The 57,158-nt window shown below is 55.7% G+C and carries 53 protein-coding genes, 2 tRNA genes and 1 pseudogene (2 of these 56 cut by a window edge); 32 read left to right on the forward strand and 24 right to left on the reverse strand.

Annotation, left to right across the window (positions count from 1 at the left end; translation table 11 throughout):
- Positions 1-252, reverse strand: partial view of an SsrA-binding protein SmpB gene (gene smpB, locus ACWI0H_RS01665; protein WP_008958772.1) — the 5' portion only. The gene continues 240 nt to the left of window position 1, outside the view; the window shows 252 of its 492 coding nt (coding positions 1-252); the start codon lies at positions 250-252; its stop codon lies beyond the left edge, outside the window.
- A 126-nt stretch (positions 253-378) separates the two neighbouring features.
- Between smpB and ACWI0H_RS01670 the strand changes: the two genes are divergently transcribed.
- Entirely contained in the window at positions 379-813 is a 435-nt protein-coding gene (locus ACWI0H_RS01670) for a type II toxin-antitoxin system RatA family toxin (RefSeq protein ID WP_336274713.1), read from the forward strand.
- Positions 803-1,120 (forward strand): RnfH family protein, encoded by a 318-nt coding sequence (locus tag ACWI0H_RS01675; protein ID WP_485874632.1) that lies wholly within the window; start codon positions 803-805, stop codon positions 1,118-1,120. The genes ACWI0H_RS01670 and ACWI0H_RS01675 overlap by 11 nt, the downstream gene beginning before the upstream one ends.
- Positions 1,121-1,131: 11 nt before the next feature.
- On the opposite strand, the gene ACWI0H_RS01680 is transcribed toward ACWI0H_RS01675, so the two are convergent.
- A complete protein-coding gene (locus ACWI0H_RS01680) occupies positions 1,132-1,590 on the reverse strand; it encodes an outer membrane protein assembly factor BamE (RefSeq protein ID WP_485874633.1) in 459 nt (152 codons plus the stop codon).
- A 72-nt stretch (positions 1,591-1,662) separates the two neighbouring features.
- Here ACWI0H_RS01680 and fur point away from each other — a divergent pair, with 72 nt between their 5' ends.
- Entirely contained in the window at positions 1,663-2,115 is a 453-nt protein-coding gene (fur, locus tag ACWI0H_RS01685; RefSeq protein ID WP_007111850.1) for a ferric iron uptake transcriptional regulator, read from the forward strand.
- Between the two features lie 143 nt (positions 2,116-2,258).
- Here the strand turns inward: fur and recN are convergent, their stop codons facing one another.
- Positions 2,259-3,932: a DNA repair protein RecN gene (gene recN / locus ACWI0H_RS01690; protein WP_336274716.1), complete on the reverse strand. Its 1,674-nt coding sequence runs from the start codon at positions 3,930-3,932 to the stop codon at positions 2,259-2,261.
- A 210-nt stretch (positions 3,933-4,142) separates the two neighbouring features.
- On the opposite strand from recN, the gene grpE reads away from it, so the two are divergent.
- From grpE to ACWI0H_RS01710, 4 genes are all read left to right on the forward strand, one after another.
- Positions 4,143-4,784: a nucleotide exchange factor GrpE gene (gene grpE / locus ACWI0H_RS01695; protein ID WP_336274717.1), complete on the forward strand. Its 642-nt coding sequence runs from the start codon at positions 4,143-4,145 to the stop codon at positions 4,782-4,784.
- Positions 4,785-4,942: 158 nt separating this feature from the next.
- Positions 4,943-6,877: a molecular chaperone DnaK gene (dnaK, locus tag ACWI0H_RS01700; protein WP_336274718.1), complete on the forward strand. Its 1,935-nt coding sequence runs from the start codon at positions 4,943-4,945 to the stop codon at positions 6,875-6,877.
- 124 nt (positions 6,878-7,001) lie between these two features.
- A complete protein-coding gene (gene dnaJ, locus ACWI0H_RS01705; protein WP_298965657.1) occupies positions 7,002-8,147 on the forward strand; it encodes a molecular chaperone DnaJ in 1,146 nt (381 codons plus the stop codon).
- Positions 8,148-8,236: 89 nt separating this feature from the next.
- Positions 8,237-9,136 (forward strand): DMT family transporter, encoded by a 900-nt coding sequence (locus tag ACWI0H_RS01710; protein WP_485874634.1) that lies wholly within the window; start codon positions 8,237-8,239, stop codon positions 9,134-9,136.
- On the opposite strand, the gene ACWI0H_RS01715 is transcribed toward ACWI0H_RS01710, so the two are convergent.
- From ACWI0H_RS01715 to ACWI0H_RS01725, 3 genes and pseudogenes are all read right to left on the reverse strand, one after another.
- Positions 9,114-9,863: an ABC transporter ATP-binding protein gene (locus tag ACWI0H_RS01715; RefSeq protein ID WP_485874635.1), complete on the reverse strand. Its 750-nt coding sequence runs from the start codon at positions 9,861-9,863 to the stop codon at positions 9,114-9,116. The genes ACWI0H_RS01710 and ACWI0H_RS01715 overlap by 23 nt on opposite strands.
- Positions 9,857-10,968 (reverse strand): annotated as a pseudogene (locus ACWI0H_RS01720) (FecCD family ABC transporter permease). The gene ACWI0H_RS01715 and the pseudogene ACWI0H_RS01720 overlap by 7 nt, the downstream one beginning before the upstream one ends.
- Entirely contained in the window at positions 10,931-12,064 is a 1,134-nt protein-coding gene (locus tag ACWI0H_RS01725; RefSeq protein ID WP_485874636.1) for an ABC transporter substrate-binding protein, read from the reverse strand. Before ACWI0H_RS01725 ends, ACWI0H_RS01720 begins: the two are co-directional and overlap by 38 nt.
- Positions 12,065-12,327: 263 nt before the next feature.
- Between ACWI0H_RS01725 and ACWI0H_RS01730 the strand changes: the two genes are divergently transcribed.
- From ACWI0H_RS01730 to greA, 5 genes are all read left to right on the forward strand, one after another.
- The gene (locus tag ACWI0H_RS01730) at positions 12,328-12,609 is read left to right on the forward strand and encodes a DUF2218 domain-containing protein (RefSeq protein WP_176304311.1); all 282 of its coding nucleotides are present in this window, start codon (positions 12,328-12,330) and stop codon (positions 12,607-12,609) included.
- Between the two features lie 117 nt (positions 12,610-12,726).
- Positions 12,727-13,533 (forward strand): 4-hydroxy-tetrahydrodipicolinate reductase, encoded by an 807-nt coding sequence (gene dapB / locus ACWI0H_RS01735; RefSeq protein ID WP_485874637.1) that lies wholly within the window; start codon positions 12,727-12,729, stop codon positions 13,531-13,533.
- 366 nt (positions 13,534-13,899) lie between these two features.
- On the forward strand, positions 13,900-15,045 hold the full coding sequence (carA, locus tag ACWI0H_RS01740) for a glutamine-hydrolyzing carbamoyl-phosphate synthase small subunit (protein WP_485876143.1): 1,146 nt from the start codon (positions 13,900-13,902) through the stop codon (positions 15,043-15,045).
- A 69-nt stretch (positions 15,046-15,114) separates the two neighbouring features.
- Positions 15,115-18,345, forward strand: a complete 3,231-nt coding sequence (gene carB, locus ACWI0H_RS01745; RefSeq protein ID WP_485874638.1) for a carbamoyl-phosphate synthase large subunit — start codon at positions 15,115-15,117, stop codon at positions 18,343-18,345.
- Complete coding sequence (greA, locus tag ACWI0H_RS01750) at positions 18,342-18,818, forward strand: transcription elongation factor GreA (protein ID WP_485874639.1); 477 nt, start codon at positions 18,342-18,344, stop codon at positions 18,816-18,818. The genes carB and greA overlap by 4 nt, the downstream gene beginning before the upstream one ends.
- Before the next feature lie 94 nt (positions 18,819-18,912).
- Here greA and yhbY read toward each other — a convergent pair whose 3' ends face one another.
- Positions 18,913-19,239 (reverse strand): ribosome assembly RNA-binding protein YhbY, encoded by a 327-nt coding sequence (gene yhbY, locus ACWI0H_RS01755; protein WP_008958789.1) that lies wholly within the window; start codon positions 19,237-19,239, stop codon positions 18,913-18,915.
- A 114-nt stretch (positions 19,240-19,353) separates the two neighbouring features.
- Here yhbY and rlmE point away from each other — a divergent pair, with 114 nt between their 5' ends.
- The 16 genes from rlmE (at position 19,354) to ACWI0H_RS01835 (ending at position 36,668) form a co-directional block, all read left to right on the forward strand.
- Positions 19,354-20,001 (forward strand): 23S rRNA (uridine(2552)-2'-O)-methyltransferase RlmE, encoded by a 648-nt coding sequence (gene rlmE / locus ACWI0H_RS01760; RefSeq protein WP_101145700.1) that lies wholly within the window; start codon positions 19,354-19,356, stop codon positions 19,999-20,001.
- A 274-nt stretch (positions 20,002-20,275) separates the two neighbouring features.
- Positions 20,276-22,279 (forward strand): ATP-dependent zinc metalloprotease FtsH, encoded by a 2,004-nt coding sequence (ftsH, locus tag ACWI0H_RS01765; protein WP_176304308.1) that lies wholly within the window; start codon positions 20,276-20,278, stop codon positions 22,277-22,279.
- 114 nt (positions 22,280-22,393) lie between these two features.
- Positions 22,394-23,308, forward strand: coding sequence for a dihydropteroate synthase (folP, locus tag ACWI0H_RS01770; RefSeq protein ID WP_485874640.1), 915 nt, complete (start codon positions 22,394-22,396; stop codon positions 23,306-23,308).
- On the forward strand, positions 23,305-24,654 hold the full coding sequence (gene glmM, locus ACWI0H_RS01775) for a phosphoglucosamine mutase (RefSeq protein WP_101145697.1): 1,350 nt from the start codon (positions 23,305-23,307) through the stop codon (positions 24,652-24,654). The genes folP and glmM overlap by 4 nt, the downstream gene beginning before the upstream one ends.
- Positions 24,655-24,775: 121 nt before the next feature.
- Positions 24,776-25,525: a triose-phosphate isomerase gene (gene tpiA, locus ACWI0H_RS01780; RefSeq protein WP_101145696.1), complete on the forward strand. Its 750-nt coding sequence runs from the start codon at positions 24,776-24,778 to the stop codon at positions 25,523-25,525.
- Positions 25,526-25,529: 4 nt separating this feature from the next.
- Positions 25,530-25,889: a preprotein translocase subunit SecG gene (gene secG / locus ACWI0H_RS01785; RefSeq protein WP_022520708.1), complete on the forward strand. Its 360-nt coding sequence runs from the start codon at positions 25,530-25,532 to the stop codon at positions 25,887-25,889.
- A gap of 48 nt (positions 25,890-25,937) precedes the next feature.
- Positions 25,938-26,024 (forward strand) — tRNA-Leu (locus ACWI0H_RS01790).
- A 166-nt stretch (positions 26,025-26,190) separates the two neighbouring features.
- Positions 26,191-26,267 (forward strand) — tRNA-Met (locus tag ACWI0H_RS01795).
- Between the two features lie 308 nt (positions 26,268-26,575).
- Positions 26,576-27,037: a ribosome maturation factor RimP gene (rimP, locus tag ACWI0H_RS01800; RefSeq protein WP_008958796.1), complete on the forward strand. Its 462-nt coding sequence runs from the start codon at positions 26,576-26,578 to the stop codon at positions 27,035-27,037.
- 72 nt (positions 27,038-27,109) lie between these two features.
- Positions 27,110-28,624 (forward strand): transcription termination factor NusA, encoded by a 1,515-nt coding sequence (nusA, locus tag ACWI0H_RS01805; RefSeq protein WP_008958797.1) that lies wholly within the window; start codon positions 27,110-27,112, stop codon positions 28,622-28,624.
- Positions 28,625-28,651: 27 nt separating this feature from the next.
- The gene (infB, locus tag ACWI0H_RS01810) at positions 28,652-31,231 is read left to right on the forward strand and encodes a translation initiation factor IF-2 (RefSeq protein WP_101145695.1); all 2,580 of its coding nucleotides are present in this window, start codon (positions 28,652-28,654) and stop codon (positions 31,229-31,231) included.
- Positions 31,232-31,249: 18 nt separating this feature from the next.
- Entirely contained in the window at positions 31,250-31,660 is a 411-nt protein-coding gene (gene rbfA, locus ACWI0H_RS01815; RefSeq protein ID WP_176304302.1) for a 30S ribosome-binding factor RbfA, read from the forward strand.
- Positions 31,660-32,580 (forward strand): tRNA pseudouridine(55) synthase TruB, encoded by a 921-nt coding sequence (gene truB, locus ACWI0H_RS01820; protein ID WP_485874641.1) that lies wholly within the window; start codon positions 31,660-31,662, stop codon positions 32,578-32,580. The genes rbfA and truB overlap by 1 nt, the downstream gene beginning before the upstream one ends.
- Positions 32,581-32,709: 129 nt before the next feature.
- Complete coding sequence (gene rpsO, locus ACWI0H_RS01825; protein ID WP_007111823.1) at positions 32,710-32,979, forward strand: 30S ribosomal protein S15; 270 nt, start codon at positions 32,710-32,712, stop codon at positions 32,977-32,979.
- A 163-nt stretch (positions 32,980-33,142) separates the two neighbouring features.
- Complete coding sequence (gene pnp / locus ACWI0H_RS01830) at positions 33,143-35,311, forward strand: polyribonucleotide nucleotidyltransferase (RefSeq protein WP_336269108.1); 2,169 nt, start codon at positions 33,143-33,145, stop codon at positions 35,309-35,311.
- Positions 35,312-35,498: 187 nt separating this feature from the next.
- The gene (locus ACWI0H_RS01835; RefSeq protein ID WP_485874642.1) at positions 35,499-36,668 is read left to right on the forward strand and encodes an MFS transporter; all 1,170 of its coding nucleotides are present in this window, start codon (positions 35,499-35,501) and stop codon (positions 36,666-36,668) included.
- A gap of 70 nt (positions 36,669-36,738) precedes the next feature.
- Here ACWI0H_RS01835 and ACWI0H_RS01840 read toward each other — a convergent pair whose 3' ends face one another.
- The 11 genes from ACWI0H_RS01840 to dksA all read right to left on the reverse strand — a co-directional run bounded on the left by ACWI0H_RS01840 (position 36,739) and on the right by dksA (position 49,098).
- Positions 36,739-37,917 (reverse strand): acetyl-CoA C-acetyltransferase, encoded by a 1,179-nt coding sequence (locus ACWI0H_RS01840; protein ID WP_485874643.1) that lies wholly within the window; start codon positions 37,915-37,917, stop codon positions 36,739-36,741.
- A 205-nt stretch (positions 37,918-38,122) separates the two neighbouring features.
- Positions 38,123-38,503, reverse strand: a complete 381-nt coding sequence (panD, locus tag ACWI0H_RS01845) for an aspartate 1-decarboxylase (protein ID WP_485874644.1) — start codon at positions 38,501-38,503, stop codon at positions 38,123-38,125.
- A gap of 28 nt (positions 38,504-38,531) precedes the next feature.
- Positions 38,532-39,404, reverse strand: a complete 873-nt coding sequence (gene panC, locus ACWI0H_RS01850; RefSeq protein ID WP_485874645.1) for a pantoate--beta-alanine ligase — start codon at positions 39,402-39,404, stop codon at positions 38,532-38,534.
- 43 nt (positions 39,405-39,447) lie between these two features.
- Positions 39,448-40,239 carry a 3-methyl-2-oxobutanoate hydroxymethyltransferase gene (gene panB, locus ACWI0H_RS01855; RefSeq protein ID WP_336269104.1) on the reverse strand — a complete coding sequence of 264 codons (792 nt, stop codon included), beginning with the start codon at positions 40,237-40,239 and terminating at the stop codon, positions 39,448-39,450.
- A gap of 153 nt (positions 40,240-40,392) precedes the next feature.
- On the reverse strand, positions 40,393-40,887 hold the full coding sequence (gene folK / locus ACWI0H_RS01860; RefSeq protein ID WP_485874646.1) for a 2-amino-4-hydroxy-6-hydroxymethyldihydropteridine diphosphokinase: 495 nt from the start codon (positions 40,885-40,887) through the stop codon (positions 40,393-40,395).
- A gap of 11 nt (positions 40,888-40,898) precedes the next feature.
- The gene (gene pcnB, locus ACWI0H_RS01865; protein WP_176304293.1) at positions 40,899-42,281 is read right to left on the reverse strand and encodes a polynucleotide adenylyltransferase PcnB; all 1,383 of its coding nucleotides are present in this window, start codon (positions 42,279-42,281) and stop codon (positions 40,899-40,901) included.
- A gap of 874 nt (positions 42,282-43,155) precedes the next feature.
- On the reverse strand, positions 43,156-44,544 hold the full coding sequence (locus ACWI0H_RS01870) for a sigma-54-dependent transcriptional regulator (protein ID WP_485874647.1): 1,389 nt from the start codon (positions 44,542-44,544) through the stop codon (positions 43,156-43,158).
- A complete protein-coding gene (locus tag ACWI0H_RS01875) occupies positions 44,522-47,470 on the reverse strand; it encodes an ATP-binding protein (RefSeq protein WP_485876144.1) in 2,949 nt (982 codons plus the stop codon). The genes ACWI0H_RS01870 and ACWI0H_RS01875 overlap by 23 nt, the downstream gene beginning before the upstream one ends.
- A 1-nt stretch (position 47,471) precedes the next feature.
- A complete protein-coding gene (locus ACWI0H_RS01880; protein WP_175540387.1) occupies positions 47,472-47,648 on the reverse strand; it encodes a hypothetical protein in 177 nt (58 codons plus the stop codon).
- Between the two features lies 1 nt (position 47,649).
- The gene (gluQRS, locus tag ACWI0H_RS01885) at positions 47,650-48,561 is read right to left on the reverse strand and encodes a tRNA glutamyl-Q(34) synthetase GluQRS (RefSeq protein ID WP_485874648.1); all 912 of its coding nucleotides are present in this window, start codon (positions 48,559-48,561) and stop codon (positions 47,650-47,652) included.
- A 99-nt stretch (positions 48,562-48,660) separates the two neighbouring features.
- Positions 48,661-49,098, reverse strand: coding sequence for an RNA polymerase-binding protein DksA (gene dksA / locus ACWI0H_RS01890; RefSeq protein ID WP_008958813.1), 438 nt, complete (start codon positions 49,096-49,098; stop codon positions 48,661-48,663).
- A gap of 215 nt (positions 49,099-49,313) precedes the next feature.
- Between dksA and ACWI0H_RS01895 the strand changes: the two genes are divergently transcribed.
- Together ACWI0H_RS01895 and sfsA are read left to right on the forward strand one after the other, a co-directional pair.
- Positions 49,314-50,474: an aminotransferase class I/II-fold pyridoxal phosphate-dependent enzyme gene (locus ACWI0H_RS01895; protein ID WP_485874649.1), complete on the forward strand. Its 1,161-nt coding sequence runs from the start codon at positions 49,314-49,316 to the stop codon at positions 50,472-50,474.
- A complete protein-coding gene (gene sfsA / locus ACWI0H_RS01900) occupies positions 50,474-51,202 on the forward strand; it encodes a DNA/RNA nuclease SfsA (protein WP_485874650.1) in 729 nt (242 codons plus the stop codon). Before ACWI0H_RS01895 ends, sfsA begins: the two co-directional genes overlap by 1 nt.
- Before the next feature lie 25 nt (positions 51,203-51,227).
- Here the strand turns inward: sfsA and ACWI0H_RS01905 are convergent, their stop codons facing one another.
- The 6 genes from ACWI0H_RS01905 to ACWI0H_RS01930 all read right to left on the reverse strand — a co-directional run bounded on the left by ACWI0H_RS01905 (position 51,228) and on the right by ACWI0H_RS01930 (position 55,866).
- A complete protein-coding gene (locus ACWI0H_RS01905; protein ID WP_485874651.1) occupies positions 51,228-51,689 on the reverse strand; it encodes a DUF4426 domain-containing protein in 462 nt (153 codons plus the stop codon).
- Between the two features lie 39 nt (positions 51,690-51,728).
- On the reverse strand, positions 51,729-52,322 hold the full coding sequence (metW, locus tag ACWI0H_RS01910) for a methionine biosynthesis protein MetW (RefSeq protein ID WP_101145727.1): 594 nt from the start codon (positions 52,320-52,322) through the stop codon (positions 51,729-51,731).
- The gene (gene metX, locus ACWI0H_RS01915; RefSeq protein ID WP_339882708.1) at positions 52,322-53,518 is read right to left on the reverse strand and encodes a homoserine O-succinyltransferase MetX; all 1,197 of its coding nucleotides are present in this window, start codon (positions 53,516-53,518) and stop codon (positions 52,322-52,324) included. Before metX ends, metW begins: the two co-directional genes overlap by 1 nt.
- A 66-nt stretch (positions 53,519-53,584) precedes the next feature.
- Positions 53,585-54,178 carry a YggT family protein gene (locus ACWI0H_RS01920; RefSeq protein ID WP_176304286.1) on the reverse strand — a complete coding sequence of 198 codons (594 nt, stop codon included), beginning with the start codon at positions 54,176-54,178 and terminating at the stop codon, positions 53,585-53,587.
- Between the two features lie 69 nt (positions 54,179-54,247).
- Positions 54,248-55,072: a pyrroline-5-carboxylate reductase gene (proC, locus tag ACWI0H_RS01925; RefSeq protein ID WP_485874652.1), complete on the reverse strand. Its 825-nt coding sequence runs from the start codon at positions 55,070-55,072 to the stop codon at positions 54,248-54,250.
- Positions 55,073-55,149: 77 nt separating this feature from the next.
- Positions 55,150-55,866 (reverse strand): YggS family pyridoxal phosphate-dependent enzyme, encoded by a 717-nt coding sequence (locus ACWI0H_RS01930; protein WP_485874653.1) that lies wholly within the window; start codon positions 55,864-55,866, stop codon positions 55,150-55,152.
- A gap of 32 nt (positions 55,867-55,898) precedes the next feature.
- On the opposite strand from ACWI0H_RS01930, the gene ACWI0H_RS01935 reads away from it, so the two are divergent.
- Together ACWI0H_RS01935 and ACWI0H_RS01940 are read left to right on the forward strand one after the other, a co-directional pair.
- Entirely contained in the window at positions 55,899-56,942 is a 1,044-nt protein-coding gene (locus ACWI0H_RS01935) for a type IV pilus twitching motility protein PilT (protein ID WP_485874654.1), read from the forward strand.
- Positions 56,935-57,158: the 5' portion of a PilT/PilU family type 4a pilus ATPase gene (locus ACWI0H_RS01940; RefSeq protein ID WP_485874655.1), read on the forward strand. 952 nt of this gene lie beyond the right edge of the window; the window shows 224 of its 1,176 coding nt (coding positions 1-224); it begins with the start codon at positions 56,935-56,937; the stop codon falls past the right edge of the window. The genes ACWI0H_RS01935 and ACWI0H_RS01940 overlap by 8 nt, the downstream gene beginning before the upstream one ends.

Consider the following 57,158-nt stretch of genomic DNA (forward strand, 5'->3'; position numbering starts at 1 on the left):
GGCAATTTCATGGGTGCTAGCCGTATTTAACGGCATGATGTGGCTGCCCAGCAGAAATGCTTCACCATTACGAACTAATATATAGGTGTCAGTGAGCTGGGCTTTGCCAGCACGCAGGCTTTTAACTTCCCAGCCAGCGAGTGATAGCCCAGCTTCGAAGGTTTCATCGATATGATACTCAAACCGTGCCTTCTTATTTTGGGCGATAACGCTGCTACCGGGACCCTTACTGTTACCTTTCTTAGTGGCCATGGAACCTCATAATTAATCTGTCAGTGGCATCCCCTTCGTTATTTGGGGAGGCGTGATACCATTTAAGGTCTGAAATAATGTTTCCCATGATACGCTTTGGGCACTGTGAAGTCAGCGGAGAGGTCAATGCCAACCGTCAATCGTTCCGCCTTGGTGCGGCACACCCCCCAGAAAATGTTCGATCTGGTTAACGACTTCGAACGCTACCCGGAATTTTTGCCCGGTTGTCGTCATGCGCGTTTGGTCGAGCATGATGATGAGCATCTAATCGGCGAAATGACTCTTGGGCGCGCCGGCGTCGAGCAAACCATCACCACACGTAACGACTTATTTGCACCTGAGCGTATTGAGCTGTCGCTGGTAAAAGGGCCCTTCAAACGTCTAAAAGGTCGCTGGCTGTTTATCCCTATGGGGGAGGGCGCCTGCAAGGTCAGTTTAGAAATGGAGTTTGAATTCGCCAATCGGCTGCTCGGTATGGCCTTCGGCAAGCTTTTTCAGCAAATAGCGGGGCAGTTGGTCGATGCCTTCACCAAGCGCGCAAACGAGCTGTATGGCCGGTGAGATGCTCGCAATTGAGGTAGCCTTCGCGCTGCCGTCTAAGCAGCGCATCGTGGCGCTACGGGTGCCTGAGGGCACCACCGTACGTCAGGCCGTTGCCTTGGCTGATTTACCGACGCTATTCCCTGACATGCCTGATGGCACATTTTCTCAGGCACCGCTAGGGATCTTCGGCAAAGCACTACGCGACCCCGACACCCAGTTGTTGCGTGAAGGAGATCGAGTAGAAGTTTACCGGCCACTGGCTATCGATCCAAAAGTCGCTCGCTTGGAGCGTGCAAAGCGCCAAGCGAGCGACTCTGGGCGATAGATAAGCTTGCTTTAAGGCTGTGAAACAGGCTGCGCACTCGGCGGTATTGGCGCCCGCGTGCTCTCTGTGGGTAGCGCATCCATTGGGTCAACACCTTCCGTTGCTGGCCCCATGCTGCTCTCACCGTCGAGCGGCAGCGCTTCCGATAAATCACCCTCTTGCTCAATGTTCACCAAGCGGCCCTGTGGGCCGAAGGTGAGCGTAACACGGCGTTGTTCTACATCACCGTACGCCTTGTCTAAACGAAATACATAGTCCCACTGGCTGGCATCGAAGGGCGCTTCTAACAGCGGCCTGCCCATCACGTACGTGACCTGTTCTTGCGTCATGCCGGGCTGAAGTTGGCTCACCATTTCTTGCGTGACCAGGTTGCCTTGGGGAATATCGCGCTTGTACACGCCAACGTAGCTGCAGCCACTAACAACGGTCAGGGCAACGGAGAGCGTGATGATTCGAGTCAATTTTTGCATTTGGACCTATTCTTCACTATCGTGGTTTCGGTTGATCATACCCGACCTAACCTGTTACTGCGAAGAGCGACCATGGCCGATCAGAACCATGAATTGCGCAAAGCCGGTCTGAAAGTGACCCTGCCGCGCGTCAAGATACTTCAGATTCTCGAAAATGTTTCGGGTCAGCACCACCTTAGCGCGGAAGAAGTGTATAAAACACTGATTGATGCGGGCGAAGATGTTGGCCTGGCGACTGTATACCGTGTATTGACTCAGTTTGAGTCAGCGGGTTTGGTTATTCGTCATAATTTTGACGGCGGCCATGCAGTTTTTGAGATGACCCAAGAGGATCACCATGACCACATGGTGTGCCTTGAAAGCGGTGAGATCATTGAGTTTGTTGATGAAATCATTGAGCGTCGTCAGCAGGAAATCGCTGAAGAGCATGGCTACGAGTTAGTGGATCATGCGCTAGTGCTTTATGTTCGTCCGCGTGGCTCCGATGTGACCCGCCAAGACAGCGGGCCAACGAACAAGAAATAATGTTCGTGGATAGACACTGCTCGCGGCTCGAAAATATGAGCGCCCCTGCATTACCTGTTTAAATTCGCCATCAATGGAATTTGTCAGGTAATGAGGGGCGTTTTATTTTGCCGCGTATAACGTCCCGTTCGATGCTTTTCTAATCAGTGCGGTGGGCGCTGACTTGCGTGCAGCATTTCACGGGCATGAGCGAGAGTTTGGTCAGAGAGCGTCACGCCGCCCAGCATCCGCGCCAGTTCGCTGATGCGCCCCTGTTCATCAAGTAGTGCCATCTGGGTCAGCGTGGTGTCGCGTTTCGCCTGTTTCTCGATATGCAGGTGCTGATGCGCCTGGGCCGCCACTTGCGGTAGGTGAGTTACCGTCATTACCTGACCATTTTCACCTAGCTTGCGGAGTAATTGACCAACGATTTCTGCGGTCGCGCCCGAAATGCCCACATCTACTTCGTCAAACACTAGGCTTGGCACCGTTGAGTGTGTCGCCGCGACCACTTGAATGGCCAGGCTAATACGCGACAGTTCGCCGCCGGAGGCGACTTTGGTCAATGGCCGCGCAGGCTGGCCGGGGTTGGCACTGATCAAAAATTGCACACGATCAAGGCCTTCAGGGGATGGCGCCTCTTTCGCGGTGACCTCTACTTCAAAGCGGGCTTTGCCCATGGCCAAAAAGCCCAGCTGTTGCTGCACTTCCTTGCCTAAACGAAGCGCGGCTTTTTGGCGGCTCTCGCTGATTTTTTTCGCTTCCTGGCGGTAACTTTCGCGTAGCTCAACGACTCGCGCACTCAGTGCCTCCAGGTCATTGCCACCCTCTTCTAACTGCGCGACTTCTCGCTGTAGATCAGTATGCAGGGCGCATAGTTCTTCTGGGGCAACGTGATGCTTACGGGCAATCCGGTGGACATCGGTCATGCGCTCTTCAACCCAGGCGAGCCGCTCGGGGTCTAATTCAGTGATGCTAGCGAGTCGGTTGAGTTCGCTAGAGGCCTCTTCAACCTGAATTCGCGCATCACTCAGCATGGCAAGCGTGTTCGCCAGGGTGCCTTTGTCACTACCTGGCAGCGCGCTTAAGTGAGCGAAGGCTTGGTTGAGTAAAGAGAGTGCACCGCCTTCATCACTGGCACAGCAGTCGGCAGCAAACTGGGTCTCGCGCAGAGTTTCTTCTGCGTGGGCGAGCGTATGTTGCTCTTCCTCCAGCGTCGCCAGCTCGCCCTCCGCCAGGCCGAGCTGATCCAGCTCTTCTACCTGATAACGCAGCAACTGCCGTTTGGCTTCTACCTCACTGCCTTCTTCGCTTAGCTTTTTCAGCTGACGGCGCGCATTGCGCCACTCGCGAAACGTTTCGGCTAATTGAGTGGTGCCATCGTTTAGGCCCGCGTAATCGTCCAGCAGAGAAAGGTGGGTCTCCTCGCGCATCAGGGCGTGGTGGGCGTGCTGACCATGAATCTGGATTAACTGCTCGCCCAGTGATTTCAGGTCTGAAATAGTTGCGGGGTGGCCGTTAATCCACGCTTTGGAGCGGCCGTTGGCGGTCACCACGCGGCGCAGCAAGCACTCCTCAGCAGGGAGTTCCCGCGCCGTTAGCCACTCGACGGCGGCGGGCAGGTGCTGAATGTCGAAACGCGCGGAGAGATCCGTACGCTCGCGGCCATGTCGCACGCTTCCGGCGTCGGCGCGCTCGCCCAGGCAGAGCCCAAGGGCACCTAACAGGATCGATTTGCCCGCGCCAGTTTCCCCGGTAATCGCGGTCATGCCGCCGGTTAGGTCGAGCTCTAGATGGTCAACAATAGCGAAATCTTGAATGGCTAGCTGAGTAAGCATGGCGCCTCCTGAGGCGGTACAGCACAGAAGCTGGATACTTATCCAATAGTTGTTGATTTATACAGTAGTTAATAACTCACTTCAATGCACCTCTTGAGATGGAATTTATGGCCCCCATATAGCGTGCATGATCAGTTAAGGCTAGTAACTAACAGCTTACTTCTTTGCGCGCCGCCCGCGTGGCAGCGCCCTACTTAATAGGAGCACAACATGGCGAAAGAACCGCAAACACCGATGGATGACGAGCTAGCCCGCCACGAGCAAGAAGCAGATGGCGCCGAGCAAGCGGAAGAGCAGGCCGCCGAAGAGCGCTTGATGGAAGGCGAGCTGGAAGGATTGATCAATGACGAAGAGTCGTTAGAAGGCAGTGTCGATAATCCTGAAGCAGAAATGCTGGCCGCTCAGGTAGGTGAATTAGAGCAGAGCTTAGCCGAAGCCAAGGATCAAGCCCTGCGCGCCGCTGCGGAAGCGCAAAACGTGCGTCGCCGCGCCGAGCAAGAAGCCGAAAAAGCCCGCAAGTTTGCCCTGGAGAAGTTCGTTAAAGAGCTGCTGCCGGTCGTTGATAGCTTGGAAAAAGCGCTTGAGACCATGGAAGAGGGTGCATCGGAAGTGCATCGTGAAGGCGTTTCCATGACCTTGAAAATGCAGGTGGATGTACTCAACAAGTTCGGTGTGGAAAGCATTGAGCCCCACGGTGAGCCCTTCGACCCGCAGGTGCACGAAGCCATGACCATGGTGCCTAACCCGGATCTCGATCCCAACACCGTGATGGACGTTATGCAGAAAGGCTATTTGCTTAATGGACGCTTAGTGCGCCCGGCCATGGTGGTTGTCAGTAAAAAAGTCGATTAAGCCACTGGCGGCACAGAAGTGAAAAAAGTGTGTGATAAAAAAGCCCTTGAAATGTCAGCGGCGGCCCCCAAATAAAGGGCAACCCCGCGGGGAAACCCGCAGACAAGCTTTAAAAGCTAAATTTTCAGTTTTGTAACAACCGAATTCGAGGTATTGCTATGGGACGTATAATTGGTATCGACCTGGGCACCACTAACTCTTGTGTGGCCGTGCTTGATGGTGACAGCGCTAAAGTAATTGAAAATGCCGAGGGTGGTCGTACGACGCCTTCAATCATCGCTTATACCGATGATGGTGAAACGCTGGTCGGTCAGGCGGCAAAACGCCAAGCGGTGACTAACCCAGAAAACACTCTGTACGCCATTAAGCGCCTTATTGGCCGTCGCTTTAAAGACGACGTTGTCCAGAAAGACATCAAAATGGTGCCGTACAAAATCACCGAAGCGGACAACGGTGATGCTTGGGTTGAAGTGAAAGGCAAAAAGATGGCACCGCCGCAGGTAAGCGCGGAAGTGCTGAAGAAAATGAAGAAGACCGCCGAAGACTACCTGGGCGAAACGGTCACCGAAGCCGTTATTACCGTACCGGCCTACTTCAACGACAGCCAGCGTCAGGCGACGAAAGATGCCGGCCGCATCGCGGGTCTAGACGTTAAGCGCATCATCAATGAGCCGACCGCTGCCGCACTGGCCTACGGTATGGACAAATCGCGCGGCGACAAAACCATCGCGGTCTACGACCTGGGTGGCGGTACCTTCGATATCTCTATCATCGAAATTGCTGACGTTGACGGCGAAACCCAGTTTGAAGTGTTGGCCACTAACGGCGACACCTTCTTGGGCGGCGAAGACTTTGACTTGGCGCTGATCAACTACCTGGTAGACCAGTTCAAGTCTGACAGCGGTATTGACCTGTCTGGCGACAATCTGGCCATGCAGCGTCTGAAAGAAGCCGCTGAGAAAGCCAAAATTGAACTTTCAAGCGCCCAGCAGACCGACGTGAACCTGCCTTACATCACCGCCGACAACACTGGCCCGAAACACCTTAACGTTAAGGTGACACGCGCCAAGCTGGAGTCGCTGGTAGAAGACCTGGTACAGCGCTCGCTCGATCCGTGCAAAATGGCACTGAAAGATGCTGGCTTGTCCGCGTCTGAAATCGACGAAGTGATCCTGGTCGGTGGCCAGACACGTATGCCGATGGTGCAGAAGAAAGCCGCTGACTTCTTCGGTAAAGAAGCACGTAAAGACGTTAACCCGGATGAAGCGGTTGCCGTGGGTGCCGCGATTCAGGGCGGCGTACTGGGTGGCGACGTTAAAGACGTTCTGCTTCTCGACGTTACCCCGCTTACCTTGGGTATCGAAACCCTGGGTGGCGTGATGACGCCGCTGATTGAAAAGAACACCACCATTCCGACGAAGAAGACACAAACCTTCTCAACGGCGGATGACAACCAAACGGCAGTGACCATTCACGCCGTGCAGGGTGAGCGCAAGCAAGTGTCGCAGAATAAGTCGCTGGGTCGTTTTGATCTTGCTGACATTCCGCCCGCACCGCGCGGCGTGCCGCAGATCGAAGTCGCTTTTGACTTGGATGCCAACGGTATTCTGAACGTGTCGGCGAAAGACAAGGCCACCGGTAAAGAGCAGTCCATCGTCATCAAGGCCTCTAGCGGTCTTTCCGAGGAAGAAGTCGAGCAAATGGTGCGCGATGCCGAAGCTCACGCCGAAGAAGATAAAAAGTTCGAAGAGCTGGTTCAGCTGCGTAACCAAGCTGACGGCATGATTCACGCCACGCGCAAAACGGTGGAAGAAGCTGGCGACAAAGCGACTGACGACGAGAAGCAGGCGATTGAAACGGCCATCAGCGAGTTGGAAGAGGCGGTTAAAGGTGACGACGTCGATAACATTCAGAAGAAACTGGATGCATTGACCGAAGCCTCTGGCCAGCTAGCCCAGAAGATGTACGCCGAGCAGGCAGAAGCGGCTCAGCAAGAGGGCGGTGAAGGTACCGAAAGCACAGGTTCCAAGCCGGAAGATGACGTGGTTGACGCCGAGTACGAAGAAGTCAACGACGATCAGAAAAAGCAGTAATAACCTCTTTCTGCCAAGGAAAGCGGTGACGCGGGAGCTTACTCCCGCGTTGCTGTTTCCGCAGCCAAAGCGCACGAGATAAGTTTCTGTTAAGTGCGTAGCTAACCAGGAGGCGTAGGGCCCTATGTCCAAACGCGATTATTACGAAGTCCTGGGTGTCGAAAAAGGGGCCGATCAGAAAGAGATCAAGAAGGCCTATCGCCGTCTGGCGCAAAAATTCCACCCTGATCGAAACCCGGACGATAACACCTCAGCGGAAAAATTCCGTGAAGTGTCCGAAGCGTATGAAGTGCTTAGCGATGGCGAGAAACGCGCAGCTTATGACCAGTTCGGCCATGCGGGCGTTGATGGCCAAGGCGGCGGCGGTGGTTTCGGCGGCGCAGGCGCTGGTGATTTCAGCGACATTTTCGGCGATGTGTTTGGCGATATTTTTGGCGGAGGTGGTGGTCGCCGTCGTGGCCCCAACGCCCCGGCGCGCGGTTCCGACCTGCGCTATAACCTAGAGCTGGATCTGGAAAACGCCGTTTCAGGCACCACAGTCGATATCCGCGTACCGCGGCATATCGAGTGTGACCGTTGCGATGGCGGTGGTGCGGAGCCGGGCTCATCTAAAGAGACCTGCCCTACCTGCCACGGTCACGGTCAAGTGCGTATGCAGCAGGGCTTCTTCGCCGTGCAGCAAACGTGCCCCACCTGTCATGGCTCTGGTCAGCACATTAAAGTGCCGTGCCATAAGTGTAATGGCGAAGGGCGCGTACGTGAGACGCGCACGCTGTCCGTTAAGATTCCGCCTGGTGTAGATACTGGTGATCGTATTCGTTTGAATGGCGAAGGCGAAAGCGGCGTGAACGGTGGCCCGCCTGGGGATCTGTACGTGCAGGTGGCTATCAAGCCGCACCACATCTTCCAGCGTGACGGTAAACATCTGCAGTGTGACGTGCCCATCAACTTCGTCGACGCAGCGCTAGGTGGCGAGCTTGAAGTGCCGACGCTAGATGGCCGCGTAAAGCTGAAGATTCCGCCGGAAACGCAAACCGGCAAGCTGTTCCGCCTACGTGGTAAAGGCGTGAAGCCAGTGCGTGGTGGTATGCCCGGCGACTTGCTATGCAAGGTAGTGGTCGAGACACCCGTCAAGCTCAACGACGAGCAGCGCGACCTACTGCGCAAGCTCCAAGAGAGCTTCGACGGCAGCAACAGCCATAGCCACTCACCGAAGAAGACCGGTTTCTTCGACAGTGTGAAGAGCTTCTTTGAAGATATGAAGCCGTAAAGCTGAGATGATGGTAGTAAGTTAGATGTTTGATTCAAAGACCCTCGGTTCGCCCGGGGGTTTTTGCTGTTTAGGAAATGCTGCGCACAATGGATCACCTTGAAGAAAAGCCCACCATGGGCATTTTGCTGCGGGTACTGTCTGGCCTGCTTTTTACCGGCATGCTGGTGTGTATTAAGGCAGTCAGTGACGAAGTGCCGGTGGGGCAGTCGGTGTTTTTCCGTTCGCTGTTTGCGCTGCTGCCTATCGTCGTGTTTCTTCTGGTGCGTCGGGAGTTTCCTCGCGGGCTGGCGACGCGGCGCCCGTTGGGGCATGCGCTGCGTTCTGGGTTGGGGGCGGCGGCCATGTTTGCCTCTTTTGCGGCGGTAGCGATGTTGCCAGTGGCCGAGGCGACGCTGCTTGCACAGCTAACGCCAGTCTTTATGGCGATTGGTGGTGTGCTGCTGCTGGGGGAGCGTTGCTCGCTTAACCGTGCGGGTGGCGTGGTGCTGGCGCTTGCCGGGGTGGCCGTACTGATTTTGCCTGGGCTCAATGCCAGTTCCAGTAACGGCCAAGCGGCCGGGTACGCGCTAGGGGCATTGGGTGCGCTGCTTACGGCAGGTGCTTTATTAACCGTCAGGCGTATTTCGCGCACCGAAACAGCGGCTTCAATCGCCTTCTACTTTATTTTAGTGGCCGCGCTAGCCGGACTGGCAACGATGCCATTGGGCTGGGCGGCGCTTAACCGGCTGGAGTTTTCGCTGCTGGTGTTATCGGGCCTATTTGGCGGCGCAGCGCACATTGCGATGACGTTAGCGCTGCGCTATGCCGAGGCGTCGCGCTTGGCACCTTTTGAATATATTGCCCTGGTGTGGCCCGTGCTCGCCGATTGGGTGCTGTTTGGAATATCGGTCTCCAGCGGCTTCCTGCTAGCGCTACCGCTCATGTTATCCGGGGTGGCGCTAGCGGCAATGGAAGGGCGGCGGCTTAAATGGCTGCTTCGACGATAAGCTGTGGTTGGCCTTTCGAGCAGGGCTCAATACGCGCAGATACCCGATAAACCTGACGTAGCAGCGCAGGGGTTATCACTTCGGCGGTGGGGCCGCAGGCAATCAAGCGGCCATTTTCGAGCATCATGGCCGCGTCAGCGAAGCGTAGCGCATGCCCCAGGTCATGGAGTGCCACCAGAATAAGCATCTGACGCTCATCGGCTAACCGCCGCAGTACCGTCAAAAGGCTAATCTGGCGGTTCAAATCGAGTGCCGAAGTGGGCTCGTCCAGCATCAAAATCTCGGGCTCTTGCACCAGAGCCTGGGCGGCGCTGACCAGCTGGCGCTGCCCGCCGCTAAGGTCGCCAATATCACGCTCGCCAAGGGTCGTAATGCTGAGTTCCTCCAGCGCGCGATCAACCTGCGTTAAATCCTCAGGCTGCACTTTTAATCCACGCCCCTGCATACGCGCCAAAAGCACCGATTCATAGACCGTCAGCACGGCCTTGGCGCCGGTGTCCTGGGGCATATAGCCCACTGGGTGCTCGGCGCTAGTGCCGCTGATAATCACTTTGCCTTCGCCTTTCAATAACCCTAATACGCGGCGAAAAAGCGTTGATTTACCCGCCGCATTGGGTCCTAGCAGGGCGACGACTTGCCCGCCTTGAAAGCAGGGTGTGGTGATCTCTTCCAGAACAGGGCGACGCCCGTAGCGGGCGGATACACGGTTCAGTTGTAGGGTTACCATGAGGCCTTCTTGTGGCTAAGCACCAGAAATAGGAAGAAGGGAATGCCCACCAGCGAGGTAATAATGCCAATGGGAATAATGGTGCCAGGAATAATGATTTTAGAGATGACCGAACCAACGGAGAGGATCAGTGCGCCGCATAGGGCCGAACCTGGCAAAAAGAAGCGCTGATCCTCGCCCAGTAAAATGCGCGCGATGTGCGGCCCCACCAAGCCAATAAACCCAATGGTGCCCACGAACGCCACCGCGATGGCAGCGAGCAGCGATACCAGCACCAGCACTTCCAAACGCAGTGCGCGGGGATTGACACCCATGCTCTCGGCTTTGGCATCGCCCAGGCGCATGGCGGTTAGCGCCCAGCCATGCCGGGCAAGCAGCGGCATGGATAAGGCAAGAATGCTAAGGGCGATCCAGAACTTGGGCCAGGTGGCTTTGGTTAAACTGCCCATCGTCCAGAACACCACCGCTGAAACCGCCTCCTGGCTGGCAAAGAACTGAATCAGCGCCATCAGCGAGTTGAAGATAAACACCATGGCGATGCCGAGCAGCACAATGGTCTCTACCGTCACGCCGCGCTTAAGGCTTAAGGCATGAATTAAAAATGCGGTGAACATGGCCATCACGAAGGCATTGATGGGGACCACAAACTCAATGGCGGCAGGCACAAGCGCCACGCCGAAGGCGAGACCCAGCGCGGCACCAAAACTGGCCCCGGCGGAAATCCCAAGGTAAACGGGCTGGCTAGCGGGTTGCTCAGAATGGTTTGCATCTGTGCCCCGGCCACCGACAAGCTGGCGCCCACCACTAGCGCCATCAGTGCGACCGGCATGCGGATTTCCCAAACAATAATCCGGGCCTGCTGGCTGACGCTGTCTGGCGTGAATAGCGCTGCGACCACTTCGCCCAGGCTATAGCGGGCGGGCCCCAGTGCCAGGTCGATGCAGAGGCTAAAAAACAGTGCTAACACCAGTGCCGCCAGTATCATTTGGCGGCGGAACACCTGGCGATGGTAGAAGGCGCGCCCCTGTGAAAGGCGATCTGTTACCGCCGTTTCCGTCATCCTCGTATCAGTCGTCATGGAGTGATATCCAGTAGCCGGTTTCATAGTCGATGGGTAAGAAGCGCTCGTGCAGCTCTTCCATCGTGGCGTTTGGATCCAGGTCTTCAAACAGCTCTGGATGTAGCCATTTGGCTAGCTGCTGCACGGCTACAAAGTAGTAGGGGCTGTTGTAAAACTGGTGCCAAATGGCGTGGAAATTACCGGATTCTACCGCCTTGATGCCGGTCATTGCGGTGCGCTCGGTCAGTGCTTCAAGCTTAGCGCGAGCGTTTTGCATATCAGACCCAGGGCCTACGCCGACCCAGTTGCCACCCGGCACGTAGGCGTCCCAGTTGCCGCCGGTGACAACCACATGGTCAGGGTTGGCAGCAATAATCTGTTCAGGGTTCAGGTTGCCAAAACTATTAGGAATGATGCCTTCAGCGATATTGCTACCGCCAGCCAGGGTGACATAGTCGCCAAAGTTGGCAGGACCAAAGCTCATGCAGCACTCATCGGAGTAGCCGCCAGCCCGGTCAATAAACACGCTGGGGCGCTCTGGGTTGGCCTCGGCGATGACATCGGTTACCCGTGCCAATTGCGTCTCGGCAAACTCGATGAACTCTTCGGCCGCTTCTTCATCGTCCATGATCTGGCCGATGATGCGCATGGAGGGGATGGTGTGCTCAAGGGGATCTTCGCGAAAATCCACATAGATGATGGGAATGCCGAGTTGTGCCAGCTTGTCGTCGTAGGCAGCATCTTCTGTGGCGGCTTTCGCCTCGATGTTCATCAGCACCACGTCAGGATTAAGCGAGGCGGCCTGCTCGACGTCAAAAGTACCGTCTTTAAAACCGCCAAAGCTGGGGATTTCCTCAATCTCGGGAAAACGCTCCAGATAGCGGGCATAGTTATCGGGATCCGCCTGGGAAAAATCTTCGCGCCAACCGACCACGTGGGCAAAAGGAGCTTCAGGTTCGAGTAAACCGAGCAAATAAATTTGCCGCCCTTCGCCTAAAATAACCCGCTCGGCAGGGGCATCCAAAGTGATTTCGCGGCCAGCGACATCGGTGACGGTGATAGCGTCAGCCATAGCAGTGGCGCCGCAAGCAAACGTGATAAGCGTACCAAGCAGGATTTTTAAGCGCGGAGAACTGAGCATTTTTTTACTCGTTGGTCGATATTGGTTAACAGGGCTGGCATCGCTGATGTGCTTTAATGGTGATAGCACATAGATGCAATTGCTATTGTAACTGATTAGCGTTTGGGAGGCATTATTGGGGTGCCGCGCTTAATGGTCAACATGCTACGCTTTGCTCTTAGCATTTATCCTACGGCGATGGCTTCACATGTTTGGCTCTAAAGACAATACGTTGTTGAAGGATGATTTGGTTTGTAAGTACTTACATTTTTGGAGGGGCCGCTATGCCTTTATCTCGTGTTGAAATTGCCACGCCTTCCGCCGAGCGTTTAATTAATCGGCTCTGTAAACACTGGGCGCATAAGCTAGAGGTCGAGCAAAGCGATCAGCAGGCCACCATTACGTTTGCCACCGGCACCTGCTTAATGCTCGCTGAGCCCGATAAATTGGTGGTCGCCATCGAAACCCTGGAAGAGGAGCATTTGGATGAGCTTGAAGGTGTGGTCGAGCGTCACTTAATTCGTATGGCAGGGGATGAAGAGTTGGCGATTGTTTGGGAGAACTAAACTGAGTCTTCATGGCAGCAATCTTCATGGCGGTAAAGGAGAGCGTCTAATGCGCTGGTGCGTCTGCTATAATGGCGGCACTTTTGACATACCGGAACGCAGAGCGCAGGAGTTCGCATGACCCGAATTGCCATTGTAGGCGTGGCTGGCCGCATGGGCCGTACGTTGGTAAATGCTATTGAGCAAGATGCTAAGGCAACGCTGGCTGGCGGCATTGTGGAGCCAGGCAGTTCCTTAGCGGGCGCTGATATTGGCGAGCTCGCTGGGGTAGGGAAGCGCGGTGTCGTCGCGGTAGATTCACTCGCGTCGATAGTTGATGATTTCGATGTGTTGATCGACTTCACGGCTCCGCAGGTCACCCTGGGTAACCTGGCATTCTGCGCCGAACACGGTAAGCGCATTGTGATTGGTACCACCGGCATGAGCGATGATGAGCTGGCTCAGTTAGATAGCTACCGCGATAAAGTGGCCATGGTGTTTGCGCCCAATATGAGCGTTGGGGTTAATCTGACTCTGAAACTGCTCGAAACGGCTGCCAAAGCGCTCGGCGATGAAGGCTACGATATTGAAATAATCGAGTCTCACCATCGTCATAAGGTCGATGCGCCATCCGGTACGGCAATTAAAATGGGTGAAGTGATCGCCGACAGCCTGGGGCGGAACCTGAAAGAGCATGGCGTGTTCGAGCGGGTAGGGCAGTGCGGCCCACGCACGGATAAAGAGATTGGCTTTGCTACCGTGCGCGCTGGCGATATCGTTGGCGAGCACACGGTCATGTTTGCCACCGAAGGCGAGCGCATCGAAATCACTCATAAAGCCTCCAGCCGGATGACCTTTGCCAAAGGCGCAGTTCGCGCGGCACGCTGGGTCGCTGGTAAAGAGGTCGGCCGTTACGATATGCAGGATGTGCTGGGTTTGGATTAAGAAATGACTGATGCTTTAACTGTCTATCACTCAGGGGTAGTTTTAGGCCAAGAATTCCTGTAACATTTCAAAAATTTTGGCCGGGTGGCTTAGAAGCTCTGACTGACAGACCTTAGACGGCGCGCTTGTTGCGTTGGCCAGCCCAAAGCCTGCCCTTGAGTTTACGGCTATTGCATTGATAGTGACGTGGCTCTAAAAGGCATAGAACAACAAGCGGGATGAAACCGATTCTTTTTATCGGCTTCGTCCCGCTTTTTTACGACCTCATTATTGATAATGAGGTCGTGGATTCATGAAGAATTTGCTGAGCCTGCGCCCTACAGGCTCCCACCAGCATGGGAGGATCTTGTTTTGAATAACCCCGCATTGAGCAAACCCGCAATATTGGCCCTGGAAGATGGCAGTGTGTTCCACGGTATCGCCATTGGCGCGGATGGAGTAACCAGCGGTGAGGTGGTGTTCAATACGGCCATGACCGGCTATCAAGAGATCCTCACCGACCCCTCCTACACTCGCCAGATCGTTACCCTCACCTATCCCCACATCGGCAATACTGGCATTAACGCTGAAGATATTGAGTCGGCTTCTATTGCCGCGGCAGGGTTGGTGATTCGTGATCTACCATTAATGGCTAGCAGCTTCCGCTCAGAGCAGTCGCTGTCGGCTTACCTGAAAAGCCAGAACGTACTGGGCATTGCCGATATCGATACCCGCCGCCTGACGCGCATTTTGCGCGATAAGGGCGCCCAGAACGGAGCGATTTTGGCCGGTGCGGATGCCGAGGGCGAAGAGGCAGTGGCGCGGGCGTTGGAAGCCGCCAAGGCGTTCCCAGGGCTGAAGGGCATGGATTTGGCTAAAGAAGTCTCCTGCAAAGAGGCTTACGAATGGTCCGAAGGTGAGTGGACGCTGGGTGAAGGTTACGCTGATGCCACGCAAAGCGAGCGCCCTTACCACGTAGTGGCGTACGATTACGGTGTGAAATTTAACATCCTGCGCATGCTGGCCGCCCGCGGCTGCCGCCTGACGGTGGTGCCCGCGCAAACCCCCGCCGCTGACGTGCTGGCGATGAAGCCTGATGGCGTTTTTCTGGCTAACGGCCCCGGCGACCCAGAGCCCTGTGACTACGCTATTAAAGCGATTCAGGAGGTGCTGGAAACCGATACTCCAGTATTTGGTATTTGCCTGGGTCACCAGCTACTGGCGCTCGCGGCCGGGGCGAAAACCGTCAAAATGAGCCTCGGCCACCACGGTGCCAACCATCCCGTGCAGGATTTGGATGCCGGCACGGTGATGATTACCAGCCAAAACCACGGCTTTGCGGCGGAGGAAGCGACCCTGCCTGCCAATGTACGCGCCACGCATCGTTCGCTGTTCGATGGCACCTTGCAGGGAATCGAGCTTACCGACCGACCGGCGTTTAGCTTTCAAGGCCACCCGGAAGCGAGCCCCGGCCCGCGCGATGTGGCGCCGCTGTTTGATCGCTTCGTGGCTATGATGCAGGCGCGCCGTTAACGCGTCCCTTGCATCACCGTATCGTCGCCTTTTGTCGCTCATCGTCACCATTTTTTTGCGGGAACCGTTATGCCTAAGCGTACCGACATCAACAGTATCTTGATCATTGGCGCTGGCCCGATTGTGATCGGCCAGGCCTGCGAATTCGACTACTCCGGCGCCCAGGCGTGTAAAGCGCTGCGCGAGGAGGGTTATCGGGTTATTTTGGTTAACTCCAACCCCGCCACTATCATGACCGACCCGGCCATGGCCGATGCCACTTACATCGAGCCCATCACTTGGCAGACGGTAGAGAAAATCATCGAGGCGGAGCGCCCCGACGCAATTCTACCGACCATGGGCGGCCAGACGGCGCTGAACTGCGCCCTCGAGCTTGAAAAGCATGGCGTGCTGGAGAAGTTCGGCGTCGAGATGATCGGTGCCAACGCCGATGCGATTAACATGGCCGAAGACCGCGATCTGTTCGATCAGGCCATGAAACGCATTGGCTTGGAATGCCCGAAAGCGAAAGTCGCGCACAGCATGGACGAGGCGTGGGAGATTCAGGCGGAGCTTGGTTTTCCAACGATCATTCGTCCTTCCTACACCATGGGCGGCTCCGGCGGCGGCGTGGCGTATAACAAGGAAGAGTTTGAAGAGATCTGTACCCGCGGTTTTGAGCTTTCCAGCAACCACGAGCTGCTCATTGATGAGTCGCTGCTGGGTTGGAAAGAGTACGAGATGGAAGTTGTGCGTGATAAAAACGACAACTGCATCATCGTCTGTGCGATTGAAAACTTCGACCCCATGGGCGTGCACACCGGCGACTCCATCACCGTGGCCCCGGCACAAACGCTGACCGATAAAGAGTATCAGATCATGCGTGACGCCAGCCTCGCGGTCCTGCGCGAGATTGGTGTCGAGACCGGTGGTTCTAACGTCCAGTTCGGTATGGATCCCAAGACCGGCCGTTTGGTAGTGATTGAGATGAACCCACGGGTGTCGCGCTCCTCGGCGCTGGCCTCCAAGGCAACCGGTTTCCCGATTGCTAAAATCGCCGCCAAACTGGCGGTCGGCTACACCCTGGATGAGCTGCAAAACGATATTACCGGCGGTCGTACACCGGCATCGTTTGAGCCGTCTATCGATTACGTGGTTACCAAGATCCCACGCTTCACCTTCGAGAAATTCCCCCAGGCTAACGATCGCCTAACGACGCAGATGAAGTCGGTGGGCGAGGTGATGGCGATTGGTCGTACTTTCCAAGAGTCGCTGCAGAAAGCGCTGCGCGGCCTGGAAACCGGTAACGATGGCCTCGATCCGATCATTACCGATTTTACGCCGGACAACATGGCGATTATCCAGGGCGAGCTCCAGGCCGCCGGTGCCGAGCGTATTTTCTATATCGCGGACGCCATGCGCTCAGGCATGAGTGTCGATGAGGTCTTTGCCCTGACCAATATCGATCCATGGTTCCTGGTGCAGTTGGAAGATCTAGTGCTGACTGAAAACGCCGTCGCTAAGCGCTCGCTAGCCGACTTTTCTGCCCGTGAGATCTATCAGCTCAAGCGCAAAGGCTTTGGTGATGCGCGCCTGGCCAAGCTGCTCAGCATTAGTGAAAAAGAGTTCCGCCAAACCCGCCAGGCTGCTGGTATTCGCCCGGTTTATAAGCGCGTGGATACCTGTGCCGCGGAGTTTGTATCAGATACCGCCTATATGTACTCCACTTATGAAGAAGAGTGCGAAGCGGATGTGTCTGATCGTCAGAAAATTATGGTGTTGGGCGGTGGCCCGAACCGTATTGGCCAGGGTATCGAGTTTGACTACTGCTGTGTTCACGCCGCCTTTGCCATGCGCGACGACGGCTATGAAACCATCATGGTCAACTGCAACCCGGAAACCGTCTCTACCGATTACGACACCTCTGATCGTCTCTACTTTGAGCCGGTAACGTTGGAAGACGTGCTCGAAATCGCCGACAAAGAGAAGCCGGTGGGCGTGATCGTTCAGTTCGGTGGCCAGACGCCGCTGAAGCTGGCCCGAGAGCTAGAGGCCGCTGGCGTGCCGATTATCGGCACCACGCCGGACGCTATCGACCGCGCCGAAGACCGCGAGCGTTTCCAGGTGATGATCGACAAGCTTGGCCTGAAGCAGCCGCCCAATGCCACGGCGCGCAGCTTTGCCGAAGCGTTTGATAAAGCCGAAGCGATTGGCTACCCGCTGGTAGTACGCCCCAGTTACGTGCTAGGCGGCCGGGCTATGGAGATCGTTTACGACGCCTCCGAGCTTGAAAACTACATGACCCACGCGGTGAAGGTTTCCAACGACTCACCGGTGCTGCTTGATCACTTCCTGAGTGCCGCAATCGAGATCGATATCGATGCCGTGTCGGATGGTCAGCAGGTGGTGATTGGCGGCATCATGCAGCACGTAGAGCAAGCGGGCGTTCACTCCGGTGACTCCGCCTGCGCGCTGCCGCCATACTCCCTGCCTGCCGATGTGCAGGATGAGATGCGCCATCAGGTGAAGCAGATGGCCGTTGAGCTGGGCGTTAAAGGCTTAATGAACGTGCAGCTCGCCTGGCAGGATGGCGAAATCTATGTAATTGAGGTTAACCCTCGCGCTTCGCGTACTGTGCCCTTTGTGTCCAAGTGCATCGGTACCTCGCTTGCCCAGATCGCGGCGCGCTGCATGGCGGGAACTACGCTGGCCGAGCAAGGGTTTGAGCACGAAATCGTGCCGCATTTCTATAGCGTGAAAGAAGCTGTCTTCCCGTTTAATAAATTCCAGGGCGTCGATCCTATTCTCTCACCGGAAATGAAGTCCACCGGCGAAGTGATGGGCTCTGGCGATACCTTTGCAGAGGCCTTCTTCAAGGCGCAGCTTGGGGCAGGCGAAGCAATACCGGCGCTGACCGGCGAGCGTAAAGCGTTCCTTTCCGTTCGTGAACCGGACAAGGCAGGGGTTATCGAAGTGGGCCGTTCTCTGTTAGCATTAGGCTTTACGCTATGTGCAACACGGGGAACAGCGGCTGCTTTGGAAGCTGCCGGGCTTGCCGTGGAGCACGTCAATAAAGTTTACGAAGGTCGCCCCCATATCGTCGATCTGCTTAAGAACGACGAAATCGCCTACATTGTGAACACTACTGAAGGTCGTCAGGCTATCAACGACTCTTCGGTCATTCGCCGTACTGCTCTCTCGCGCAAGGTGCCCTATGCGACCACCTTGGCGGGCGCTAATGCTGTTTGTATGGCGCTTGAGTACGGTAGGGAGATTACGGTGCGGCGCCTTCAGGATCTGCATGCAGGAGCAAGTCAATGAACAAGGTCCCGATGACAGTGGCGGGAGAAAGAAGCCTTCGTAAAGAGCTCGACCACCTTAAAAGCGAAGCGCGTCCGCAGGTGATCGCGGCCATCGCGGAAGCGCGTGAACACGGTGATCTGAAAGAGAACGCCGAGTATCACGCCGCTCGTGAGCAGCAGGGGTTTATCGAAGGGCGTATTCAGGAGATCGAAAGTAAGCTCTCCGTCTGCCAGGTAATTGATGTCACGAAACTGCCGAAAACCGGCAAAGTGATTTTTGGTGTTACCGTGTCGCTAATGAATCTGGATACCGATGCAGAAGTCACATATCGCATCGTCGGTGAAGATGAAGCGGATATTAAATCCGGCCGTATTTCGGTGACATCGCCCATCGCTCGTGCTCTAATCGGTAAAGAGGAAGGTGATGTCGTGGTGGTCAAAACACCCGGCGGTGATGTGGAGTACGAAGTAGGTAGTGTCGAGCACGTGTAATAAAAAAACGCCCCTTCAATTGACCTCGGTTAGGTCGGTTGAAGGGGCGTTTTAGTGCAGCAGCATCTATTTTAGAGCGAGTGCAATCTAACGGTTAATGCCGACCGTGGTGGTTCTCAAAGCGGGTAACATTAGAGAGCTTTGGATTTACCTGCGGGTTCCTACGGTAGAGCAGCGCCATTTTGCCAATGGTTTGCACAAGGTCTGCACGGCTGTTGGCGATCAGTTCGGCTATCATGGCAGCCCGATCATCACGCTCAGGAATGGCGAGTTTCACTTTGATCAGTTCGTGATCAGTGAGTGCGCGGTTAAGTTCTGCGAGCAAATTTTCGGAGACGCCGTTCTCAGAAACGGTGACCACTGGGTTAAGATGGTGGCCAATGCTACGAAATGCTTTCTTTTGTGCCTGTGACAAGCTCATGGTATCTTGCGGTATCCCGGTTAGCGCTTAACGCTCCATCTTACGGTGAAACGTCACCGAGTGAAAGCGATCGCGTGAATGCGCCCATCTCTTATTCCAGTGTTAGATTCCCACATGCAGCAAAAGCCCCCAAGCCGTAAACATTCCGTTAGTAAAACCAGCAATAACTGGAAGAAGGAGCATTTTGACGACCAGTACGTGAAGCAGAGTTGGCAAGATGGCTATCGCTCCCGTGCCAGCTATAAGCTGATTGAGCTGGATGAAAAGGATAAACTGCTGCGACCCGGTATGACGGTCATTGATTTAGGGGCAGCGCCCGGCGGATGGAGCCAAATCGCTGCTGAGCGGGTAGGGCCTGAAGGTGTGGTTATCGCTTCTGATATTTTGGAGATGGATGCGCTCGCAGGCGTGGACTTTATCCAGGGGGATTTTACGGAAGAGGCGGTGTTGGAGGCGATATTAAAACGTTTAGATAATCGTCGCGTAGACCTTGTGATGTCGGATATGGCCCCCAATATGAGTGGTATGGCGGCAATTGATCAGCCTCAGGCGATGTACTTAGTGGAGTTAGCGTTAGAACTCGCTCGCGAAACGCTGTCACCCGGTGGTCGATTTTTAGCTAAAGTATTCCAGGGGGAAGGGTTTGACGCTTACCTGAAAGAGTTGCGCGGCAGCTTTAGCAAGGTAGTGACTCGCAAGCCGGATGCATCGCGGGCACGCTCCCGTGAGGTGTATTTCCTGGCCGAAGGGTTTCGCGGTTAACACATCATATGGTTCGATGACGTTACCTGTGATGGGATAACGGTGTATGTGGTTCATAGCCAAGATTTATCAGCGCGATTGCCAGACAGGCAAGCGCAACGTGTGTCACATTAGCCGCAATACGCGCGTGACACAGATGGCCCGAGGCATAAGACGCTTTGGCAATGGTTGAACGCTTGATGCTGATGTAATGTCATAGTACTAAGATTATTAGTAGCAGGCTTTATTAAGCATCAGGGTTTAACTGACGGATTCTTGTAATGAGGGTAGCCCCTTGAATGATATGGCGAAGAACCTGATTCTGTGGTTGGTCATCGCGGCCGTCCTACTGACAGTGTTCAATAATTTCAGCACCGAAAGCGCACCGCAAAACACCAACTATTCTCAGTTTGTGCAGCAGGTGCAAAATCAGCAGGTACGTAGCGTCACAATTGATGGTTACACCATCAGTGGTGAGCGCACGGATGGCTCTCAGTTTCAGACGATCCGCCCATCGGCAGAAGATCCGAAGCTGATGGACGACCTGTTGAGCAATAATGTGACGGTCGTGGGTAAAGAGCCAGAGCAGCAAAGTATCTGGACGCGGCTACTTATTGCCAGCTTCCCGATTCTGCTGATTTTGGGCATCTTTATGTTCTTTATGCGCCAAATGCAGGGTGGCGCCGGCGGTGGTAAAGGCGGCCCGATGAGCTTTGGTAAATCGAAGGCCAAGCTGCTCTCTCAAGATCAGATCAAAACGACCTTTGCCGACGTGGCTGGCTGTGATGAAGCCAAAGAAGAAGTCGAAGAGTTAGTCGACTTCCTGCGTGACCCCACCAAGTTCCAGCGTTTGGGCGGTACGATTCCCCGTGGTGTGTTAATGGTAGGGCCTCCGGGTACCGGTAAAACGCTGCTGGCAAAATCCATTGCTGGCGAAGCGAAAGTGCCGTTCTTCTCTATCTCGGGCTCTGACTTCGTTGAAATGTTTGTCGGTGTCGGCGCATCACGTGTGCGTGACATGTTCGAACAGGCTAAGAAGCAGGCGCCCTGCATCATCTTTATCGATGAGATTGACGCCGTGGGCCGCTCTCGCGGTGCTGGCATGGGTGGCGGTAACGACGAGCGCGAACAGACGTTGAACCAGCTGCTGGTCGAGATGGATGGCTTTGAGGCTAACGAAGGCGTCATCGTTATCGCTGCGACTAACCGTCCGGACGTGCTTGATCCTGCGCTTATGCGTCCAGGCCGCTTTGACCGTCAGGTTACTGTTGGCTTGCCGGATATTCGTGGTCGCGAGCACATTCTTGGCGTTCACCTACGTAAAGTGCCGCTGGGTGATGACGTAAAACCGCAGCTGATTGCCCGTGGTACGCCTGGCTTCTCTGGCGCGGATTTGGCCAACCTGGTCAACGAAGCTGCCTTGTTTGCCGCGCGCCGCAATAAGCGCTTGGTCAGCATGGAGGAGTTGGAGCTGGCTAAAGACAAGATCATGATGGGCGCTGAGCGCAAGTCGATGGTCATGACCGATAAAGAGAAGCTCAACACCGCTTATCATGAATCAGGTCACGCCATTATCGGTTTGGTTGTGCCTTCTCATGATCCGGTCTACAAGGTAACCATTATCCCCCGTGGGCGTGCCCTCGGCGTGACGATGTTCCTGCCGGAAGAGGATCGCTACAGCCTGTCGCGTCAGCAAATTCTGGGGCAGATCTGCTCGCTGTTTGGTGGTCGTATTGCTGAAGAGATGACGTTGGGGCCGAACGGGGTCACTACCGGCGCCTCCAACGATATCAAACGCGCCACTGAGCTTGCTCACAACATGGTGGCGAAGTGGGGGTTGTCGGACGAGATGGGTCCGATCATGTACGATGAGGACGAGTCGCATCAGTTCCTCGGCGGCCCAGGCCAGGGCGGCAGTAAGATGAAGTCGGGTGATACCACCACGCGCCTTGATAAAGAAGTCCGCAAAATCATCGACGATTGTTATGAGCAGGCGCGCCAAATCCTGACGGATAATCGCGATAAGCTCGATGCCATGGCCGAAGCGTTGATGAAGTATGAGACGATTGATGCCACGCAGTTGAAAGACATCATGGAAGGTCGCACCCCTCGCCCACCGGAAGGTTGGGACGACGGTGATTCATCCGGCGGCGGTACGCCTGTTGGCGGCGGTGATAAGCCAAAAGCGCAAGAAGCCGATGATGATACGTCTACCAACGCTTCTGGCGACGGCGAAGAGGATGATGACGAGCCGCGCCGTCGGCCTTCAGATCCTCTCGGCGGCCCGGCGGGTCCCTAGGTGATTAGATAGTTAACCCTGCGTATAAGCCGAAGGCGCCCCGTCAAGGGGCGTCTTTTTTGTTATGCTGTGCCTATAACACTGCAAAGTTTCTTTTATTGATCAGGCTGCAGCATGAAATCACTTATGGATACGTCCTCTACGCAAGCAGCGGAAAATGCTTTCCAGCTGCGTTGTGGGCGCCACCTGCTGGATCTCTCCTTTCCCCGCGTTATGGGCATCCTTAATGTCACACCCGACTCTTTTTCTGATGGCGGTCAGCACGTCGCGCTAGATGATGCATTGCGCCATGCCGAGCGAATGTTGGCGGAAGGGGCGGCAATCATTGATGTGGGCGGCGAGTCGACTCGTCCTGGCGCTACGCCTGTCAGCCCCCAGGAAGAGCTTGACCGGGTTGCCCCCGTGGTGGAAATCCTGGTGCGCGAGCTGGATGCGCTGGTATCGGTGGATACCAGTTGTCCCGCTGTTATCCGCGAGGCGAGTGAGTTGGGCGCAGGGATGCTTAACGACGTGCGCGCATTAGAGCGCGAAGGGGCACTGTTGGCCGCGGTGGGCAGTGGCTTGCCCGTTTGCTTGATGCATCGCCAGGGCGAGCCGCAAGATATGCAGCAGGCACCTGCTTATTCGCGCCCCATTGAGGAAGAGGTGGCTGACTATTTGGCCCGCCGTGTGGCCGAGTGTGAGGCGGCCGGGCTGCGCCGTAATCGGCTTTTAATTGATCCTGGTTTTGGCTTCGGCAAAACCGTCGAACACAATCTACGCTTACTCAAATATATGGAGACTCTGCAATCGTTGGAGCTTCCATTGCTGGTAGGTATGTCGCGCAAGAGTATGATTGGCAAAGTGTTAGGCCGCCCGGTAGAGGAGCGTCTTTCCGGTGGTTTGGCACTGGCAGCCATGGCGGTAGAGCGTGGGGCGAATATTCTGCGTGTACATGATGTCGCTGCAACGGTAGATGCAGTCAATATGGCGTGGGCGGTACTACAAGAGGGCTGCGAGCCGCCGCTTAACAAGGAGTCTGACGCATGACAAGGCGCTATTTTGGTACCGATGGTATTCGCGGCACAGTGGGTAAATCGCCCATTACGGCTGATTTTATGCTCAAGCTAGGCTGGGCAGCAGGGCAGGTCTTGCGCCGTGATAAAGGTCGAACGCGGGTGTTAATTGGCAAAGATACGCGTATCTCTGGCTACATGTTTGAATCCGCATTAGAGGCGGGGCTTTCTGCCGCCGGTGTGGATGTGTCGCTGTTGGGGCCAATGCCTACACCAGGCATCGCCTACTTGACGCGTACGTTCCGTGCTGACGCGGGTATTGTCATCTCGGCATCTCACAACCCCTTCGATGACAATGGCATCAAATTCTTCTCCGCAGAGGGCAAGAAGCTCCCTGATGAAACGGAAGATCGTATTGAGGCCATGCTTGAAGCGCCGCTGACCACGGCAGAAGCTGCTCAGTTGGGTAAAGCTACCCGTATCGACGACGCCGCAGGTCGTTACATTGAATTTTGTAAATCAACCCTGCCTGATCGGCTTAGTTTGCATGGCCTTAAGGTAGTACTAGATTGCGCCCACGGTGCCACTTACCATATCGCGCCTAATGTGTTTCGCGAGCTGGGGGCTTACGTTACCACCATCGGCGCTGCGCCCGACGGGTTAAATATTAACCAGCAGGTAGGTTCAACGCATCCCGCCGCATTGCGTGCTGCCGTCATTCAGCAAAATGCAGACTTGGGGATTGCCTTTGATGGTGATGGTGATCGCGTAATGTTGGTTGACGGCGATGGCCGCGAAGTGGATGGCGACGATATCCTCTATTTAATTGCCCGTGATCGTCATGAGCGTGGTTTGCTGCAGGGCGGCGTGGTGGGCACCTTGATGTCTAATTTTGGCTTATCCATGGCGCTGGATAATCTGGGTATTCCTTTTGAACGTGCAAAAGTGGGCGACCGTTTTGTCATGGAGCGAATGGCCGCTAACGGTTGGGAGTTGGGTGGTGAGTCGTCAGGGCACATTGTCTGCGGTCATGTGCAGACTACCGGTGATGGTATCGTCTCGGCGCTGCAGGTATTGGCGCTGATGATGCGCGAGCAGAAGAGCCTGCCGACGCTGCTAAAAGAGCTGGAAAAAGTGCCGCAGGCGCTGGTTAATGTGCGTTTACCCGCCCATACAAGTGCTAAAGAAGTGATGGAGTCGGCGCCGCTCCAGCAGGCGGTTGCTGCGTTAGAGCATGAGTTGGGTGATGAAGGGCGCGTATTGTTGCGCCCGTCAGGCACTGAACCGCTAATTCGTGTGATGGTGGAGGGGCGTGCCCATTTGGATGTCGAACAATTGGCGCACAGCTTGGCTGAACAAGTTCAGGCATTGCTTAAATAAATGTGCCCCACTAGTCGATATAGCTAGCTGGCCCAGGAAAGCAAACCTGTGCTTACAACAGCGGTTGTCTTGACAAGGCCGCTCCTATACCATTTCGCTCCACCTTGAGTGAGGAGAGTCGATGCGTACGCCTTTAATTGCCGGTAACTGGAAAATGAACGGTTCCGTGGCGTTGATCAACGAATTCGGACAGGCCTTCTCTGCCGCCGTATCGCCAAAGGGCGTGGATGTCGTTATCATTCCGCCGTTCCCTTATTTGGATGCGGCGCGCCTTGCGTTTGAGGGCACGGGGCTGTCATTGGGTGCGCAAACGTTGAATCCCATTCACTCAGGTGCCCATACCGGTGAAGTGAGTGGTCGTATGCTCAAAGAGTTTGCGGTCTCTTACGTATTAGTTGGGCACTCAGAGCGGCGTCAGCTTTATAAAGAGAGCGACGAACAGATATTTGCGCGTTTGCTAGCGGCATTGAGCGTGGATATCACGCCGATTCTCTGTGTGGGAGAGTCTTTAGAGGAGCGCGACGCAGGCCGTACGATGGACGTGGTGCTGCGCCAAGTAGGGCATGTAATGTCTCGCCTGGAGCCAGACCAGCGCAAGCAAGTGGTTATTGCCTACGAGCCCGTTTGGGCAATTGGCACGGGGCGTACGGCATCTCCTGAACAAGCCCAGGAAGTCATGGCAGGCATTCGTGCTTACCAGGCGGGCTTTGATAAGGGGTTAGCTGAACAGCTGCGTTTGCTATACGGCGGCAGTATGAACGCAAGTAATGCGGCTGAGCTGCTTGCTCAGCCAGATATCGACGGCGGTCTAGTGGGCGGAGCCTCACTCAAGACCGATGATTTTTATGCCATTTGTCAGTCAGCAGGATAACGCCATGCAAGTTGCAATTCTTATGATCCATGTGGTGATTGCGGTCGCCCTGGTGGTACTCATTCTGCTTCAGCAGGGTAAAGGTGCCGAAGCCGGTGCGGCTTTCGGGGGCGGTGCTTCACAAACTGTGTTTGGTTCGCGGGGCAGCGGTAACTTTTTATCGCGCACGACAGCTATTTTGGCAGCGGGTTTCTTCGTTACCTCGATGGCGCTGGCTTACTTCGCCACCCAGGCTGGTCAGGCACCGGAAGCAGGTATTCCAGATTCGCGTTTGATCGAGCAGCAGCAAAGCGTCCCGACGCTTGACGACAGGCCTGCAGACGTGGATAATACCGCGCCAGTGCTAGAGGAAAGCAGCGAGTAATTAATCCTCGTTGTTTAGTTAGATAACGTTTCTTTAGCCTCCCCTGATGCCGAAGTGGTGGAATTGGTAGACACGCTATCTTGAGGGGGTAGTGACCGTATGGTCGTGCGGGTTCAAGTCCCGCCTTCGGCACCATCTGTTTTGCTGGTTCGCCAGCTTCCCAGAATGTTTTTCTTTACTGTCAAAATGGCACTGTTGCATTTAGCAGCTAAATGAAAAGCAGCTTTAAGTAAGATGTTCTTGAAGCAAGTAGTTCTTGACGTAGGTGGCTTTAGTGTCTATTATCGTCGACCTAGATTGATGCGGGGTGGAGCAGTCTGGTAGCTCGTCGGGCTCATAACCCGAAGGTCATCGGTTCAAATCCGGTCCCCGCTACCATTTCCTAGTAACATGTAGATAGTTTGTTTCCTTTGTACTACTTTGGAAAACAATCAATCTTACCAGGCTAGCCCTGTTACATGTTCCTAAGATGGTACTTAAGGTTTCTTTCAAAAAGCCCCTTCCAGTGAAGGGGCTTTTTGTTAGCAGCTTTTGGATAGCGAGCGCTTTTGTAAACAGGAGCGCCTTAAGAACGGATGTCGTCCGGATTTTCGGAGACACATTCCCGAGTAACGCCAATCAGCCACCTAGCTTTTCTAATAACTCCTGGCCAGGTGCCTGATGCAACGGCTATAGGAGCTTTGTCTGTGGCCACTAAACACGCTGCGCTTCACGCGCTGATCGAACCTGTTGTTGCTGCCATGGGCTTTGAACTATGGGGCATCGACCATCTTTCCCAGGGCAAGAATTCGCGGCTGGTGATCTATATCGAGCGCGAGAGTGGCGTTAGCGTGGAAGACTGCGCAGATATTAGCCGCCAAGTCAGTGCTGTTATGGATGTGGAAGACCCCATTGCCGGTGAGTATCGGTTGGAAGTCTCTTCGCCAGGCATGGCACGTCCCTTGTATTCCCTGGATCAGTTTACCCGCTTTCAAGGTCATCACGTCGCGCTCAAGCTGCGCACTGCCTTTGACGGGCGGCGCAAGTATCAAGGGCTTCTGGTCGGTGTTGAGGGGGATGAAGTACTCATTCAACTGGATGGCGAAGAGTATTGCTTTCCGATTGAGAGTATTGATTCTGCTCACATTGTACCGCAGTTCGACGATTAACCGAGTGGCGGCGCTGCCGGCAGGCTGCCGGGGTGATGCACATAAGGATAGGTTTTCTGGCGAGGCATACGCATGAGTAAAGAAATTTTAATGGTCGTTGACGCGATCTCCAACGAGAAGGGCGTCCCACGTGATGTCATCTTCGAAGCGGTAGAAGCCGCTCTTGCGAGTGCGTCACGTAAGCGTTTTGACAAAGAAGAAGCCAATGTGCGCGTGCATATTGACCGTCGCACTGGTGAATACGAAACCTTCCGCTTCTGGACTGTCGTAGAAGACGACGAGTTTGAAACGCCAGATTATGAAATTAAAGAGACCATCGCCGAGCAGCGTGATCCGCCGCTAAAATTGGGCGATGTGGTCGAAAAAACCATCGAAAACGCATCGTTTGGTCGTATTGCTGCGCAAACCGCTAAGCAGGTTATCGTACAGAAAGTACGTGAAGCTGAGCGGGCTGAAGTCGTGCGCCAATATGCAGATCGTGAAGGCGAACTGGTTGCTGGCATTGTTAAGAAAACCACACGTGACGGCCTGATCATCGATTTGGGCGAAAACGCTGAGGCGTTTTTACCGCGCAATGAAATGATCCACGGCGAGCGTTACCGCATGAATGAGCGGGTGCGTGCCCTGTTGGTCAAAGTGGATCCGGACGCTCGTGGCGCCCAGCTCCAGCTATCGCGGACATGTCCCGAGCTGATCATCGAACTGTTCAAAATTGAAGTGCCTGAAATCGCTGAGCAGCTGATTGAGATTAAAGGGGCTGCGCGTGATCCCGGTTCGCGCGCCAAAATTGCGGTTAAAACCAATGATCGCCGTATCGACCCCGTGGGTGCCTGTGTGGGTATGCGCGGTTCGCGCGTTCAAGCAGTCTCGTCCGAGCTGCAAAACGAGCGTGTCGATATTGTGTTGTGGGACGACAATCCCGCCCAGTTGGTAATTAATGCCATGGCGCCCGCCGATGTTGGGTCTATCCTTGTTGACGAAGATGCCCACGCGATGGACGTGGCCGTGGCGCAAGATAATCTGGCTCAGGCCATTGGCCGTAGCGGCCAGAACGTGCGTTTGGCCTCTGAGCTTACCGGCTGGCGGATTAACGTCATGACCGAAGAAGAAGCAGAGTCTAAGCGCGACCAAGAGATTGATAGCCTGGTGGACTCTTTCATCCAGCACCTTGAAGTGGATGAAGATGTTGCTCGCCTGTTGGTGGAAGAGGGGTTCACTACCCTGGAAGAAGTCGCCTACGTGCCGATGGAAGAGATGCTCGAAATCGAAGAGTTCGATGAAGAATTAGTAGAGCAGCTACGCGCACGTGCGAAAGACGAGCTGCTGACGATGGCAATTGCCTCGGAAGAAGCGCTAGACGGTGCCCAGCCAGCAGCTGATCTGCTGGAGATGGATGGCATGGAACGCCACTTGGCCTTCATTTTGGCCAGTCGCGGCATTGTCACTATGGAAGATCTCGCCGAGCAGTCTGTCGACGATCTGGTCGATATCGAGGAGTTGGACGAAGCGCGCGCAGCGGCACTGATCATGACTGCCCGTGCGCCCTGGTTTGAAGTCGATGACGCATCGGATTCGAACACACAGTAAACAGGTCACGGGCTGAGGAGGGTCAATATGTCAGATATGACAGTTAAAGATTTCGCAGGAAAGGTGGGCCGTGATGTGCCCCGCCTACTAGAGCAAATGAAAGAAGCAGGTTTAAAGCACGCTCGAGAAAGCGATGCTGTGTCTGAAGAAGATAAGCAAAAGCTGCTGAGTTTCTTGAAGAAAAGCCACGGTGGCAGCGACACGGCTGAAGCGGGCAAAAACCGCATCACGCTGACGCGCAAAACCCGTAGCCGTATTAATACCGGCGAGCGTGGCAAAACTATCGAAGTGCAGGTACGTAAGAAAAAGACTTACGTCAAAAGCGCTGAAGATGAGAAGCCGAAAGCGCCAGAGCCTAGCTACACCGGCCCACGCCAGTTAGTGGGTGATATGGCGGAAGCGGAAGCTGAGCGCAAAGTAAACGATGCGCGTGTCGCTGAAGAAAAAGCAGCTGCGCAGAAGGCCCAGGCAGCTAAAGCGGCTGAAGAAGCTGCGAGCAAGAAAGAAGCCGCTGCTAAGAAGCCAGCTGACGCCAAGCCGAAAGCTGAAAAGGCGCCTGTAACGCCTGCTCTCGACGTGCCTAATCTGCAAATCGACGATACCCCGTCGGGCGACGACATGCCGCCAGCGCCGCCGAAAGAAGGCCGCTCTGACCGCCGTACCGCGCCGCCGAAGAAAACGGCAGCAAAGGCCAAAGGTCGTCGTGACGATGAAGATCGTGGTGAGCGTGAAGAGCGTAAGCGTGGCGGCGGTGGCAAGAAGGTAAAACGTGCCGAGCAACGTCGTGGCGGTCGCCGTGGTGGCAACCAGACCGGCAATGGCAAGCACGCCTTCCAGAAACCGACCCAGCCGATCGTGCGTGAAGTGTCGATCCCTGAGTCTATCAGCGTGGCGGAATTGGCCGACAAAATGTCGATCAAGGCCAACGAAGTGATCAAGGCCATGTTTAACATGGGCGCAGCGGTCACCATCAACCAAACCATCGATCAGGATACGGCTGCGATCGTGGTGGAAGAGATGGGCCACACGCCGAAGCTGGTGAAAGATGACGCGCTGGAAACGGAAATGCTCGAAGGCATCTCCTACGAAGGCGAAGAGATCACTCGTTCACCGGTCGTGACCGTGATGGGTCACGTCGACCACGGTAAAACATCGCTGCTGGATTATATCCGTAAAGCGAAAGTGGCCACCGGTGAAGCGGGTGGTATCACCCAGCACATTGGCGCGTACCACGTGGAAGATAACCACGGTGGCGTGACCTTCCTGGATACGCCTGGTCACGCGGCGTTTACCGCCATGCGTGCCCGTGGTGCCAAGGCAACGGACGTGGTCATTCTCGTTGTCGCAGCGGATGACGGCGTGATGCCGCAGACGATTGAGGCGATTGAGCACTCCAAAGCCGCTGAAGTACCCATGGTGGTGGCGGTGAACAAGATCGATAAGCAGGGCATCGATCTGGATCGCATCAAAAACGAACTTTCGCAGCACGGCGTTATTTCGGAAGAGTGGGGCGGTGATACTCAGTTCGTTCACGTGTCTGCTAAGACCGGTGAAGGTATGGAAGAGCTGCTGGAAGCGATCCAGCTGGCCTCCGAAGTGCTTGAGCTGAAAGCTGTGCCTTCCGCACCAGGTAAAGGTGTTGTGGTTGAATCACGCCTTGATAAAGGACGTGGTCCGGTCGCTACTGTGTTGGTTCAAAACGGCACGCTGAGAAAGGGCGATATCGTCCTGGCTGGCCTGCACTACGGCCGCGTACGTGCGCTGACCAACGAACTTGCCCAGCAAGTCGATGAAGTTGGCCCGGCCATGCCGGTCGAGATTCAAGGCTTGGGTGGCACGCCGGATGCCGGTGACGACTTCATGGTCGTGGCCGACGAGAAGAAAGCCCGCGAAGTGGCTAACTTCCGTCAAGGCAAATACCGCGAAGTGCGCCTGGCGCGTCAGCAGAAGGCCAAGCTGGAGAACATGTTCAGCCAGATGGGTCAAGACGAAGTGGCCAAGGTCAACATCGTCCTCAAAGCCGACGTACAAGGCTCGCTGGAAGCGATCAAAGGCGCCCTGGAAGAGCTCTCCACTGATGAAGTCGAAGTGGCTGTGGTCTCCTCGGGTGTGGGCGGTATCACCGGTACCGATGCCAACTTGGCGCTCGCGTCAGAAGCCATTGTGGTCGGCTTTAACGTCCGTGCCGATGCCGCTGCCCGTGAGATCGTTGAGCGCGAAGGCCTGGATCTGCGTTACTACAGCGTTATTTACCAATTGATCGACGAGGTCAAGCAGGCGATGAGCGGTATGCTCGCACCTGAGTGGAAAGAAGAGATCGTCGGTATTGCTGAGGTGCGCGATGTCTTCCGTGCGCCGAAGATTGGTGCTATCGCTGGCTGTATGGTCATCGAAGGCAACGTTCATCGTAATAAGAAGATCCGCGTATTGCGTGATGACGTGGTGATTTACGAAGGCGAGCTCGAATCGCTGCGCCGCTTCAAAGACGATGTGCAGGAAGTGCGCAACGGCATGGAGTGTGGCATCGGCGTGAAGAACTACAACGATGTCCAAGTCGGCGATAAGATCGAAGTCTTCGACCAAGTGAAGGTCGAGCGTAGCCTGTAAGGCTGCGAGGAGCTAACCATGCGCGAATTTAAGCGTACCGACCGGGTAGCCGACCAGCTCCAGAAGGAGCTGGCGGTACTGATTCAGCGTGAAGTGAAAGACCCGCGTTTAGGCATGGTCACGGTCAGCGGTGTTACCGTTAGCCGTGACCTTGGCTATTCCGATGTCTATGTCACTCTGCTGGGTGAGCAAGAGCCCGAGCGTATTAAGGAAAACCTGCAGGTGCTGAAGCGTGCGGCTGGTTTTCTAAGAAGTCAGATTGCTAAGCGTATCAAGCTTCGCCACGTGCCAGAACTACGCTTTCATTTTGATGAGAGCGTCGTGCGTGGTCAGCAGCTCTCTTCATTGATTGATGAAGCGGTGACGACGGATCGCGCCCGTCATCATGACGACGAGGACGATGCCGCTGCCAGTGAGGAAACTCGCTAGTGGCACGTCAACGCCGTGGTTTACCGGTTAATGGCGTGCTGCTGCTGGATAAGCCTAAGGGCGTTTCCAGCAACCATGCGCTGCAGCGTGTTCGTCGGCTGTTCCAGGCTCAAAAAGCTGGGCATACCGGCACGCTAGATCCTATGGCAACCGGCTTATTGCCGATTTGCCTTGGGGAAGCCACTAAGTTCTCGTCGCACTTGCTTGAAGCCGACAAGGTGTATCGCACCCGGGTAGAACTGGGGGTAATCACCGATACCGGCGATGCGGAAGGCTCGGTGATGGAGCAGCATGAAGTTCCCAGCCTAAGCGTCGATGATGTGGAAGCTGTGCTCACCCGTTTTCGCGGTGAGATTGACCAAGTGCCGCCCATGTATTCGGCGCTAAAGCATCAGGGCAAAAAACTCTACGAGCTGGCCCGTGAAGGCAAACACGTAGAGCGTGCAGCACGGCGGATAAGCGTGTATGATGCGCGCCTGCTATCGTTTGAAGGCACTGCTTTCGAGCTGGAAGTCAGCTGCAGTAAAGGCACTTACATCCGCACGTTAGCCGAAGATATCGGTAAAGCGTTGGGCTGTGGTGCGCACATCAGTCAACTAAGAAGGCTCAAAACGGGGCCTTTTTTAGCCGATGCGATGTGGACATTAGAGGCCTTGGAAGCGTTGGCGGACCAAGCCGCACTGGAAGCTGAACTGATGCCTGTGGATGTGCTGGTCGATCATTTGCCGTCATTGACGGTGGACGATACTGCCCATAGCCGCTTGGCCCATGGTCAGCCTGCCACGCTAACCACCGGCACGCTTGCGCCAGAGGCGTTAGCTAGACTTTATTACGCCGAGACGTTTATCGGCCTTGGTGTAGTGAAAGGTGCCCAGGAAGTGGCGCCTAAGCGGCTGTTAAGTACCGTCGCTATCTCGTAAGGCCTGTTGCAAGGACGCCGCAGACTACGTGAAAATAGTAAGATGCAAGACGCACATAGTAGCTTGAGACTGCAAATATGCGTGGTCTCACCCATTCATTTTTAGGCATATTGCTTACTGGAGATACAGATGGCTTTAACCGCTGAGAAGAAGGCCGAGATCGTCACTGAATACGGCCGCGGCGATAACGATACCGGTTCCCCTGAAGTGCAGGTTGCACTGCTGAGCGCCAACATCAATGGCCTGCAGGACCACTTCAAGACCAACAAGCAGGATCACCACTCTCGTCGTGGTCTGATCCGCATGGTTAACCAGCGTCGTAAGCTGCTGGACTACCTAAAGCGTAAAGATTTCGAACGCTATCAGTCTCTGATTCAGCGTTTAGGTCTGCGTCGTTAAGCGTTAACGGCAACGATTAGAAACGGGCAGCTCCCAAGGAGCTGCCCGTTTTTTTATGTTTCGAGTTGACGACGAGAGGGAACAGGTAGCCCTAACGCGCTCCAGCGCCTAGAATGGTAACGAGTCAAAACGACCTAAACGAATAGACAAGTAGATATTGATAATGCTGAAGGAAGTCGCTGTGAATCCGGTAAAGAAAACGTTCCAGTACGGTCGTAGCACCGTCACGCTCGAAACCGGGCGTATTGCTCGCCAAGCTACCGGCGCTGTCATGGTAACAATGGATGACACCGTCGTACTGTGTACCGTGGTTGCTCGAAAAGAAGCTAACCCGAGCCAGCCCTTTTTCCCCCTCTCGGTACACTACCAAGAGAAAACCTACGCAGTGGGCAAAATTCCTGGCGGCTTCTTCAAGCGCGAAGGGCGCCCCACTGAAAAAGAGACGCTAACCTCGCGCCTGATTGACCGCCCTATCCGCCCGCTGTTCCCCAAAGGCTTTATGAACGAAGTGCAGGTTGTCTGTACCGTTCTCTCTACCGATCGTAACCACGATCCGGATATTGCCGCTTTGCTTGGCACCTCCGCCGCGCTGAGTATCTCTGGCGTACCGTTTAGTGGCCCGATTGGCGCAGCCCGCGTTGGCTTTAACGAAGAACAGGGTTACTTCCTCAACCCGACGGTTGAAGAACTGGCCACCTCTGAGCTCGACATGGTCGTCGCCGGTACTGAAAAAGCCGTGCTGATGGTTGAGTCCGAAGCCAAAGAGCTGCTTGAAGACGAGATGCTGGGTGCCGTACTGTTCGGTCACCAGGAGATGCAGGTCGCTATCAGTGCGATCAACGAGCTGGTCGCCGAAGCGGGCAAGCCGCGCTGGGAATGGCAGGCCGCTGAAGAAAATGTGGCGCTCAAAGCCGCCATGGCCGATGCCTTTGAAGCTAAAGTGGGCGACGCCTACCGCATCACCGACAAGATGCAGCGCCAAGATGCGTTAGCTGAGCTGAAAGCTCAAGCCATTGAGCAGCTGGCAGCCGATGAAGGCGAACCGGTAAATGACAAGTTCAGTAAAGATGACGTGAAAAGTGCCTTTGCTGGTTTGGAAAAACGCGTTGTCCGTTCACGCGTTGTAAAAGGCGAGCCGCGTATTGACGGTCGTGATAACCAAACCGTGCGCCCCTTGGCCATCGAAGTTGGTGTGCTGCCAAAAGCGCACGGTTCTGCCATCTTTACGCGTGGTGAGACCCAGGCGATTGCCGTGGCGACGCTGGGCACGCTGCGTGACTCTCAGCTAATCGAGTCGCTGGAAGGTGAGCGCAAAGATCGCTTTATGCTGCACTACAACTTCCCCCCTTACTCAGTAGGCGAAGCTGGCTTCATGGGTGGCCCGAAGCGTCGTGAAATCGGTCACGGTCGCCTGGCGCGTCGTGGCGTGCAGGCCATGCTGCCTGCCGAAGACGCTTTCCCGTATACCATTCGTGTAGTGTCTGAAATCACCGAGTCTAACGGTTCAAGCTCGATGGCCTCTGTATGTGGCTCTTCGCTGGCCTTGATGGACGCGGGTGTGCCGTTGAAAGCACCGGTCGCTGGTATTGCCATGGGCTTGGTGAAAGACGCCGATGGCTTTGCCGTCTTGACCGATATCCTGGGTGACGAAGATCACCTTGGTGATATGGACTTTAAAGTGGCCGGTTCGGAAGAGGGCATCACCGCCCTGCAGATGGACATCAAGATCGAAGGCATCAACGAAGAGATTATGGAGCTCGCGCTGCAACAAGCACTGACCGCGCGTCTGAGTATTCTCGAGCAAATGAATGTCGTGATTAGCCAGAGCCGTAGCGATGTCTCCGACAACGCACCGTCGATGGCCACCATCAAAATCGATCCTGACAAAATCCGTGACGTTATCGGTAAAGGCGGCGCGACGATTCGCAAAATTTGCGAAGACACCGGCGCATCCATCGATCTCGACGACGATGGCACCGTCCGTATCTATGCGGAAGATAAAGCCGCTGCGAAACGTGCCATCGATACCGTACTGGCGATTACCGCCGAAGCGGAAATTGGCAAGCTGTATAACGGCAAGGTCGTACGTATTGCCGACTTCGGTGCGTTTGTTAACATCATGCCGGGAACCGATGGCCTGGTACACATCTCGCAGATCGTTGCTGAGCGCGTTAATAACGTGCGCGACTTCTTGAACGAAGGCGACGACGTGATTGTTAAGGTACTGGATATCGACAACCGCAACCGCGTGAAGCTGTCGATGAAAGAGATCACCGAAGAAGAGAAAGCTGCTTTTGCCGCAGAAGCAACAGAAGCCGAAGCCACGATTTAATCAGTTCAATTTAAATCGCTAATTAGGTTTTTGTTATCGCCCTCGTAGCCTCTGGCTGCGGGGGCGATATTTTTTGGTTAGGATTAGTTTTATTAGAGATTGTTTTATTAGAATTTATTTTGCTCGATAAGGTTTTGTTCGGTAAAGGTTTTTAAGCGGTTACTTAGAGAGCGTTAGGGAGCAGTAAATGGAGCAGGAACAAGCGCCACGCTGGTGGGCGGTGGTGGCCGTAATGATCGGCATTTTTTTATTGGTGACCGCTGAACAGCTGCCGATTGGGCTGCTTTCTCAAGTGGCCGCTTCAATGGGTGTTACGCCAGGTATGGCGGGCTTGATGGTCACCGTATCTGGCGTCGTCGCTGCCTTTTCAGCCCCGCTGTTACCGGTCGCGGTGGGGCGCTTGGATAGGCGCATCATGCTCACGGTATTGATGATCGTCATGGTAGCCGGGAGTGTGTTGTCGGCCCTGGCGAGCAGTTTCATACTGCTGCTTGCCGCTCGGGTGTTGGTGGGGCTTAGTATTGGTGGGTTTTGGGCCGTTGCCGGCAGTATTGCCCCGCGCCTAGTGCCTGAAGCGCAGGTGCCAAAAGCAATGACGATGATCTTTGGTGGCGTCGCGGCGGCCTCCGTGTTGGGTGTGCCGCTAGGCACGCTGTTGGGGGATCTAAGTAACTGGCGGGTCGCCTTTGGCGCGCTGGGCGTTTTTAGCCTACTAACGGCGATTGCGCTGTGGTGCTGGCTGCCGCCATTACCACCAAGGGAACCGGTGCGCCTGCGGGTATTGGCGCAGCAATTCAGCAATCGCGGTGTGCGGGTAGCGGTGTTAACCACGGGCTTTGTGGTGGTTGGCCACTTTGCCGCCTACACCTTTATTAGCCCCATTCTGCAAGAGATCAGCGGTATTTCCCAACGCCACGTGGGCAGCTTGCTACTGCTCTATGGGGCGGCGGGTATTTTGGGCAATATCGCCGCCGGAATATTTGCCGGGCGCCACCCTTACCGCGCCGTGCTGGCGATTCCCAGCCTGTTGCTGCTTGTTGTGGCGGTGTTCCCCGTGCTGGGTGTGCAGCCGAGCAGCGGCGTTATGTTGTTGATGGCGTGGGGGGCGGTATTTGGCAGCGTCTCGGTCAGCATTCAGACCTGGATTTTACGCACCGCGCCCAATACCGAGGCCGCCACGGCTTTGATGGCCTTCACTTTCAATATGTCTATTGGTCTCGGGGCCATGCTGGGTGGGCGTATTGTCGATGGTACTAGCTTACCCATTGCCATGTGGGCGGCTTCGGGGCTATTCCTGCTGGGGGCACTATTGGTGCTGAGCACACCTGCCAGAGTGGTCGGTGAAAAGTCACGCTGATCAACTACAAGCCAAAAAAATGCCCCCGCCGTAACGGGGGCATAGGTGATTGGTTAACCGAAGACGTTTATTAAGAACGCTCAATGGCCAGCGCCACACCCTGACCACCGCCAATACACAGCGTCGCGAGACCTTTCTTAGCATCACGGGCGATCATTTCGTGCAGCAGTGATACCAGCACGCGACAGCCTGAAGCGCCAATCGGATGACCCAAGGCGATGGCGCCGCCATTGACGTTCACCTTGCTGACATCCCAGCCAAGCTCTTTATTGACGGATAACGCTTGTGCTGCGAACGCCTCGTTGGCTTCTGCTAAATCTAGATCATCCAAGCTCCAGCCAGCTTTCTCTAGGCAGCGGCGGGTAGCGGGTGCAGGACCAATCCCCATAATAGCCGGGTCAACAGCGGCGTTGGCGTAAGCGGCAATACGCGCTAGGGGCTCCAGGCCAAGCTCTTTGGCTTTCTCAGCGGAACAAATCATCACCACGGCCGCACCATCATTTAAAGAGGAGGCGTTACCTGCCGTAACGGTGCCATCTTTTTTAAATGCCGGCTTCATGCTCGCCAGTTTTTCGACGGTGACTTCGCGCGGGTTTTCGTCGGTATCAAAGACGACTGGGTCGCCTTTACGCTGAGGAATCTCTACCGGCACGATTTGGCTTTTGAATTTGCCCTCTTTAATAGCGTTCGCAGCGTTCTGCTGAGATTGAGCAGCAAATTTATCCATCTCTTCGCGGGTAATACCGTACTTCTCGGCTAAGTTCTCAGCGGTAATGCCCATGTGGTAGTCGTTGAACGCGTCCCACAGGCCGTCATGCACCATGGTATCGATGGCTTTCCAATCGCCCATACGCTGACCATTGCGGGAATTGGGCAGGACGTGGGGAGACGCTGACATATTTTCCTGGCCGCCAGCCAGAATCAGGTCGGCATCGCCGCAGCGAATTGCCTGTGTGGCGAGGTGAATCGCTTTCAGACCCGAGCCACATACTTTATTGATGGTCATGGCGGGTACCGAGGCCGGTAGGCCGCCTTTGATCGATGCTTGGCGAGCTGGGTTTTGGCCGACGCCTGCGGTCAACACCTGGCCTAGCAGTACTTCATCAACTTGGTCGGGGGCTACACCGGTTGATGAGAGGATATCTTTAATGACTAAAGCGCCAAGGTCACTTGCCGGGATGCCAGCCAGTGAACCACCAAAGGCACCAACAGCGGTGCGGCGCGCCGCAACAATGACTACTTCTTTCATAAGATGACTCCTGGAGTTAAATGCAGGCAGTCTGATTCCAGATGCCCGGTTGGCGTACTCTGTCAGCCGTACTCTTTTAGACGTGCTCTGTCAGCCGTCTCTTCAGCATAGGGGAAGGGTGTGCATTGCGGCAATACGCTTTTATAAGCAAATTAAAACGGGCCACAGAATGGCCCGTTTTAGAAAAGTGTGAAGTGTTCTACCTCTACGCTAACTGCACCGGAATAATATTACTGGTGTGGCTGACGTGGTTGCCTTCCTGGAGATACACCAGCGCGGGCTGATGCTTTTCCAATTCGGCTTCAGTGTAGTGGGCGTAGCTGCAGATAATAATGCGATGGCCAGGGGCGGCGAGGTGAGCAGCGGCGCCATTGATCGAGATCAGCCGAGAGCCTTCCTCACCGCGGATAGCATATGTGGTAAAACGCTCGCCGTTTTCGACGTTATAAATCTGAATCTGCTCGTTTTCGCGAATGCCCGCCATATCCAGCAGATCGCCATCGATGGCACAGGAGCCTTCGTAATTGAGCACTGCATGAGTAACGCTTGCCATGTGCAGTTTGGCTTTGAGCATAATGGTATGCATGGGAGTTCCTCTATGACCGGTTGTTAGTTTATTGGCTGGCAGAGCTGGTAGTGCTGCCTGGGAGTTGTACCGTCACGTTGTCGATCAATCGCGCTGGGCCTAGCTTGGCGGCGGTCAGCAGTATCGCTTGGCGAGTGGTGGGACTCACTGGCGCGAGCGTGGTCTCACGTAGTTCCAGATAGTCCGGCGTAAAGCCCGCTTCATAGAGCGCGGTTTTGCCTTGCTTAAGGGCTGTTTCGATAGCCGCGCCGTGTTCAAGGCTATCGCGTAGCGTACACAGCGTGCGATATAGCGCGGGCGCTTTCGCACGCTCCTCGCTGCTTAAATAACCATTTCGTGAGGACAGTGCGAGACCATCCTCGGCACGCACGATCGGCACACCGATAATCTCGATGGGCATGTGCAGATCCCGCACCAGCTTGCGAATGACAGCAAGCTGTTGGTAATCCTTTTCGCCGAAGCAGGCAATGTCTGGCTGGACGAGGTTGAACAGCATGCTGACGACGGTAGAAACCCCGTCGAAGTGGCCAGGACGCGAGCCACCGCACAACCCCTCGCCGACGACGGGTACATGAACACGGGTTTGAGCATCCAAGCCGTTTGGATAAAGTGAGCTCACCGCAGGTGCAAACAGCACGTCACAGCCAGCCTCAACCAACTGCGCCTGGTCGGCGTTAAAGGTCCGCGGATAGCCGTCTAAATCTTCCCCTGGGCCGAACTGCATCGGGTTGACAAACAGGCTTGAGACCACGATATCGGCGTGCTGGCGCGCGCAGGCCACCAGCGCTAAATGCCCCGCATGCAGGTTGCCCATCGTGGGCACCAGGGCAATACGCTGGCCGTGCTGACGGTATTCCTGCAGCGTACTGCGTAGCTGATCAATGTCTCGCAAAGTGCGCATAATCGAGGTGTCTTCTTCTAAAAGCGGTTTTCAAAAACGGTATTTAAAAACAGTGCTCTGGGGCCGGGAACGTGCGCGATTTGACCGCTTCGTGGTAATGCTGGAAGGCTGTTTGAATACAGTCAGCGTCGGCCATAAAGTTTTTCACGAAGCGAGGTGTACGGCCATGGGTAACACCGAGTACATCGTGCATCACCAGGATCTGACCGTCGGTATCGGGCCCTGCACCAATACCGATGACTGGAACATCCAGCGCTTCGGTTACCGCTTTGCCCAGACTCGCGGGAACGCACTCAAGCAGAATCACCGAGGCGCCTGCCTCAACGAGGACTTTGGCATCATTAATGATCCGCTCAGCGTGAGCGGCATCGCGGCCCTGCACTTTATAACCGCCTAGCTGGTGCACGGTTTGTGGGGTTAAGCCAAGGTGGGCGCAGACCGGTACGCCGCGGCGAGTCAGTTCACGAATGCCATCGGCCATCCAGGCTTCGCCTTCCAGTTTGACCAATTCCGCACCCGCACGCATGACGGCGGCTGCATCTTCCAGCAGACGCTCAGTAGTGGCGTTGCTCATAAATGGCAAATCAACCATCAACAGGCTGTGGCCTTTACCGCGCGCTGCACAGCGAGTGTGGTAAACGATGTCTTCAATAGTGACAGGTAAGGTGCTGTTATGGCCTTGTAATACCATGCCTAGCGAATCACCGACCAGCAGTACATCAATGCCTGCCTGGCTTGCCGCGTGGGCAAAGGAAGCATCGTAAGCGGTCAGGCAACTGAACGTCTCGCCAGCCTGCTTGTAGGCCTGCAGCGTGCTTAGAGTGACGGTTTTCATGGCGTGCTCTCTTTATACAAGGCCACTGCGACATAGGCAGCGGCCATTATTGACGCTGCATCCCTGCATGCGCGAAGTGGCGTAACCGGCAATTGTTACCTGAATGGGGTGTCGGTGTCGAGATATGTGTCAGATGGTAGCATTGAGCGCACGCTAGGCGTCGGGGAGTCGTTCCAAACCTTGGTCTTCAACGCGTTTAAGCCATGCTGATAGCGGCTGTTGGAAGAGGTTGAGTGAGGGCGCGATCTCTGCGAGCGGTAGCAGTACAAAGGCTCGGGCGGTCATTTGCGGGTGGGGGACTTGTAAGCGTGGCACGTCGATAGCGTTGTTGGCGTAGAGCAGCAGGTCAAGATCAAGCGTGCGGGGCCCCCAGTGGCGCTGGCGACGGCGGCGATGCTGTTGTTCCAGCGCCTGCAGCTGGTCGAGCAAGGCCAGTGGCGAAAGGCATGTTTCCAGCGCTACCACGGCATTGATAAAGTCCGGCTGGTCTTGCGGCCCCACAGGGCGGCTGGCATACAGTGATGACGCCGCCACCAAACGGCTGAGTGGCAGCGTGGCAAGCTCTTTAAGCGCCTCGCGAAGCTGCTCTACGGGCAACTCAAGATTGCTGCCGAGGCCAACATAGGCGAGTTGAGGAGAGGTGCCCACGCCCAGTCTGGCTACTCTGTTGCCCGCGGCTTACGCCGCCGTTTGCGCCGACCATCACCTTGGCTAGCCGGGTCGCCGCCGACTTTTTGCAGCAAGCGACGCTGTTCGTGTTCATCACCACGCTGAAACGCGGTCCACCAGTCGCCTAAACCGCGCGGAATTTCACCCGCCTGTTCGCGCAACAGGAGCAGGTCGTAGCCCGCTCGGAAGCGTGGGTGCTCACGGGTTTGAAAGGCTTTTTTACCGCGTCGCTGGGGCAGTCGCTGCTGTAACTCCCAGATTTCCCGCATGGGAATACCAAAGCGCTTAGGTATCGACGTGAACTCTAACTGGCGGGACACCACCTGTTGAGCGGCTGCTTGAAGCGCGGGTATCGGCGGCATGCCCTCTTGCTCCAGCACTTCCTGGCGCTGTTTGACCGGTGCCCACAAGAATGCTGCCAGCAGGAAGGCCGGGGTGACGGGGCGCTCTTCGGCAATGCGCTTATCGGTGTTGGTCAGCGCTTGCTCAATCAATTCTTCAGCCCAGGCGGCATCAGCCATGGCTTCTTCGGCTTCGGGGAACAGCATGCCAAACAGACCGTAGTGGCTGAGTAGACGAAACGTGACTAAGCCATGACCCGACATAAACAGCTTGAGCACTTCATCGAATAGCCGCGCCGGAGGAATTTGCAGCAGCAGCGGCGCCTGATCGTACATTGGCGCTTCGGTGGCGGGGTCTAGCGTGAAATCGAGCTTAGCCGCAAAGCGCACCGCGCGTAGCATCCGTACCGGGTCTTCGCGGTAACGCGTCGCCGGGTCGCCAATCAAGCGCAGGGTGCGGGTTTCGATATCCCGGGCACCATTGGCAAAATCGGTAATGCTGAAGTCAGCGATATTGTAGTAGAGCGCGTTAACGGTGAAGTCGCGCCGCAGCGCATCCTCTTCGATGTTGCCCCATACGTTGTCGCGCAGCAGTAGCCCTTCATCGGACTGGTGGGCAATATGATCGCCATGCTCGTCTTGGGGTTTGCCACGAAAGGTGGTGACCTCAATAACCTCACGGCCAAAGCGTACGTGGACAATCCGAAAACGGCGACCGATCAGACGCGAGTTGCGAAATAAATCGCGAACCTGCTCGGGAGTGGCATTTGTCGCAACGTCGAAATCCTTGGGCATCTTGCCCAGCAGCGCGTCACGAATGCAGCCGCCCACCAAATAGGCATCGAACCCTGCGCCGCTAAGGCGGTAAAGCACTTTTAACGCGGCATCACTAATATGCTGGCGAGAAACAGGGTGCTCGGAGCGTGGGATATTACGTGGAGAGAGAACGGTGGTGGTGCTCTCTTGGGGATCGAGCAAGGTTTTCAATTGCTCCCCCGGGCTGTGTAGTAAACGGGTAAATCCTTTAAACATGCGATAATTTCAACTCGCAGGGTACGAAAAGATAGCCATTAGTAAGTACTTCAAGCGAGTACTGAACATAAACAATTAGTGGCTGAGTGTAGCCGACCCTTGATGGCTTGCAAAGAGTGGCTTGCAAAGCACTTGACGCTAACGTGTGTAAACTCAAGACTCAGACACGGAAAAGGGAGGCTAAGAGAGCCTCCCCTATTAAGCAATTAATCAGCGTCCATGCTGCTGTTTTTCTTCATGATGGCACATCGCCCTGAATACGCACCGCAGTCGGTAGGCGTAAGGATCACGATAGTTCCGACCGCCTCGTATTCAAAACAATAATCCAACCGCGAACTATTCTCCCCCCGGGGAATTATTATTGGCGCCGGGGTGTACACACTGACTGCTTTTGTTGTTGTTAGGATGCAAATTGTTGTGTACGTCGCGTCCTTTCGGGCTACTTACTACATTATTGTTGTTGTCAGCGCCTGTGTTGCTTGCGCCAGCAAGTAATGAGATTCAAGCCTATTATTCTTGTTAGTACCTTTATCTCTACCTGGCCCTGTTGTTTTTGTTTTGGCTCAGGTTAGGGCGAGGTCGTGTTGTTTTTGTTGGTGACCTACCGCTATGCCCAGTTTGTTTTTCTTACCCAGTAATACTGCAGGCGGTGTGCCATCTAATGGATAAATTATAAATTTCAAAAGGTTGGCGTTTTTTATAATAAAGAGGAACTTTGCAGCTCGAGAAGTGTTACCCCTTTTGCGGTCGTTTGTGCATGTTGTTGTGTGGGAAGGTAACAGTACCGGCGTCGCCGCGAATAGATAATTTCTTATTTAAATCAGTGTATTAGACGATAGTCTTAGGTGGATGATTGAAGCCGTTACCTAAGCCTTTAGCCTGGGCGACGAGCGGTTTTTTTACGCGGTATACCAAGCCGCTGGCGCCGTTCCCAAAGGTTTTTCCGGCTGATACCAAGTTTTTGGGCCAGCTCGGTTTCACTCATTTGATCCTGATGTTCGAGCACAAAATGCTGAAAATAATCCTCTAAGGAGAGGTCATCTTCATTCTCTTCAGTGATTTTGTCTGGGCTGCCACCGGTAGCCGAGGCGTTAGTGGATGGCGCATGAGGGCGAGCCGTAATGGGCGCCAGGCCCAAGTCATCCGGGTGTATCAAGTGTCCTTCCGCAAGAATCACCCCACGTTCCAGGGCGTTCTCCAGCTCACGTACATTGCCCGGCCATGGGTAATCACGCAGGTCTTGGCGGGCTGCACGGGATAGGCGCAGCCCCGTGCGTTCGTGACGCTTACACGCCTTATCGAGCAGAATATCGGCGATCTCCAGCACGTCATCTTCACGCTCGCGTAGCGGCGGCAGCTCGATTTGCATCACGTTCAAGCGGTAGTAAAGGTCGAGGCGGAACTCGCCGGTTTTTGACAGTGCGCGCAGGTCGCGATGGGTCGCGGCAATCAAGCGGACGTTAACGTGGCGGGTTTCTACCGAGCCAATTTTACGGATTTCACCCTCTTGCAGCACGCGTAACAGACGCGCCTGAGCATCTAGCGGTAGCTCGCCAATCTCATCAAGGAACAGTGTGCCGCCATCGGCAGCTTCCACCAGACCGGTGCGCGCCGCGCTGGCGCCGGTAAAGGCGCCTTTTTCGTGCCCGAACAACTCGGATTCAATCAGCGTTTCGGGGATCGCCGCACAGTTCACGCTTATGAGCGGCGCTTTGGCCCGCTTGCTTTGTTGGTGAATAGCACGTGCCACTAGCTCTTTGCCGGTGCCCGACTCGCCTAGGATCAAGACGGTGACATCCGCTGGTGCGGTTTTACGAATGCGGGTGTAAACCTGCTGCATGGCAACGCAGTTGCCGATCATGGTTTGTCGTCCACCACCTGCGTCAGTGATATCCGGCGGCGGACTCTGCTGGTTTGACTGCTTATGCAGGATCCGCTCAACGGTTTCCAGTAGCTCGGCGTGGTCAAACGGCTTAGCAACGTAGTCCACGGCGCCCAGTTTGAGCGCCTCCACTGCAGAGCGCATGCTGGCGTAGCTGGTCATGATCAGTACTGGCACGGGCGCCGCAGCAGCAATCAAGGAAGTGCCTGGCTCGCCCGGTAAGCGCAAGTCGCTGATGATGAGATCAAACCCTATGAGTTCAAGCTGGCAGGCCTCCTCAGCACTGCCTGCTTCGCTGACCGTATAGTCGTGGCGTTCCAGTAGTCGCTTTAGCGCGCTGCGAATAATCGCTTCATCTTCAACAATCAGAATCCTTGGCATGAGCTGGCTGATTATCCTGTTGGTAAAGCGGCAGCCATAACGTAATGGCAGTGCCGCGAGGCTGTCCGGGCGGTGGCGAGGCCACGTCTATTTTACCCTGATGCTCATTGATAATTTGATAAGCCAACGAAAGACCCAGGCCGGTGCCTTCGCCAGCTGGCTTAGTGGTAGTAAAGGGCTCAAATAAGTGGTCGCGCACCCGAGGATCAATCCCCTGGCCGTTGTCCGTAATACGCCACCAGGCGAGCTGGTCATCGCACCCGGCGTCAATGTGCACTTGCCCGCCTTGGCCACAGGCATCCCGGGCGTTGCTGAGTAGATTGACCATGACCTGGGTTAATCGCTGAGCATCGCCGCGAACCACCAAGTCGTCGGGCGTATCATTGGTTAAAGTAACATCCTCTCCCGAGCGGGCGAGGTGGATCAAGTGCAACGCATCGTCGCTGATCGATGCGAGCGCGACCGGCGAGGTAGGGAGCGGCACCGATTGACGCCCGCCGTGGGCAAAACCGACCAGCGAGTTGACGATTTTGGTCACCCGCTGGGTCAGCTGCTGAATCTGATCGGCAGTCTCCAGCAGCGCTGGATCATTGGTGTCGTAGCGAAGGTTCTGCGCCAGTGACGAGATGCCGGTAATGGGGTTGCCGATTTCATGGGCGACCCCAGCGGCTAATTGACCAATCGAGGCGAGCCGCGCCGCATGCACCAGCTCATCTTCCAGCCACTTCATCTCGGTATGGTCTTCAATCAAAATGACGCTGCCACCACGGCTATCATGGCCGCTGAGAATGGCTTTGTGCAGGGTCAGAAAGTAGTCCTTGCCGTGTAACGTGACAGCCTGTTTGTAGAGTGGCGTTGACGTGGCATCTAGCACGCTGCCCAGCAAACTTGGCCACGGGGCGGGTAGGCTGTCACGGCGTGAGCCGATCACGCTTTCACCGCTGATACCTGAAAGTTGCGAGAGCGCCTGGTTCCACATCAGCAGCTCATCATCATCGCCCAATACGCACAGCCCCACCGGTAAATAGGCCAACGTCTGGCGGTGGTGGCGGCGCAAGCCGTCAAGTTCACGGGCTAACCCTGTTAGCCGTGAGCGGTAGGCTTCCAAGCGGCTCTCGACAAAGTGAATGTCGTCGGTTTCAGGAGTGTCGTCGTGACGGTAGGGCAGATAACGGTCAACGATATCCCGCGCCACAGAAGGCCCCATCAACCCAGAAAGATTGGCCTGAATACGGTCACGTAAGCGGCGCAGCGCGTAGGGGCGGCGCTCTTGGGGCGTTAAGTTGAGCGCTTTCAAGGCGCGGGCGACTTCACGGCTGGCGGCTTCATCGCCAAGTGCCTGGGCTAAGTGGGTGGAAAAATCACTGGCTGTCGCGGCTTCTAAGGGGAAGCGTTTGGAGCGAATCACCGCATCGACCGAGCACGCCTCCGCGGCGGATTGCTCCCCTTCAGAGATGCGCGTAAACAGTGAGATCACAATCAAGAGCAGGATATTGACGGCTAACGACAGCAGCGTGACGTTGTACCACAGTGGTGCATCGGCGGCAGTGAGCGGTGTAAAGGGGAGCGCCGGGGCTGGGAGTGAGAGCATAAGGGGGAGCCATAGCCCCCACAGCCATACGCTAACGCCTGCGCTCAAGCCCACAATCATGCCTTTGCGGTTAGCGCCCGGCCAATAGAGCAGCGCCAGCATACCGGGCAGACACTGGGCCATACCTACAAAGGCCGCCAGTCCCAGGCCAATTAAGCCGTGGTAGCGGCCTACCCACTGATAAAATAGCCAGCCACCGATAATCACCGCAACGACTAAGCCACGTCGCAGCCAAAGTAGCCAACCATAGAGGTCACTACGTGCTTCAGGCGGTCTTGCCACCAGCACAATGTGATTCAACACCATGCCGGAGAGCGCCAGCGCAATCATAATCATGGTGCCGCTGGCGGCGGCAAGGCCGCCGATAAAGGCCAGTGCGCCGACCCACCAATGTTCGGTCATCAGGTACGCGGCGTAGGCAGCGATGGGTATATCGGGATTAACCGACTGAGCCGCCCACCAGATCAGCGGTACGGGCAGCGCCATGAGCAGAAGAAATAGCGGCAGCGTCCAGCTGGCTTGTAGCAGGGTGTGCCGCGACAGGCTTTCCGCGAAGCTGATATGAAATAGGTGCGGCATCATAAACGCAGCGGCGAAGAACAGTAGCAGTAGGGTGCGCCACTGGGCGGGGTCAAACTTAGGGGTCTGCTGTTGCAGGGCTGCGCCGGGGCCTTCCAACCACAGCTGAAGATCACCCGGGCCGTCAAACACCACCCATAGTGCCACCGCTCCGAGTCCTAGCATGGTCAGCAGCTTGACGATAGATTCAAACGCAATGGCGCTAAGCAGCGTGTCGTGGCGCCCATGAGACTGGCTACGGCGCGCACCGAAAATGACTGCAAAGGCAGCAATAACCGCGCAAAAAAGCAGGGCCACGCTGCTGCCCGCTTGGCTAGCGGTGATGATATTGACGGCTTCGCTCAGGGTTTTTACTTGAATACCCAGTAGCGGCAGCACCGCCAGTAGACTAACAAGGGTGACCAGCGTGCCCGCCCACCGCGAGCGAAAGCGAAAGGCAAACAGGTCTGCCAGCGACGTTAATTGATAGGTACGGGTGATGCGCTGGATCGGCACCAGCAGTACGGGCGCCAGCAAAAAAGCACCCGCCGCGCCCAGGTAGTAGGCAAGGTAGCCAAACCCCGCGTTGGCAGCCATCTCCACGCTGCCATAGATTGCCCAGGCGCTGGCATAAACGCCCAGGGCAAGGGTGTAAACAACCGGGTGGCGAGTAATATGCACTGGCACCCAGCCACGCTCTACCGCAAAACCGCAGCCAAACAGCAGCGCCAGATAGCCCAGCCCAAGCAATAAGACGCTGACTATCTCAACGTGCATCTCAACGTTCATCAAGCTTCCTCTTCTGCTCCAGCCAGAGGGTGAGGGCAATCAAGCCGCCCCATATCGCAAATGGCCGGTACCAGGCAGACTCAGGGTCGCTCCAGCCATTCATCAGCAGTGGCGAGAGCAGGTAGCCGCCAAACACCAAAAACAGCATGATGCGATAGACGTACATATCAATCTCCTGCTGAACGTAAAGAGGGAGTTAAGCGGTGTGCCGTAGGCCGTAGCCGCGCCAATGACCAGTTCGCTACCGCCCAGTGTAACTGAGTCGCCGGGGGCTCGGAGGCAAGTTCCTGGGGTGGCGTTTGATCAAGTGCTTCCAACGCTTGAAAGAGCTGCTGGCGCACTTCCTGCTCGTCTTCTGCCAGGGCCGGGGCCAGGTTTTGCTTTGAGAGCTTTTGTCCTTCAGCAGTGACGATGAGCGGCAAGTGTAGGTAGCGCGGCTGCGGCAGTTGAAGCGCGTTCTGTAGTTGGCGCTGCCAAGGGGTGTTGTCGAGCAAATCGAGCCCGCGTACCACATCGGTAATCTGCTGCTCGGCGTCATCCACTACGACGGCGAGCTGATACGCCCATAGACCATCTTTGCGCTTTAATACCACATCGCCCAGTTCAGCGGGGTCAAACTGCTGTTCGCCGAACAGCCGGTCTTGCCAGCGGATAGGGCGCTCGCCAAGGTCGCTGCGCAGCCGCCAGGCCACCGGTTTATCCGCATCGCAAACGCCATTACGGCACCAGCCAGGGTAGATATCAAACGCCTGCCACTGCTTACGCGAACAACTGCAAGGGTAGGCAAGATCTAGCTGTATCAGCCGATCTAAAGCGTGTTGATACGCATCGCCACGGGTGTGCTGCCACATGACCTCCGCGTCCCACTCAAGACCAAAGGTTTCCAGCTGGCGCAAAATGGTGCTCGCTGCACCTTCAGGGCAGCGGGGTGGGTCAATATCTTCAATACGCACCAGCCACTGCCCATCGGCCGCGCGGGCATCTAGATAGCTGCCTAGGGCGGCAACCAGTGAGCCAAAGTGCAGCGGGCCAGAGGGCGTAGGCGCAAAGCGGCCACGATAGCGAGCAGAATTCTTCATAGTAGCGTCGTTGTAGGAAGCTTTCGTCATGCAAAAAAGTCATTAACAAAAACGGGCACCCTAAGGTGCCCGCGTTCGAATAGAACGTTCTTTTAGCGCTCAGCCGCCAAGCTGTTTTTCTTTCAGTTCTGCCAAGGTTTTGCAATCCACGCAGAGCGTAGCGGTGGGACGAGCTTCTAAACGACGGATACCGATTTCCACGCCGCAGGCTTCGCAGAAACCGTAATCGTCATCATCGATGTTATCCAACGTCTCATTAATTTTCTTGAGCAGCTTACGCTCGCGATCCCGGGTACGCAGTTCCAGACTAAAGCCCTCTTCCTGGGTAGCGCGGTCGGCGGGGTCGGCGTAATTATTCGCATCTTCCTGCAGGTGGCGTACGGTACGATCCACCTCTTCCATGAGATCCTGTTTCCAATCCAGCAGCAGCTGACGGAAGTGCGCTAGCTGCTGCTCGTTCATATACTCTTCACCCGGCGCTGGCTCATACGGGGTGAAGGACTTGGACGCTTCCGTTTTCTTTTCTGCTACTGGCATGGGACTGCCCCTTACATATGTGACTACTGATCGACCATGAGCGTATGTCACGATCTCACGCCAAAGGGATGCTTGTTTAGCTGAAAAATGGCTGGTTTGCAAGCATAATGGTGAGCTTTCTACGATTGTTTGACCTTGAATATGACTAGCGCCATGTTTTAGTTAGCTTTTCAATATTTGTTCAGTTTCAAAAATGATTAGATGAAGGAGCCGTTATGGCCTGGAATTCACGTGTCGATCACGTTGCCCCTTTTCGGGTCATGCATTTGCTGGAAATGGCCCAGGCGCGGGAAGCCGCCGGCCACGATGTGATTCATTTAGAAGTCGGTGAGCCGGATTTTGCTACCCCAGAGCCGATTATAGCCGCCGGACAGCAGGCGCTGGCCAGTGGTCATACCCGTTATACCCCCGCGGCAGGGTTACCTGCACTGCGTGAAGCAATTGCCGGACACTACGCTGAGCACTTTAATGCCACGGTAGATCCAGCGCGTATTTTGGTAACACCCGGTGCGTCAGGCGCATTGCTGCTGGCGAGCCAGCTATTAGTTGCAACGGGCTCGCGGGTGCTGATAGCCGACCCTAACTACCCCTGCAACCGTCACTTTATGGCGTTAGCTGGCGCTGAAATCGATGCGGTATCCGTGGGGCGTGATAGTGGCTGGCAATTGGATGCCGCCTTGGTGGTGCAGCATTGGCGTGAGAAGACGAGCCTTGCGATGCTGGCATCGCCCTCTAACCCCACCGGCCATACGTTGAGCGCGCCACAGCTTTCGGCAGTTTTGGCGGCCGTCGCCGAGCGCGAAGGCGAGGTCATCGTCGATGAGATTTATCAGGGCCTTAACTACGACGATGCGCCGCTCTCGGCGACTTCGCTCTCAGACAGTGCTTTCGTGGTGAATAGCTTCTCAAAATATTTCGGCATGACCGGTTGGCGCCTGGGCTGGTTGGTGGCGCCCGAGCATGCGGTAGAGCCATTAACCCGACTGGCGCAGAATATGTTCCTTGCCGCGCCAACGCCTTCTCAGCATGCCGCGCTGGCAGCATTTACGCCGGAATGCCGCGGGATTCTCGAACAGCGCCGTGAAACTCTGAAAGAGCGCCGTCAGGTGCTATTGAGGGGCTTGGCTAACTTAGGGCTGGCGCCGGATCTGCCGCCACAAGGGGCGTTCTATTTATGGCTGGATATCTCCCGCTACAGCCGCGATAGCCAATCTTTCTGTGAGCTCCTGCTGCTGGAAGAGAACGTGGCGATTACCCCCGGTATTGATTTTGCCGTGCGTGGCGGCGAACACCATGTGCGCATTGCCTTCACCAATGATGTGGCCCGCCTGGAAGAGGCGGTGGCGCGGATTGCCCGCTTTGTGGGCAGGTTGTGATGCTGGGCTATCCAGCGCTTGTACCGGGCATACTGCTCAAGCGCTATAAACGATTTCTTGCCGATGTTTTGTTAGATGATGGCCGCGAGGTGGTCGCGCACTGCCCCAATACCGGTTCGATGAAAGCAGTGAACGTGCCAGGATGCCGAGTGTGGCTGTCACCTAGCGATAACCCTAAGCGCAAGTTGGCCTGGACCTGGGAGTTTATCGAACTCCCGCAAGCTGATGGGCAGGTGGCGCTCGCCTCGGTGCATACCGGCCGGGCCAATCGCATTGTTGAAGCGGCGCTGGAGGCGGGGGCTTTGGCGCCGTTAGCAGGTTATGCCACCTTGCGCCGGGAAGTGAAAGTAGCCGGTGCCCGCCTCGATTTTAGGCTAGAGGATCCAGAGCGGGGGCGGGCGTATATTGAGGTGAAGCAGGTCACCCTGAAAGAGAAGGATGGCCACGGCTACTTTCCGGACTCGGTAAGCGTGCGCGGCACCAAACATCTGCATTCGCTGCGGTTACTGGCGGAGCAGGGTGAACGGGCAGTGCTCCTGTTTTGTGTTGCCCACGAAGGCATTGCTGACGTCGCTGCCGCTGCGCATATTGATGCGACGTACGCAGCGGCTCTGGCGGAGGCCGCGGCCAGCGGTGTGGAAGTGCTGGCCTATGGCATTGACATGGAGCGAGAGCAGGGAACCCCTACGGGTGTACGGTTAGCCCGTCATTTGCCTGTACGGTTGTAGCTGCCTATCTGGCTGTAGATAGTGCTTAACGATCAATATAAAAACGCTGAATAAAGTTCACCGGTTCAGGGGCGGCGTTGCGGTCGTAGCGCACGCTTAACTCGAAGCGCATGCTTTCATCTTCACGCATTGTGAAAGGTGCAAGATGGTAAGTGGCATCGCCGTCATGAACGGTGCGAAAGCTGAGGGATTCCTGAACCCCGGTTAAGCCGCTCACGTGACCCTGAACGCTGGCATTGACGGCGCGAGTACTGCCATCCTCCTGGCGCTCACGCACGCTAACATTGACCAAACCGCGGTTGACGCTGCGCTGGAGGTTGTTCGCTTGCGCTACTTCAGGCGTCAAAAAGCTGCTGTTCACCGCGCTGTAGTGAATCTCGTAGTCGCCCACCCGGGCGAACTGTTCCGCGTAGGCAGCCGTCGTGGCAAAAATAGTGGCGAAGAGCGTGCCGACAAGCGCGGCACTGATCATTAATCTGCGGAACATGTCGTGGCTCCTTGGGTTACGTTTAAACGCCATGAAAATCTAACGTCGGCGAACGCGGAAAATGGCAATTTCACCAAACAGATTGGGCCATAAGCGTGATTTCCAGTGGCCTTGATGATCCCCTACGCCCACCGCGCGATCAACAATCATCAGACCCTTCTCACGGCATAGATGCTCAAAGTCATTGAATGTCGACAGGTGGATGTTGGGCGTGTCGTACCAGGCGTGAGGCAGCGACTTGGAGACCGGCATATAGCCGCGCAGACCTAAATGAACACGGTGGCGCCAGTAGGCGAAGTTGGGGAAGGTGATAATGCCCTCTTCGGCGACCCGTAGCATTTCATCCAGCATCTTATCGGGGCGGCGCAGCGCCTGTAGTGCCTGGGTCATGATCACTTGATCATAGCTGTTGTCGCAAAAGCTGCTTAAGCCGTCGTCCAGGTTATGCTCAATCACACTCACACCACGTTCCACGCAGGCATTAATACCGTCATGGTCGATCTCCAGGCCATAGCCTGTCACGCCTTTATTGCGTGCCAGGGACTCCAACAGTTCCCCATCGCCGCAGGCAAGATCGAGCACGTGCGCCCCTTTAGGCACCCAGTCATAAATCAGTTCAAGATCGGCGCGCATCATGGCGTCTCCTCTGAGCCCGTTTCAGGTAGATTGAGCTCGCGGGCTGCGCGGTTCATAAAGGCGCTGACGATAGCGTCGTAGCGTGGCTCTGAGAGTAAGAAAGCATCGTGCCCGTGGGGCGACTCAATGTTGGCGTAGCTCACCGACTTGCCTGCACGGGTGAGAGCATCGACCAGCTCTCGCGAGCGTGAGGGTGGAAAGCGCCAGTCGGTGGTAAAGCTAACAATCAAAAATGGACACTGGGCTGGCGCCAGCGCCTGGGCAAGGTCGCCGCCCTGAGTGGCCGCTGGGTCAAAGTAGTCCAGTGCTTTGGTCATCAGCAGGTAGGTGTTGGCATCAAAAGCGGTGGAAAATGTGTCGCCCTGATAACGCAGATAGGACTCCACTTGAAACTCCACATCGAAGCCAAAATTAAGGTCGTCGCTGCGCAGGTCGCGGCCAAACTTGCTACCCATGGCGTCTTCTGACAGATAGGTGATATGGCCTACCATGCGCGCCAGCTTAAGCCCTCGTTTGGGGACGGTGTCGTGCTCAGCGTACCAGCCATCAAAAAACTCTGGATCTGAGCGAATCGCTTGGCGAGCCACTTCGTTAAAGGCAATATTCTGTGCCGAGAGCCGGGGCGTTGCTGCAATCACCACTGCATTGGCGACCCGCTCTGGATAAGTCATGGTCCACTGCATGACTTGCATGCCACCAAGGCTGCCACCGACGGCTGCAGCCCAGCGCTCAATGCCCAGTTGGTCGGCAAGCCGCGCTTGGCTGGCTACCCAATCGCTCACTGTCACCATGGGGAATTCCGGCCCCCACTGGCGACCGGTCTCGGGGTTGTGGCTAACTGGCCCAGTGCTGCCGTGGCAGCCGCCTAGGTTATTCAGCGAGACCACAAAAAAGCGATTGGTATCGATCGCTTTGCCGGGGCCAATATGGGCATCCCACCAGCCGGGCTTGCGATCGTCCTCGCTATGGTAGCCCGCCGCGTGGTGGTGGCCTGAAAGTGCGTGGCAAATCAGCACGGCGTTGCTACGCTCTGCGTTCAGCGTGCCGTAAGTTTCGTAAATCAGCTCATAGGCAGGCAGCACTTTGCCACACGCAAGTGCGAGGGGCGTGTCGAAGCGTGCTACGTGCGGAGTGACGAGGCCGACGGATGTCGTCGGCCGGTCTGCAAAGGCAAGAGTGTCTGAATCAGGCATTGAAGGCGCTAGTCCTGCTGAAGGTTTGCGACTGAGTGAATCTTGCTAAATAGGCACTGGCTGCCATCACAACCCAACCAGCGCGCCGGAAATGCCCGCCGCACGAATCATTGAGCCGACCACCAAACCATCAATCAGGTTAATGGCAATAAACACCACGATAGGCGAAAGATCGATCATGCCTAGCGATGGAACCACTTTGCGCACCGGGGCCATAATTGGCTCTACCAGTTGCATTACCAGCAGCGCACCTGGATGGCTGGCGTTAGGCGCTACCCAGCTCAATATGATCATGACAATCATGGCGAAGAAGTAGATTTTTAAAATCGCATTCGCCAAGGCCGCCACGCCCGCGATCAGCAGGCCAGGAATGGGTGGCATGCCAACGCCGATGACCATGAAAATGGCGACAATGCTGACGACTTTCAAGACAAAGCCTGCCGCCAACGTGGCGAGATCAAAACGACCAGCAACGGGACCTAAAAAGCCCTGAAACAGACCTACTACCGGCTGGGTGATTTTGACTACTGACTGGCTTAACGGGTTGTAGTAATCCGCCCGCGACGCTTGCAGCAGAAAGCGCAGCATCAGTAAAAAAAGGTAAATATTGATGAGGGTATTTACCAGCATTAACCCTGCACTGCCCAATTCATTGCCCATTATTATGTCTCCTTGATGATTCGTTGCGAAGCGTTGGCGTTACTGAACCGTTATTTCAGTACTGTTATGTCACTCTCCGCTCAGTTCCTCAGCCATTGCCTGGGCGCGATCGGCACATGCCTGCATGGCGTCGGCAATCGTGGTGCGCAATTGTGCCTCTTCCATGTGTTGAATGGCACGTTCCGTGGTGCCGCCCGGCGACATGACGTTCTGTTTCAGCGTGGCCGGGTCTTTATCGCTTTGCTGGGCCATGGTGGCGGCGCCCAGTGCGGTTTGAATGGCAAGGCGCCGCGCGGTGGGGGCAGGCAGGCCGAGTTTGACCGCGGCTTCCTCCATGGCTTCGAACATCAGAAAGAAGTAAGCCGGTGCGCTGCCGGAAACGGCGGTCACTGCATCTAACAGTGCTTCTTCTTCGACCCACTCCACAATGCCGACCGCTTCCATTAGCTGGGTGGCCACATCGCGCTGGGCGTCGCTAACCTTGGCGTTGGCGTAAAGACCGCTGGCGCCATAGCCCACTAGCGAGGGCGTATTGGGCATGCAGCGCACCATGGCGTTATTGCCACCTAGCCATTGATCAATCGTATCGGCATCCAGACCGGCAGCAATCGAGATAACCAACGGCTGCTGGTGCCGAACGCTGTCACGCAGCGCTTCGCAGACGTTGCGCATGATTTGTGGTTTTACCGCTAATACTACTACGTCGCTGTCCGCCACCGCCGCGTTGTTGTCGGTGTCGGTATTGATGCCTAGGCGCTGCTTGATCGCTGCCAGTTCGCTGTCATTGGGCGCGGTGGCGGTGATGGTCTTGGCATCTACGCCGCTGTCGATGAGGCCGCCGATAATGGCGCTGGCCATGTTGCCGGCCCCAATAAAGGTAATCTTGTTCGCCATCTGAGTATCCTTTAGTGAAGTGTGATCATTGATTCAGTAAGCGCTGGTGGCAATGCTCGCCGCCTGCTGCTGTTGGCTTACGCCATGTGGCGGGCGCCGAAAATCGCCGTGCCTAACCTTACCAGCGTGGCGCCTTCCAGTATCGCTGCCTCTAAATCATCGCTCATGCCCATGGAGAGTGTGTCGAGAGGCGCGTCAGGCAAGCGGCTCTGTAGGGAGGTTAATGCCTCGCGTAGCGCTGCCAATGGCTGGCGCTGAGCCTCTACGCCTTCCGCCGGGGCGGGAATCGCCATTAAGCCGCGCAAGTGCAGGTTAGGCAGCGTGGCGACTTCTTTGGCCAGCTCCTCCAGGTCTTCCGGCAGCACGCCGGCCTTGCTCTCTTCGCGGCTGATATTAACCTGCAGGCAGATATTCAGCGGCGCTAGGTGGGCGGGGCGCTGTTCGCTGAGGCGCTTGGCAATTTTTAGACGATCGACGCTGTGCACCCAATCAAAGTGCTCGGCAACGGCGCGGGTCTTGTTGGACTGCAGCGGCCCAATGAAATGCCATACAATGTCGTCAAGGTCAGCAAGCTCAGTCTGCTTCTCCAGCGCTTCTTGCAGGTAGTTTTCACCAAATTCGCGCTGGCCAAGCTGCCAAGCCTGGCGAATCATTGCCGCTGGTTTGGTTTTGCTGACTGCCAGTAGTGTGGCGTCATCCTGAGTGCGCCCTGCATCCTCTAGCGCTTTACGCAGGCGTTCACGTGCCTGACCGTATGAATAGTCAAGTGACTCGTTAAGCGCGATGTCTGTCATACTCAAGCACCTTACCGCAGCTGGGAAGAGAGATGGATATTACCGAACTGCTAGCATTCTCGGCAAAGCAGAATGCCTCTGACTTGCACCTTTCGGCCGGTTTGCCGCCCATGATACGTGTTGATGGCGATATTCGTCGGCTCAATGTGCCCGCTATCGATAATAACGATGTGCGCAAATTGATCTACGACATCATGAATGATCGACAGCGGCGCGACTACGAAGAGCATCTGGAAATTGATTTTTCCTTTGAGTTGCTAGGTGTGGCGCGTTTTCGCGTCAACGTTTTTACCCAAGCGCGCGGGGCGGGGGCGGTCTTTCGCACCATTCCCAACCAAGTACTCTCCATGCAAACCCTGGGGCTAGGTGAAGTATTTGAGCGTTTGGCGATGTTGCCGCGGGGCTTGGTGCTGGTGACGGGGCCAACGGGCTCGGGCAAAAGCACCACGCTGGCCGCGATGATCGATTACATTAACGATCATCGTTACGAGCACATTCTCACCATTGAAGATCCCGTTGAGTTTGTGCATGCCAGCAAGCGCTGTTTGATTAATCAACGCGAAGTGCACCGCGATACCCATAGCTTTGCCGACGCGCTGCGCAGTGCGCTGCGTGAAGATCCCGATGTGATCCTGGTCGGTGAGCTGCGTGATCTTGAAACTATCCGCCTGGCGCTTACTGCGGCAGAGACGGGGCACTTGGTGCTGGGGACGCTACACACTACTTCGGCAGCTAAAACCGTTGACCGCATCATTGATGTCTTTCCCGGCGAAGAGAAAGCCATGGTGCGTTCGATGCTGTCCGAATCGCTCCAGGCGGTGGTGTCGCAATCACTGCTTAAACGCCAGGGAGGCGGACGTGTGGCGGCGCATGAAATCCTCATCGCCACTTCGGCAGTACGCAACTTGATTCGCGAAGACAAAGTGGCGCAGATGTATTCGTCCATTCAAACCGGCGGCAGCCTGGGCATGCAAACCCTGGATGCCGCGCTGTCACGGTTAGTGAAAGACGGTACGGTTAGTTTGGAAGAGGCGCAGCTGAGTGCGAAGGGAACGCTGTCGATGAAGGATGAATAAGGAGCATAGAGTGCCAGATGCCCAACTTTCGCCCACCCAGTGGCTGCATCAACTACTCGATATTATGGTCGAGCAGAACGCTTCCGATTTGCTCATCTCCGTGGGTGCGCCGCCAAGCCTGAAAATGCCCGATGGGCTGGTGCCGTTGGGTCAGCAGCGTTTAACTGCCCATCAGGTCAACGAACTGGTCACCCACACGCTGCCGGAAGGGTTGCG

This window comes from Halomonas sp. NYA30 (assembly GCF_976980765.1).

Coding starts and splice junctions, on each gene's coding strand:
- ACWI0H_RS01670 (WP_336274713.1), top strand. CDS start 379: ATGCCAACCGTCAATCGTTCCGCCTTGGTGCGGCACACCCCCCAGAAA.
- ACWI0H_RS01675 (WP_485874632.1), top strand. CDS start 803: ATGGCCGGTGAGATGCTCGCAATTGAGGTAGCCTTCGCGCTGCCGTCT.
- ACWI0H_RS01680 (WP_485874633.1), bottom strand. CDS start 1,590: ATGCAAAAATTGACTCGAATCATCACGCTCTCCGTTGCCCTGACCGTT.
- fur (WP_007111850.1), top strand. CDS start 1,663: ATGGCCGATCAGAACCATGAATTGCGCAAAGCCGGTCTGAAAGTGACC.
- recN (WP_336274716.1), bottom strand. CDS start 3,932: ATGCTTACTCAGCTAGCCATTCAAGATTTCGCTATTGTTGACCATCTA.
- grpE (WP_336274717.1), top strand. CDS start 4,143: ATGGCGAAAGAACCGCAAACACCGATGGATGACGAGCTAGCCCGCCAC.
- dnaK (WP_336274718.1), top strand. CDS start 4,943: ATGGGACGTATAATTGGTATCGACCTGGGCACCACTAACTCTTGTGTG.
- dnaJ (WP_298965657.1), top strand. CDS start 7,002: ATGTCCAAACGCGATTATTACGAAGTCCTGGGTGTCGAAAAAGGGGCC.
- ACWI0H_RS01710 (WP_485874634.1), top strand. CDS start 8,237: ATGGATCACCTTGAAGAAAAGCCCACCATGGGCATTTTGCTGCGGGTA.
- ACWI0H_RS01715 (WP_485874635.1), bottom strand. CDS start 9,863: ATGGTAACCCTACAACTGAACCGTGTATCCGCCCGCTACGGGCGTCGC.
- ACWI0H_RS01725 (WP_485874636.1), bottom strand. CDS start 12,064: ATGCTCAGTTCTCCGCGCTTAAAAATCCTGCTTGGTACGCTTATCACG.
- ACWI0H_RS01730 (WP_176304311.1), top strand. CDS start 12,328: ATGCCTTTATCTCGTGTTGAAATTGCCACGCCTTCCGCCGAGCGTTTA.
- dapB (WP_485874637.1), top strand. CDS start 12,727: ATGACCCGAATTGCCATTGTAGGCGTGGCTGGCCGCATGGGCCGTACG.
- carB (WP_485874638.1), top strand. CDS start 15,115: ATGCCTAAGCGTACCGACATCAACAGTATCTTGATCATTGGCGCTGGC.
- greA (WP_485874639.1), top strand. CDS start 18,342: ATGAACAAGGTCCCGATGACAGTGGCGGGAGAAAGAAGCCTTCGTAAA.
- yhbY (WP_008958789.1), bottom strand. CDS start 19,239: ATGAGCTTGTCACAGGCACAAAAGAAAGCATTTCGTAGCATTGGCCAC.
- rlmE (WP_101145700.1), top strand. CDS start 19,354: ATGCAGCAAAAGCCCCCAAGCCGTAAACATTCCGTTAGTAAAACCAGC.
- folP (WP_485874640.1), top strand. CDS start 22,394: ATGAAATCACTTATGGATACGTCCTCTACGCAAGCAGCGGAAAATGCT.
- glmM (WP_101145697.1), top strand. CDS start 23,305: ATGACAAGGCGCTATTTTGGTACCGATGGTATTCGCGGCACAGTGGGT.
- tpiA (WP_101145696.1), top strand. CDS start 24,776: ATGCGTACGCCTTTAATTGCCGGTAACTGGAAAATGAACGGTTCCGTG.
- secG (WP_022520708.1), top strand. CDS start 25,530: ATGCAAGTTGCAATTCTTATGATCCATGTGGTGATTGCGGTCGCCCTG.
- nusA (WP_008958797.1), top strand. CDS start 27,110: ATGAGTAAAGAAATTTTAATGGTCGTTGACGCGATCTCCAACGAGAAG.
- infB (WP_101145695.1), top strand. CDS start 28,652: ATGTCAGATATGACAGTTAAAGATTTCGCAGGAAAGGTGGGCCGTGAT.
- rbfA (WP_176304302.1), top strand. CDS start 31,250: ATGCGCGAATTTAAGCGTACCGACCGGGTAGCCGACCAGCTCCAGAAG.
- rpsO (WP_007111823.1), top strand. CDS start 32,710: ATGGCTTTAACCGCTGAGAAGAAGGCCGAGATCGTCACTGAATACGGC.
- pnp (WP_336269108.1), top strand. CDS start 33,143: ATGCTGAAGGAAGTCGCTGTGAATCCGGTAAAGAAAACGTTCCAGTAC.
- ACWI0H_RS01835 (WP_485874642.1), top strand. CDS start 35,499: ATGGAGCAGGAACAAGCGCCACGCTGGTGGGCGGTGGTGGCCGTAATG.
- ACWI0H_RS01840 (WP_485874643.1), bottom strand. CDS start 37,917: ATGAAAGAAGTAGTCATTGTTGCGGCGCGCCGCACCGCTGTTGGTGCC.
- panD (WP_485874644.1), bottom strand. CDS start 38,503: ATGCATACCATTATGCTCAAAGCCAAACTGCACATGGCAAGCGTTACT.
- panC (WP_485874645.1), bottom strand. CDS start 39,404: ATGCGCACTTTGCGAGACATTGATCAGCTACGCAGTACGCTGCAGGAA.
- panB (WP_336269104.1), bottom strand. CDS start 40,239: ATGAAAACCGTCACTCTAAGCACGCTGCAGGCCTACAAGCAGGCTGGC.
- pcnB (WP_176304293.1), bottom strand. CDS start 42,281: ATGTTTAAAGGATTTACCCGTTTACTACACAGCCCGGGGGAGCAATTG.
- ACWI0H_RS01870 (WP_485874647.1), bottom strand. CDS start 44,544: ATGCCAAGGATTCTGATTGTTGAAGATGAAGCGATTATTCGCAGCGCG.
- ACWI0H_RS01875 (WP_485876144.1), bottom strand. CDS start 47,470: ATGCACGTTGAGATAGTCAGCGTCTTATTGCTTGGGCTGGGCTATCTG.
- ACWI0H_RS01880 (WP_175540387.1), bottom strand. CDS start 47,648: ATGTACGTCTATCGCATCATGCTGTTTTTGGTGTTTGGCGGCTACCTG.
- gluQRS (WP_485874648.1), bottom strand. CDS start 48,561: ATGAAGAATTCTGCTCGCTATCGTGGCCGCTTTGCGCCTACGCCCTCT.
- dksA (WP_008958813.1), bottom strand. CDS start 49,098: ATGCCAGTAGCAGAAAAGAAAACGGAAGCGTCCAAGTCCTTCACCCCG.
- ACWI0H_RS01895 (WP_485874649.1), top strand. CDS start 49,314: ATGGCCTGGAATTCACGTGTCGATCACGTTGCCCCTTTTCGGGTCATG.
- sfsA (WP_485874650.1), top strand. CDS start 50,474: ATGCTGGGCTATCCAGCGCTTGTACCGGGCATACTGCTCAAGCGCTAT.
- ACWI0H_RS01905 (WP_485874651.1), bottom strand. CDS start 51,689: ATGTTCCGCAGATTAATGATCAGTGCCGCGCTTGTCGGCACGCTCTTC.
- metW (WP_101145727.1), bottom strand. CDS start 52,322: ATGCGCGCCGATCTTGAACTGATTTATGACTGGGTGCCTAAAGGGGCG.
- metX (WP_339882708.1), bottom strand. CDS start 53,518: ATGCCTGATTCAGACACTCTTGCCTTTGCAGACCGGCCGACGACATCC.
- ACWI0H_RS01920 (WP_176304286.1), bottom strand. CDS start 54,178: ATGGGCAATGAATTGGGCAGTGCAGGGTTAATGCTGGTAAATACCCTC.
- proC (WP_485874652.1), bottom strand. CDS start 55,072: ATGGCGAACAAGATTACCTTTATTGGGGCCGGCAACATGGCCAGCGCC.
- ACWI0H_RS01930 (WP_485874653.1), bottom strand. CDS start 55,866: ATGACAGACATCGCGCTTAACGAGTCACTTGACTATTCATACGGTCAG.
- ACWI0H_RS01935 (WP_485874654.1), top strand. CDS start 55,899: ATGGATATTACCGAACTGCTAGCATTCTCGGCAAAGCAGAATGCCTCT.